The organism is Acinetobacter sp. AC1-2 (genome assembly GCF_016124155.1).
Lineage (GTDB): Bacteria > Pseudomonadota > Gammaproteobacteria > Pseudomonadales > Moraxellaceae > Acinetobacter > Acinetobacter calcoaceticus.
Window position 1 is genome coordinate 1 of sequence record NZ_JABFFO010000001.1, and the last position, 57,671, is coordinate 57,671.

Annotated in this window: 40 protein-coding genes, 3 tRNA genes and 1 pseudogene (1 of these 44 running past the window's edge); 25 read left to right on the forward strand and 19 right to left on the reverse strand. The window is 38.5% G+C overall.

All coding sequences use genetic code 11. The annotated features are described in order from the left end of the window. From HL290_RS00005 to HL290_RS00015, 3 genes are all read left to right on the forward strand, one after another. Positions 1-3,093 (forward strand): BapA/Bap/LapF family large adhesin (locus HL290_RS00005; RefSeq protein ID WP_198495251.1); only part of this gene is annotated, 3,093 nt, incomplete at its 5' end. Between the two features lie 143 nt (positions 3,094-3,236). Beyond that, positions 3,237-4,892: a poly alpha-glucosyltransferase gene (locus HL290_RS00010; protein WP_198495252.1), complete on the forward strand. Its 1,656-nt coding sequence runs from the start codon at positions 3,237-3,239 to the stop codon at positions 4,890-4,892. Next, positions 4,889-6,619: a CapA family protein gene (locus HL290_RS00015; RefSeq protein WP_198495253.1), complete on the forward strand. Its 1,731-nt coding sequence runs from the start codon at positions 4,889-4,891 to the stop codon at positions 6,617-6,619. The genes HL290_RS00010 and HL290_RS00015 overlap by 4 nt, the downstream gene beginning before the upstream one ends. A gap of 6 nt (positions 6,620-6,625) precedes the next feature. Here the strand turns inward: HL290_RS00015 and HL290_RS00020 are convergent, their stop codons facing one another. Continuing rightward, positions 6,626-7,345, reverse strand: a complete 720-nt coding sequence (locus HL290_RS00020) for a metalloprotease (protein ID WP_198495254.1) — start codon at positions 7,343-7,345, stop codon at positions 6,626-6,628. Between the two features lie 81 nt (positions 7,346-7,426). Between HL290_RS00020 and HL290_RS00025 the strand changes: the two genes are divergently transcribed. After that, on the forward strand, positions 7,427-7,756 hold the full coding sequence (locus HL290_RS00025) for an MGMT family protein (RefSeq protein WP_080028334.1): 330 nt from the start codon (positions 7,427-7,429) through the stop codon (positions 7,754-7,756). Positions 7,757-7,830: 74 nt separating this feature from the next. Here the strand turns inward: HL290_RS00025 and HL290_RS00030 are convergent, their stop codons facing one another. From HL290_RS00030 to carA, 5 genes are all read right to left on the reverse strand, one after another. Continuing rightward, positions 7,831-8,268, reverse strand: coding sequence for a universal stress protein (locus tag HL290_RS00030; protein ID WP_198495255.1), 438 nt, complete (start codon positions 8,266-8,268; stop codon positions 7,831-7,833). A gap of 123 nt (positions 8,269-8,391) precedes the next feature. Then, positions 8,392-9,024 (reverse strand): CatB-related O-acetyltransferase, encoded by a 633-nt coding sequence (locus HL290_RS00035; protein WP_198495256.1) that lies wholly within the window; start codon positions 9,022-9,024, stop codon positions 8,392-8,394. 74 nt (positions 9,025-9,098) lie between these two features. Continuing rightward, positions 9,099-9,575 carry a transcription elongation factor GreA gene (gene greA / locus HL290_RS00040; protein WP_003650066.1) on the reverse strand — a complete coding sequence of 159 codons (477 nt, stop codon included), beginning with the start codon at positions 9,573-9,575 and terminating at the stop codon, positions 9,099-9,101. An 87-nt stretch (positions 9,576-9,662) separates the two neighbouring features. Further along, positions 9,663-12,893 (reverse strand): carbamoyl-phosphate synthase large subunit, encoded by a 3,231-nt coding sequence (carB, locus tag HL290_RS00045; RefSeq protein WP_005038712.1) that lies wholly within the window; start codon positions 12,891-12,893, stop codon positions 9,663-9,665. A 14-nt stretch (positions 12,894-12,907) separates the two neighbouring features. Beyond that, positions 12,908-14,047, reverse strand: a complete 1,140-nt coding sequence (gene carA / locus HL290_RS00050; protein ID WP_045429218.1) for a glutamine-hydrolyzing carbamoyl-phosphate synthase small subunit — start codon at positions 14,045-14,047, stop codon at positions 12,908-12,910. A 123-nt stretch (positions 14,048-14,170) separates the two neighbouring features. On the opposite strand from carA, the pseudogene HL290_RS00055 reads away from it, so the two are divergent. Together HL290_RS00055 and HL290_RS00060 are read left to right on the forward strand one after the other, a co-directional pair. Further along, a pseudogene (locus tag HL290_RS00055) lies at positions 14,171-14,292 on the forward strand (hypothetical protein). 65 nt (positions 14,293-14,357) lie between these two features. Further along, positions 14,358-14,945, forward strand: coding sequence for a hypothetical protein (locus HL290_RS00060; RefSeq protein WP_198495257.1), 588 nt, complete (start codon positions 14,358-14,360; stop codon positions 14,943-14,945). Positions 14,946-15,004: 59 nt separating this feature from the next. On the opposite strand, the gene HL290_RS00065 is transcribed toward HL290_RS00060, so the two are convergent. Both HL290_RS00065 and yhbY read right to left on the reverse strand, forming a co-directional pair. After that, on the reverse strand, positions 15,005-15,541 hold the full coding sequence (locus HL290_RS00065) for a DOMON-like domain-containing protein (protein ID WP_198495258.1): 537 nt from the start codon (positions 15,539-15,541) through the stop codon (positions 15,005-15,007). Between the two features lie 16 nt (positions 15,542-15,557). Next, positions 15,558-15,881, reverse strand: a complete 324-nt coding sequence (gene yhbY, locus HL290_RS00070; RefSeq protein WP_003650075.1) for a ribosome assembly RNA-binding protein YhbY — start codon at positions 15,879-15,881, stop codon at positions 15,558-15,560. Between the two features lie 199 nt (positions 15,882-16,080). On the opposite strand from yhbY, the gene rlmE reads away from it, so the two are divergent. The 4 genes from rlmE (at position 16,081) to HL290_RS00090 (ending at position 20,195) form a co-directional block, all read left to right on the forward strand. Next, positions 16,081-16,731, forward strand: a complete 651-nt coding sequence (gene rlmE, locus HL290_RS00075) for a 23S rRNA (uridine(2552)-2'-O)-methyltransferase RlmE (protein WP_005038716.1) — start codon at positions 16,081-16,083, stop codon at positions 16,729-16,731. Positions 16,732-16,864: 133 nt separating this feature from the next. Next, positions 16,865-18,760, forward strand: a complete 1,896-nt coding sequence (gene ftsH, locus HL290_RS00080) for an ATP-dependent zinc metalloprotease FtsH (RefSeq protein WP_026056144.1) — start codon at positions 16,865-16,867, stop codon at positions 18,758-18,760. A 135-nt stretch (positions 18,761-18,895) separates the two neighbouring features. Further along, complete coding sequence (gene folP, locus HL290_RS00085; protein WP_198495259.1) at positions 18,896-19,747, forward strand: dihydropteroate synthase; 852 nt, start codon at positions 18,896-18,898, stop codon at positions 19,745-19,747. 133 nt (positions 19,748-19,880) lie between these two features. Continuing rightward, complete coding sequence (locus HL290_RS00090) at positions 19,881-20,195, forward strand: DUF5713 family protein (protein ID WP_003650079.1); 315 nt, start codon at positions 19,881-19,883, stop codon at positions 20,193-20,195. On the opposite strand, the gene HL290_RS00095 is transcribed toward HL290_RS00090, so the two are convergent. Together HL290_RS00095 and HL290_RS00100 are read right to left on the reverse strand one after the other, a co-directional pair. Then, positions 20,196-20,537 (reverse strand): hypothetical protein, encoded by a 342-nt coding sequence (locus HL290_RS00095; RefSeq protein ID WP_198495260.1) that lies wholly within the window; start codon positions 20,535-20,537, stop codon positions 20,196-20,198. Positions 20,538-20,613: 76 nt separating this feature from the next. Next, positions 20,614-20,699, reverse strand: a tRNA-Leu gene (locus tag HL290_RS00100). Between the two features lie 195 nt (positions 20,700-20,894). Between HL290_RS00100 and HL290_RS00105 the strand changes: the two genes are divergently transcribed. Then, positions 20,895-22,658, forward strand: a complete 1,764-nt coding sequence (locus HL290_RS00105; protein ID WP_198495261.1) for an alkaline phosphatase D family protein — start codon at positions 20,895-20,897, stop codon at positions 22,656-22,658. Positions 22,659-22,767: 109 nt separating this feature from the next. Here HL290_RS00105 and HL290_RS00110 read toward each other — a convergent pair. Then, positions 22,768-22,853 (reverse strand) — tRNA-Leu (locus HL290_RS00110). A gap of 11 nt (positions 22,854-22,864) precedes the next feature. Further along, positions 22,865-22,938: transfer RNA gene (locus HL290_RS00115), tRNA-Cys, on the reverse strand. 152 nt (positions 22,939-23,090) lie between these two features. Between HL290_RS00115 and folD the strand changes: the two genes are divergently transcribed. Both folD and HL290_RS00125 read left to right on the forward strand, forming a co-directional pair. Beyond that, the gene (gene folD / locus HL290_RS00120) at positions 23,091-23,939 is read left to right on the forward strand and encodes a bifunctional methylenetetrahydrofolate dehydrogenase/methenyltetrahydrofolate cyclohydrolase FolD (RefSeq protein WP_003650084.1); all 849 of its coding nucleotides are present in this window, start codon (positions 23,091-23,093) and stop codon (positions 23,937-23,939) included. 254 nt (positions 23,940-24,193) lie between these two features. After that, positions 24,194-24,862, forward strand: coding sequence for a class I SAM-dependent methyltransferase (locus tag HL290_RS00125; protein ID WP_198495262.1), 669 nt, complete (start codon positions 24,194-24,196; stop codon positions 24,860-24,862). Positions 24,863-24,883: 21 nt separating this feature from the next. Here HL290_RS00125 and HL290_RS00130 read toward each other — a convergent pair whose 3' ends face one another. Further along, on the reverse strand, positions 24,884-25,306 hold the full coding sequence (locus HL290_RS00130) for a hypothetical protein (RefSeq protein WP_198495263.1): 423 nt from the start codon (positions 25,304-25,306) through the stop codon (positions 24,884-24,886). A 116-nt stretch (positions 25,307-25,422) separates the two neighbouring features. Continuing rightward, entirely contained in the window at positions 25,423-26,754 is a 1,332-nt protein-coding gene (locus tag HL290_RS00135; protein ID WP_080027650.1) for an MFS transporter, read from the reverse strand. A gap of 372 nt (positions 26,755-27,126) precedes the next feature. Here HL290_RS00135 and glpK point away from each other — a divergent pair, with 372 nt between their 5' ends. Together glpK and glpD are read left to right on the forward strand one after the other, a co-directional pair. Beyond that, positions 27,127-28,635: a glycerol kinase GlpK gene (glpK, locus tag HL290_RS00140; RefSeq protein ID WP_198495264.1), complete on the forward strand. Its 1,509-nt coding sequence runs from the start codon at positions 27,127-27,129 to the stop codon at positions 28,633-28,635. A 150-nt stretch (positions 28,636-28,785) separates the two neighbouring features. Then, positions 28,786-30,303: a glycerol-3-phosphate dehydrogenase gene (gene glpD / locus HL290_RS00145; RefSeq protein ID WP_198495265.1), complete on the forward strand. Its 1,518-nt coding sequence runs from the start codon at positions 28,786-28,788 to the stop codon at positions 30,301-30,303. A gap of 41 nt (positions 30,304-30,344) precedes the next feature. Here the strand turns inward: glpD and HL290_RS00150 are convergent, their stop codons facing one another. Next, positions 30,345-32,177 (reverse strand): phosphoenolpyruvate carboxykinase (GTP), encoded by a 1,833-nt coding sequence (locus HL290_RS00150; protein WP_005038731.1) that lies wholly within the window; start codon positions 32,175-32,177, stop codon positions 30,345-30,347. Between the two features lie 392 nt (positions 32,178-32,569). On the opposite strand from HL290_RS00150, the gene HL290_RS00155 reads away from it, so the two are divergent. From HL290_RS00155 to groL, 5 genes are all read left to right on the forward strand, one after another. Next, positions 32,570-33,508, forward strand: coding sequence for a diacylglycerol/lipid kinase family protein (locus HL290_RS00155; RefSeq protein ID WP_198077517.1), 939 nt, complete (start codon positions 32,570-32,572; stop codon positions 33,506-33,508). After that, positions 33,489-34,247, forward strand: a complete 759-nt coding sequence (locus HL290_RS00160; RefSeq protein WP_198495266.1) for a metallophosphoesterase family protein — start codon at positions 33,489-33,491, stop codon at positions 34,245-34,247. Before HL290_RS00155 ends, HL290_RS00160 begins: the two co-directional genes overlap by 20 nt. Before the next feature lie 304 nt (positions 34,248-34,551). Beyond that, positions 34,552-44,805, forward strand: coding sequence for an Ig-like domain-containing protein (locus HL290_RS00165; RefSeq protein ID WP_198495267.1), 10,254 nt, complete (start codon positions 34,552-34,554; stop codon positions 44,803-44,805). A gap of 240 nt (positions 44,806-45,045) precedes the next feature. Further along, positions 45,046-45,336 carry a co-chaperone GroES gene (gene groES, locus HL290_RS00170; RefSeq protein ID WP_002120604.1) on the forward strand — a complete coding sequence of 97 codons (291 nt, stop codon included), beginning with the start codon at positions 45,046-45,048 and terminating at the stop codon, positions 45,334-45,336. Between the two features lie 58 nt (positions 45,337-45,394). Further along, positions 45,395-47,029 carry a chaperonin GroEL gene (gene groL, locus HL290_RS00175; RefSeq protein WP_045429266.1) on the forward strand — a complete coding sequence of 545 codons (1,635 nt, stop codon included), beginning with the start codon at positions 45,395-45,397 and terminating at the stop codon, positions 47,027-47,029. Between the two features lie 170 nt (positions 47,030-47,199). On the opposite strand, the gene HL290_RS00180 is transcribed toward groL, so the two are convergent. Continuing rightward, positions 47,200-47,574 carry a diacylglycerol kinase gene (locus HL290_RS00180; RefSeq protein WP_056481643.1) on the reverse strand — a complete coding sequence of 125 codons (375 nt, stop codon included), beginning with the start codon at positions 47,572-47,574 and terminating at the stop codon, positions 47,200-47,202. Between the two features lie 106 nt (positions 47,575-47,680). On the opposite strand from HL290_RS00180, the gene HL290_RS00185 reads away from it, so the two are divergent. Beyond that, entirely contained in the window at positions 47,681-48,643 is a 963-nt protein-coding gene (locus tag HL290_RS00185; RefSeq protein ID WP_198495268.1) for an MBL fold metallo-hydrolase, read from the forward strand. A gap of 46 nt (positions 48,644-48,689) precedes the next feature. Here the strand turns inward: HL290_RS00185 and HL290_RS00190 are convergent, their stop codons facing one another. Beyond that, the gene (locus tag HL290_RS00190) at positions 48,690-49,832 is read right to left on the reverse strand and encodes a glycerophosphodiester phosphodiesterase (protein WP_198495269.1); all 1,143 of its coding nucleotides are present in this window, start codon (positions 49,830-49,832) and stop codon (positions 48,690-48,692) included. A 263-nt stretch (positions 49,833-50,095) separates the two neighbouring features. On the opposite strand from HL290_RS00190, the gene HL290_RS00195 reads away from it, so the two are divergent. Further along, positions 50,096-53,191 (forward strand): multidrug efflux RND transporter permease subunit, encoded by a 3,096-nt coding sequence (locus HL290_RS00195; RefSeq protein WP_198495270.1) that lies wholly within the window; start codon positions 50,096-50,098, stop codon positions 53,189-53,191. Between the two features lie 73 nt (positions 53,192-53,264). Continuing rightward, a complete protein-coding gene (locus HL290_RS00200) occupies positions 53,265-53,843 on the forward strand; it encodes a DUF4112 domain-containing protein (protein WP_092709460.1) in 579 nt (192 codons plus the stop codon). Positions 53,844-53,889: 46 nt separating this feature from the next. Here the strand turns inward: HL290_RS00200 and htpX are convergent, their stop codons facing one another. Both htpX and HL290_RS00210 read right to left on the reverse strand, forming a co-directional pair. Beyond that, complete coding sequence (gene htpX / locus HL290_RS00205; protein WP_003650116.1) at positions 53,890-54,795, reverse strand: protease HtpX; 906 nt, start codon at positions 54,793-54,795, stop codon at positions 53,890-53,892. A gap of 247 nt (positions 54,796-55,042) precedes the next feature. Further along, positions 55,043-55,903, reverse strand: a complete 861-nt coding sequence (locus HL290_RS00210; protein ID WP_198495271.1) for a lytic transglycosylase domain-containing protein — start codon at positions 55,901-55,903, stop codon at positions 55,043-55,045. 504 nt (positions 55,904-56,407) lie between these two features. Between HL290_RS00210 and ttcA the strand changes: the two genes are divergently transcribed. Beyond that, a complete protein-coding gene (ttcA, locus tag HL290_RS00215) occupies positions 56,408-57,313 on the forward strand; it encodes a tRNA 2-thiocytidine(32) synthetase TtcA (RefSeq protein WP_003650120.1) in 906 nt (301 codons plus the stop codon). A 204-nt stretch (positions 57,314-57,517) separates the two neighbouring features. Next, positions 57,518-57,671, forward strand: the beginning of a protein-coding gene (locus tag HL290_RS00220) for an SCP2 sterol-binding domain-containing protein (protein WP_198495272.1). 230 nt of this gene lie beyond the right edge of the window; 154 of the gene's 384 nt are visible here — the first part of the coding sequence; its start codon is at positions 57,518-57,520; its stop codon lies off the right edge, out of view.

Sequence of the window (57,671 nt, forward strand, 5' to 3'; positions counted from 1 at the left end):
ACAGCAGATGGCGGTTTGACCTGGACAGCGACCTTCACCCAAGATGGCAGTGCAACAGCACCGAGCATCAGTGTGGCGGATAACACCTATACTGACCTTGCAGGTAACTTAGGTACAGGCGCAAGCTTGGCTGGCCTGACTTCAGATGTAGTGGCACCGACGCTTGCGATCAGTGCAACTGACCTGAATCTTGGTCTTGGTGAAAGCACCACAGTAACCTTCACCTTCAGTGAAGCAGTGACTGGCTTTGATGCAACAGATGTGACCTTGGCAGGCGGTACTTTAGCTGGCTTGAGCACAGCAGATGGCGGTTTGACCTGGACAGCGACCTTCACCCAAGATGGCAGTGCAACAGCACCGAGCATCAGTGTGGCGGATAACACCTATACTGACCTTGCAGGTAACTTAGGTACAGGCGCAAGCTTGGCTGGCCTGACTTCAGATGTAGTGGCACCGACGCTTGCGATCAGTGCAACTGACCTGAATCTTGGTCTCGGTGAAAGCACCACAGTAACCTTCACCTTCAGTGAAGCAGTGACTGGCTTTGATGCAACAGATGTGACCTTGGCAGGCGGTACTTTAGCTGGCTTGAGCACAGCAGATGGCGGTTTGACCTGGACAGCGACCTTCACCCAAGATGGCAGTGCAACAGCACCAAGCATCAGTGTGGCGAATAACACCTATACTGACCTTGCAGGTAATCTGGGTACTGGTGCGGCATTGGCTGGTTTAGTGGCAGATATTGTGGCACCGACGCTTGCGATCAGTGCAACTGACCTTAACCTGTCTGTAGGTGAAAGCACCACAGTAACCTTCACCTTCAGTGAAGCAGTGACTGGCTTTGATGCAACAGATGTGACTTTGGCAGGCGGTACGCTTACTGGCTTAACCACAGCAGATGGTGGTGTGACCTGGACAGCGACCTTCACCCAAGATGGCAGTGCAACAGCACCGAGCTTGAGTGTTGCAAATAATACCTATACTGACCTTGCAGGTAACCTGGGTACTGGCGCTAACCTTGCTGGTCTTGTTCTTGTGCCAACAATTACTGCACATGACAATGTAGATAGTGTGGCAATTGATATTGTTCCATTAACTACAACGGGTATTAATGCTGGTTCTGCAACCTATCTAGCATTGATAGGTGTAACTGAAAATCTCAACGTATCGCTTCTAGGTACCCCGAGCGTAAGTTTCAATATTACGACTGGACATACTTCTGATGTAACGATCAGCTATGGAGCTTTACTAAGTCTGTCTTTACTTAACGACTATAAAGTAGTCTTACAGAAACAAGCACCAGATGGTTCGTGGCAGAATGTTGCAGGTGATGCTAGTACTGGATTAATTAACATCGGAATACTAGGTGGTAATGGATTCGGTGCGACTATCACAGACTTAGCAAGTGGTTCTTATAGAGCGTTTATGGTCTATACCGGTGTTGGTGTAGGATTGTTAGGCACCATGAGTGTGGTTCGCGATGATTATAATCACACAGTAGTACCTACATATAGTGCAGCAACAGTGAGTGGAAATGTGCTCACAGATGATGATTCGACTATTTATGGTCCTTCATATGTGCCAGATACAATTACTGGAACAACAGTAGTGTCTACTGTTGTGGGTGAGCAAGTAGGTGCAATACCAACATCTATTGGCTCTTCAACAGCAGTAATTGGAGCTTACGGAACACTTACTATCTCTGCAAATGGTTCATATAGCTACACACCAACTGCTAATGCTGCAAACATTGGTAAAGTAGATAGCTTCACTTACACCATTACTGATCCTGTATCAGGTGGAACGAGTACAGCGGTATTGCACATACAGATTGGATCACCTGATGTCAGCATTACTTGGAATACTGCTAGTCCTGGAACGGATGGTACGACTCAAATCGTTGCCAATGCAGACCAAGCTGTTGCAACGGTTGATTTTAGTAACTCAACTGATACACCTGTTGATGTTGCGAGTCCGAACATATCAATTAACTTGATTGGTTCTACTTCTGTAGTTTCTAATAGCTTCACAGTTGCGGCAGGAGACTTAGTCGATGTGCAAGTAGCAGCAACTTATGCTAACCAGCCATTGTTAAGTGCTTTACCAACAGTGAGCTATGTTGTTCAGCAATTCGTTGGTGGAGTATGGGTTGATACTACTTATACTGGTTCGGCGACTGCGCTTGCGAGTGTGGGTGGTATTAGTCTCGGAACTGTAGCTTTCCAAGATGCTGTTCTGCACTTAGGAGCAGGTACATACCGTGTTGAATATACGTTGACAGCGATAACACTTGGTACAACAACGTTGGATACCCAAGTAACGACTACAACAACGCACTTGAACAATTACTCATCTGATTGGATTCATGGAAACATTGTAGACGGCGACACGATAGGTGGGGTTGCAGACACTGGTACCTTTACTGCTGATGGCGTTAAGCTCTATGTTGAAACAAGTCCTGGTGTGTATGTTGAGGCTACCGGACAATCTATCACTACTGCGAATGGTACATTTGTGATCAATTCGAATGGTGACTATGATTACCGTGCCAATACTTCATCATTAACATTGGCTAACCCAACCGATACTATTAACTATAAGTTAGTGGCAGCGAATGGCGACGAGTCTTTATCATCATTGACGGTTAACCTGACTACTTCTGATTACAATACTCATGTAGTTAGTACAGCAGCGAATGACACGTTCAATACGGATACTGGCACGATTGGTTTTGGTTCAGATACATTGATCTACCACGTGTTGAATGGAAGTGCTGCAACAGCTAGCAATGGTGCAACCACTGGTGGTAATGGTGTAGATACTTGGACTAACTTCCATGTAGGTAATGTTGCTACAGATCAGCAAGCTGATCTGATTGATATCAGAGCATTATTAGATGGAGCCCAAACAGATCTTACTATTGGACAATATCTAAATGTCACTGTAAGTGGTGGTAATACAACAATTCAGATTGACCGTGATGGTTTAACTGGAGTGATTTTACCTTCAAATAACTTTACGAATTTGTTGGTTTTACAAGGTGTTACTACTAGTGAGGCAGAGTTACTTGCTAATGGTCAAATTATCTATTAATAGATAATTAACTGAATAAAAAAGAGAACCCTAGGGTTCTCTTTTTTATGTTTAAACAATACGTTAACTTAGCTTTTAGCGTGTTCATGCTATGATGTATTCAAAATTTTATATAACAACAAACAATCAGGGACTGAATTCGAGTGACTGCATTTTTAAACTTCCAAAGACAAATGAACCTTTGGTTAGAACAAGTTGTTCAGCATGTTCCGAGTCTTAAACAGGATATTATTTTATTTTTATCTTATGGCCCTAAAGACCAAAGATGTAGCGTATGGCACAGTGAGAAGACAAATTTAGAGCAGGCTAAAAAACAATTATTAGATTTTATTAATGACCAGTTTACACAGCAACTTCTTGCTGATTATATAAAAATCGATATCGCATATAATTTAATGCAACAGGTGTGGAAAGAAGTAGAACAACAGGTCCACCATCAATTTCACAACAACCATTACCGTAAAGGCATTGGCTTTGATGAACACTGTTCAGTGGCTTTTCTTGAACAGGAGATTTATGGAAAAGCAATTATTCGAGGCTTGAGCTACGACAAGCCGAACTTCTTTGATGAAACCAATCTGAATTATGCAATTAAGCAAAAATATAACGCTACAAAACCACAGATTAAACTACAAGAGCTACAAGAAATTTGGACTTTTGATACCTACGGAGCATTTTATGAAAATGGGCAATTTATTAATTTAGCGAGTCGCTATGATGTAAATGGTATTAGAGGCATTTCAAACAATAAGAAACAGCATTTTCAGCAGTTAATAGAACAAAATTCGGCATTCCTGCATAGCCAGATTCAAGAAAATGGCAAATTTATTTATGGTTATTTTTCTGCCTATGATCGAGACATTCGTAACTACAATACGGTACGTCACTGTACCTCGGTGTATGCCTTACTAGAAACATTTGAGGTGCAAAATAAGCCTGAATATTGGTCTAAAATTCATGCCGCGATTCACTACGCACTGACCAACTTTTATAAAGAAAAAGATTCATCAACTGCTTTTATGATTGATGGTAAAGAAGGGGAGTTGGAAATTAAACTGGGTGCCAATGCGGCAGCTATTTTAATGTTAACAAAATATCAAGAAATTACTCAAAAAACTGATTATCAAAAATATGCAGAGAAACTCGCAAATGGTATTTTAAAGCTAGTAGATTCAAATGGATCAACGACTCATGTATTAAATTATCCAGATTATGATTTAAAAGAAAAATTCAGGATTATTTATTATGATGGAGAAGCTGCTTTAGCTTTATTACGTTTATACCAAGTTAACCAAGATTCTAGATTATTAGAAACAGTTAAGTTAATGTTTGAATGTTTTATTGAAAAAAGATATGAAAAATATCATGATCATTGGTTAAGTTATTGTACCAATGAACTCACTAAAATATGTCCTGAAGAAAAATATTTTATTTTTGGTTTAAATAATTATTTAAAACATTTTATTTTTATTAAAAATCGAAAAACAACATATGCAACTTTGTTAGAGATGTTAATGGCTGCTTATAAAATGGTGGGCCGTTTAAAAGAGCAGGGGCGTACAACACTTTTTGAACAGGCTTATATGTCTGAGCTTCAAAAGCTAATTGAGTTTAGAGCAGATTTTCAAACTACAGGATTTTTTTATCCGGAAATGGCCATGTATATGGCACGGCCAGATAAAATTTTACATGCATTTTATATTCGACATGACCGTTTTCGAGTACGGATTGATGACCAAGAACATAACTTGTCGGGTTATATCGCCTATGTAAAAGATTACAAGGGTGATGAACCATGAAATATCAACCCGTTGAGATCAAATTATTAGCACATGTCGATACTACAAGTTTTGATGAAACTTTATGGCAATTCGAATTTGATGATGATATTTCAACGCTCTTACTCATCGACTATGCATTAGAGCAATTTCAGCAAAACAAAATACAGGCTCAAGATGTCTATGTCGTGCCTGAGCACCTATCTGAACAAGTAGGTCAGCACAATTTAGGCTTAAAGCCTTCTGAACATTACACCTTTACTGAGCTATTACAGTTTTTAATTTTTACGCAGGCGGCAGATGTAAAAAATGCTTTAAGCAATATGCTTTGCGGTACAAGTGAAAAAACACATTTAATTTTGTCCGAAAGAGCTGATATCTATCACTTAAATTTTAAAAAAGAAGGTATACGAAATCAGCTAAAACATTTGTTTTTTTTAGTCAAAAATATTTATACCTATCCAGTTGAAATCAGAAATCTGTTCTTTGTAAAGGAGCTAGATTTTAAAGGGAAGGCTTATCATCCTCAGACGCCATTAATGGCTCAATCAGTCGTAACGGTCTTATACCTATCTAATTCGTTTAGAAAAATTTATCTCACGTTTTTTGAAGAAAACCAGACCGTCGGTTTCTTTTCATTTTTAGATGATATTCATCGAATTGAACATTTGGTTCCTTACTATCACTGCTTTCAAGAGCAGAACGTAAAACCTAAAGTTTGCTCTACTCAAAGTGGCATGATCAACATTTTGGGAGATACTTATTTTGGGGAGATCTATACAGAAAAGCGCAAGTCTAAGGGGCAAAAAGATGCCCTACAACAATATGGATACAGCTATTCATTTGAAAAAATAAAAGCTTTTTTAGGTGAAAATGACTTAAATATCGCTAACTTTGAAGCAGTATTTTCTTTAGAAGATCAATCACCATTAACACATAAAAAGCCGTTTATTCTTAAAGCTGAGGCTGAAAAAACATTAGCAGAATTTAAGAATATTCACCTTAACCATGTTGTGTTGGCCAATAACCATCTAAAAGATCATGGCAATAGTGGAATAACTTATACATTACAACAACTTGATCAGGCCAAAATTTCTTATATCGGTGCAGGATTAAACCAAAAAGATGCTCATAGCTACTTTGAAATCGTATTTAATAACAAGCATTACGCTATTTTTAATGGCTATTGGCACAGAGATACAGCCTATTTAGATTATGATTTTTATGCTTTAGCGTACAAGAGTGGAGTGGCTTGTCTAAATGGAGTTTTAATTGAACAAATAAGCCGTTATAAGTTGGCTCATTCTCACCATAAAGTCATCGTTATTTGTCATTGGGGTATTGATTTTAAACCTATTACAAAAGAACAAAGTAAACTCGCCAATATTTTAACCCAAGCTGGGGCCGACCTTGTGATTGGTCATGGCGCGCACACTGTTCAGCCTATTCAATCCATTCATCAAAAGCCTGTAGTATTTGGTATTGGCAATGCAGTTTTTAATAGTAATGGTGAATATGAAGAGCACAATGCTTTGCCGTATGGGTGTATAGCACGGCTAGATTTGTCAAAAGATCGACTGCGTTTATATCCGATCTATACCAATAATTTAAAAACATTTTGGCAGCCGTATCCAGTCAATGAGGAAGATTTTTCAAAGGTCAGCAGTTATATGACTTCATTACTTGCCCATGAAAATTATAGTTTGGCTCAAGATAAATTAGGTTTTTATGTGGAGCTTGGTTTTTAAAATATTTTAAGGATAACTTTGATAATTCGATAAAATTGTTTGAAGTTGTACAGGTGTAAAGCCTAAATTCCTTAATCCACCACTACCGCGTTTACATTCAGCACTTGCCATAATATTCGTTGGAGTCCGTTTTGTAGCATTCGGTGCGCAAACATGTTTTAGACCAAATACATGCCCCATTTCATGGATGCTTCCTGCCTGAATATTATAATTTAAACGATTCCAGTCTAACAAAACAAAGGGTTCACCATTGTTGCGAAAAGCTCTGCTGGTAACGTCTTCAAATTTCCATTTAGGTGAGTACGCATCGTAAATAAAAATAATGACTTCTTTACTTGCTGTGCGTTTTGGAAAACAGGTCTTTATGCTTGCCGGAATCGTTTCGAGGGAAATAGGATAGGGCTGATTAATTTGCTGCTTTAAATCACAATGTAATTTTGAAAACTCTTCGTAAGGGATATAACGGTTTAATTTGAACTTAAAGATTTTATTGTTTTTATCATCTACATAATATTTATTTAATATTTTAATTTCTTTCCGCATTTGTTGATAATTATCAAACTTTACAGCTTCCGGAGAATTAGTGGTAAAAACGAAAGTGACTGGAACAATAGGGCGGCCATCTATAGATACTTTAGGCACTTCTCTTGAAGGAAGAATAGGGGGGCGAGTAGTACAAGAAACACATAGTAAAGTCCCAGTCACTACCAGTATGGCTTTTTTCATGCAAATGTCCCTCAAACCTACCTTGGATTACATTTAATTTTAGTCAAATTTTTTTATATGATATGAATAATGTCAATTTTTATGGAGTCCATTTTGACAACTCAGTATGAACTACATCGGCAGATTTTAGAAGTCATTGCTTTGATTCCTTACGGAAAAGTTGCAACTTATGGGCAAGTGGCTCGTATGGCAGGATTACCTAAACATGCGAGATTAGTTGGTTATGTCCTTAAGCATCTTGAAGCAGATCACCAAGTCCCTTGGTATAGGGTTATTAATTCTCAAGGCAAAATTAGCCTAAGTAAATTTAATGAAAAGGGTGAAAATGTTCAACAGTTAAAGCTCGAAGCTGAAGGAGTCTATTTGTTAAATGGCAAAGTTAACTTAAAGCAATTTGCTTGGCAGCCTTAAAGGCACTGAAAAGGCTATTTATTCAAAAATAATTGCCTAAATTATTAAGAACAACAAGATAGGCAATATGGAAGTTATCGAACAATCAAAACAGGAATATGACTTTCGCCTAAGACTTTTTGTGCAACGCTACCCAGCACCAGTTTTCGGACACCAGTACGACCATGTGAACCCATCACAATGAGATCAACATTTAAGTCTTGAGCAGCCTGAATAATTTCTTCATGCACTACAAAACCTTCAAGCAGTTTAGTTTCAACAGTAATACCTTCTTCGGCAAATTTTTGTTTTGCTTGTTCTAAAATGTCGAGTAAATAGGTTCTTGTGCGTTCAATCAACTCATTAGTTTGACCAGTTTTTACATAGACATCTGCAATAAACGGGTCAAGTGCCATAACTTGTACAACCGTAATTTTGCTGTTAAGCGCTTTTCCCAGTTTAATCGCCTCTTTCATGGCAATCATAGAAGTTTCAGAACCGTCAATTGGTACAAGAATATGTTGATATAACATGAGTGTTTTCCTTATTGTAATGATGCTTATTTATTCAATACTTTATACTTATTTTTTGACGATTTAAATTCAAGCACGTAATCATTTGTGACTTTATAACAATAAATTTTTCTAGATAAACTTTTATAGATTTCGCAAATTTTCTATATGTGTAGATAAAGCATCTATATCATCAGTTTGCAAATATTCACGTATTTTCAGAATCTGCTTTTCATCTAAATCATACAGTTTTAAAGCAAGCAGTTCCTCTATTTGCTCGGGAGGAAAACGGTATTTAATAATTTTTGCTGGTACACCACCAACAATTGCATAGGGTGGAACATCTTTAGTTACTACAGCTCCAGTTGCAACGACTGCACCTTCACCAAGTTTGACACTTTGCATAATCATTGCGCGACTGCCAATCCAACACCCATCAGCAATAACTGTGTCACCAGCTGCTAAAAAACTACGCGTATCAAAAGGAAAAGTCGAAATCCAGTCTGGTCTATGGAGTTGGTTACCACCCATCATAATTACGCATTCAGCGCCAAAACAAACAAAATTACCAATATAAAGTTGGTCAATCGGTTTGTCAGGTGTCGAGGCTTTGTCATGTAAATAACGTACAACACAACGTTCAAAACCTTGGTCCCAATAGGCTGAATAATATGAATAATGACCTTTAATATGGATATTTGGGTTTTTAACAGTTTTGGAAATAAACTCAAATTCACACCAATGACGAACTGGGGTGTTAATTAAAGAAGTATCCATTTGTGATTTCCCAAAAATATATCAATGGTATTGAATAAAAACCCCTCATAAAGAGGGGTTAGTTGTGTATTATCTTACAGATATTCTACACTTACGATTTCATATTCGACTTCGCCTTGAGGAGTCACGATTTTTACTTCATCGCCTTCACTCTTACTCAAAAGACCACGTGCGATTGGTGAGTTCACAGAAATTTTATTAATTTTAAAATCTGCTTCGTCATCGCCTACAATTTTATAAGTCTTACGTTCTTCGGTATCCAGGTTTTCAATGGTGACAGTCACACCAAATACAACACGACCATTTTGCTCAAGTGTTTTGACATCAATTTCTTGAACTGCACCGAGTTTACCTTCGATATCCTGAATACGGCCTTCACAGAAACCTTGCTGTTCACGAGCAGCATGATATTCAGCATTTTCCTTTAAATCACCGTGCTCACGTGCTTCAGCAATCGCCTGGATAATACGTGGGCGTTCAACAGATTTTAAATGTTGTAATTCTTTCTCTAAGGCAATTTTACCTTCAGGGGTCATTGGATAGCGTTGCATTTTGGTCCCTCTTAATTTGAGAAAACACAGTTAAAAAAATGAAAAAATCCCGCCACCGATAAGGTGACGGGACTTATCGGTAACAAATTAACCTACAGTTAAATCTTGCAAGCGGTATACATCCATTGGCAATTTCACAGCAAAGGCTTGGCAAACAGCTTCTGCACCATTGATAGTCGTTGTGTAATACACTTTGCCTTGTAGGGCAGCACGACGAATCATTGCAGAGTCATATTGAGCCTGTTTACCTTCAGTGGTATTGACAATAAGGTGTATTTCACCATTTTTCAAGCGGTCAACAATATGTGGACGACCTTCAGTTACTTTATTCACAGATTCACATTCTAAACCTGCTTCTTTAAGCACTTGGTATGTACCACCTGTTGCAATAAGCTTGAAGCCATATGCAGCTAATTTCTTAGCGATATCTGCAATATATTTCTTGTCAGATTCACGTACTGATAAGAAAGCATGTTTTACTTCGCCTTCAGTTGGTAAACCTGGTAAGCGTTCATTTGAGCCTAAAACAGCTTTATAGAATGCTTCACCAAATGTTTTACCTACGCCCATTACTTCACCTGTAGATTTCATCTCAGGTCCAAGCATTGGATCTACGCCTTGGAATTTAGCGAATGGGAAAACAGCTTCTTTCACAGCAAAGTGTGTTGGAATGATTTCTTTAGTAAATCCTTGAGATTCAAGTGATTGACCAGCCATACAGCGTGCAGCTACTTTTGCTAAAGAATCACCAATACATTTCGATACGAATGGAACTGTACGTGAAGCACGTGGGTTAACTTCAAGAATGTAAACATCATCGCCTTTAACTGCGAACTGAACATTCATCAAACCAACCACACCAAGTTCTTTTGCCATCGCAACAGTTTGACGACGCATTTCATCCTGAATTTCTTTTGATAAAGAATAAGGAGGAATTGAACATGCTGAGTCACCTGAGTGAATACCAGCTTGTTCGATGTGCTGCATAATACCGCCGATCACAACGTCTTTACCGTCAGATACACAGTCAACATCAACTTCAGTTGCATCATCTAGGAAACGGTCAAGAAGGACAGGCGCTTCGTTAGATGCCTGAACTGCTTCACGAAGGTAACGTTTAAGTTCTTCTTCGTTATATACGATTTCCATTGCACGACCACCTAATACATAAGATGGGCGAACAACTAACGGATAACCTACTTTCGCAGCTTCAGAGATACCTTCTTCAGCAGATTTTACAATGCTGTTGTTTGGTTGACGAAGCTGTAAACGTTGGATCATTTGCTGGAAACGTTCACGGTCTTCTGCGCGGTCAATTGCATCTGGTGATGTACCAATAATTGGTGTACCAGCTTCTTCTAAAGCACGTGCCAATTTAAGAGGAGTTTGACCACCGTACTGTACGATTACACCTTTAGGCTTCTCTGTACGTACAATTTCAAGCACATCTTCAAGTGTTACAGGTTCGAAGTATAGTCGGTCAGATGTGTCATAGTCGGTAGAAACAGTTTCAGGGTTACAGTTAACCATGATTGTTTCATAACCATCTTCACGCATCGCAAGCGCCGCGTGTACACAGCAGTAGTCAAATTCGATACCTTGACCAATACGGTTTGGACCACCACCAATCACCATGATCTTGTCACGATTTGATGGGTTTGCTTCACACTCTTCATCGTAAGTTGAATACATGTATGCAGTACCAGATTCAAACTCGGCAGCACATGTATCAACACGTTTGTAAACTGGATAAACACCCAAATTCCAACGTTGTTTACGGAATTGCTTTTGTGAAATACCCATGAGGTCAGCAATACGCAGGTCAGATAAACCTTTGCGTTTGAAAGCACGGATATTGTCAGCGTTTAAGTCACCAAAACCTAAAGCTTTTACTTCAGCTTCAGTTTTAACGATGTCTTGAATTTGAATGAGGAACCAACGGTCAATTTTGGTTGCTTCAAATACTTCATCTAAAGAGAAGCCATGACGGAAAGCATCTGCTACATACCAGATACGCTCAGGGCCTGGAACTTTAAGCTCTTTTAAAATGGTTTCTTTTGCATTTGTTGCACCAGCTTCGATTTTTTCATCAAAACCGCTTACACCAACTTCAAGACCACGTAATGCTTTTTGTACAGATTCCTGGAAGTTACGGCCAATAGCCATTACTTCACCAACAGATTTCATCTGAGTGGTTAATACAGGTTCTGCTTGTGGGAATTTCTCGAAGTTAAAACGAGGAATCTTCGTTACAACATAGTCAATCGATGGTTCAAAGCTTGCAGGAGTCACGCCACCAGTGATGTCATTTTTCAATTCATCAAGGGTATAACCAACAGCAAGTTTTGCTGCGATTTTTGCGATTGGGAAACCTGTTGCTTTAGAAGCAAGAGCAGATGAACGAGATACACGAGGGTTCATCTCAATGACAACCATACGTCCATCTTTCGGGTTAATACCGAATTGAACGTTAGAACCACCTGTTTCAACACCAATTTCACGAAGAACTGCAACCGAAGCATTACGCATCAATTGATATTCTTTGTCTGTTAATGTCTGAGCAGGAGCAACGGTAATTGAGTCACCAGTGTGAACGCCCATTGGATCGAAGTTTTCGATAGCACATACGATAATACAGTTGTCGTTTTTGTCACGAACAACTTCCATTTCGTACTCTTTCCAGCCAATTAAAGATTCATCGATCAATAACTGGTGAGTAGGAGAGAGGTCAAACCCACGTTCACAAATTTCAAGGAATTCTTCGCGGTTATATGCAATACCACCGCCCGAACCACCCATTGTAAATGATGGACGAATAATTACAGGAAAACCAAAGCGTGACTGGATTGTTAAAGCTTCTTCCATTGTTTCAGCAATGGCAGCTTTTGGACATTCCAAGCCAATTTTGCGCATAGCGATATCGAAGAGTTTACGATCTTCGGCTTTCTCAATCGCTTCTTTGCTTGCACCAATTAATTCAACATTATATTTAGCAAGAACACCGTGCTCATCAAGTGCGAGGGCACAGTTCAATGCAGTTTGACCACCCATAGTTGGCAATACTGCATCTGGACGTTCTTTTTCAATAATCTGTGCAACAGTTTGCCAAGTAATCGGCTCAATATAAGTTGCATCAGCCATTGAAGGATCTGTCATGATGGTTGCTGGATTAGAGTTAACCAAAATAACACGATAGCCTTCTTCACGAAGTGCTTTACACGCTTGAGCACCTGAGTAGTCAAACTCACATGCTTGTCCAATCACAATCGGGCCAGCACCAATAATTAAGATGCTTTTAATATCCGTACGTTTAGGCATTATTCGCTCCGTAATTACTGTTTAGATGCTTCGATAAGTTCGATGAAATGATCGAACAAAGGTGCACAATCATGTGGACCAGGGCTTGCTTCAGGATGACCTTGGAAGCTGAAAGCTGGTTTGTCTGTACGGTGGATACCTTGTAGGGTGCCATCGAACAATGATTTATGCGTTGCTTTTAAGTTAGCCGGTAAAGTTTCTGCATCTACAGCAAAACCATGGTTCTGTGAAGTAATCATCACTGTACCATCTTCAAGATTTTGTACAGGATGGTTAGCACCGTGGTGACCATGGTTCATTTTTACAGTTTTTGCGCCAGAAGCGAGTGCCAGAATTTGGTGACCTAAGCAGATACCAAATACAGGTAATGTTGTGGTTTCAACAATAGTTTTTACAGATTCGATCGCGTAATCACAAGCAGCTGGATCGCCAGGACCATTTGAGAGGAATACGCCATCCGGATTAAGTGCCAATACTTTTTCAGCCGGAGTTTCTGCAGGAACAACGGTTAGTTTGCAACCGCGGTCTGCAAGCATACGCAAGATGTTGGTTTTGACACCGTAATCGTATGCAACTACATGGTATTTTAATTCAGGTTGAGAGAAGCCTTTGCCTAAGGTCCATGAACCTTCAGACCATTCAAAACCTGTTGGATCACAACATTCTTTTGCAAGGTCTAAACCGTTTAAGCCACCAAAAGCACGTGCTTTTGCAATTGCTTCTTCTTCTGTAATATTTTCGCCAGCAAGGATACATCCGTTTTGGGCGCCAGTCTGACGTAAAATACGAGTCAGTTTACGAGTATCGATATCTGCGATAGCAACAACATTATGTGCTTGCAAATATTCACTCAATGACTGCTCAGCACGGAAATTACTGTGTAGTAGTGGAAGGTCACGAATAATTAAACCATTCGCCCATACTTTATGGATACGACCAGATTCAACGTCTTCCGAGTTGCAACCAGTGTTGCCAATATGAGGGTAAGTTAATGTCACAATTTGTTGTGCATAACTTGGGTCAGTCAAAATTTCTTGATAGCCTGTCATGGCTGTGTTAAAAACGACTTCTCCAGTCGTACTTCCCGGTGCGCCGATTGACGTTCCTTTAAAGATCGTTCCATCTGCGAGGGCTAAAATGGCGGGGATGCTCAAACCAAAGCTCCTGAATTTCGGCTGTAAAAAAGCGAGTAGACCCAAAAAAGATCGGCGATGTTTGGATAAAACATGCCCTCCCTATCGGTCTGCCCGCTTGTAACTTAACAGCGCATTATACGCATGGAACCCTCTAAAGTCTATTTCTTTTCTGCTAAAAAATATAATTCATTGCTTGCTTTTTACAAAAAAATATCCACTTATCTGAATTAGATACTTTTGATAAATTGTCTAACAATTTGTAAGGGGAATTCTTGGAACTAGATTTATTGTATTGCTAGTTAAAAAATAAACAATATGAGGAAATAGTATGAGCAATAATGAAGTTTCAAAAGATGTGAGTGAAAAAGCTCAAGCAGTCGTTGAGTCGGTAAAAGCTGAGGTTAATGAGGTTAAAGAAACCATAGCTGCTACTACAACTAAGGCTAAAAAAACAGTAAGTGTTAAAACTGCACAGGTAAAAGAAGCTGTTGCCGAAAAAACTGAGCAAGTTAAAGAAGTTGCTACAGAAGCAACAACGCAGGTAAAAGAGGCAATTACTGAGACTCAAGAGCAAGTCAAAGAAGTTTTAAGCGAGACTCAAGAGAAAATTGAAGCTGAAACTCACGAATTAAATAAGAACATTCAAAATCAATTTGTTCAAATTAAACAAGATATTCTACAGCGTCTGGATGTGATTAAAGCTCAGTTTAGTACTTCACAAGAAGGCTTGTCTGACCTTAAAAATGCTTTGAAAGCAGAAATTAATGCACTTATTGAAGATTTAACGAAAGTGAGCAAAGAGCTTAAGGGTGATATTAGTCAGATTTCTTTGAAACACAAAGATTCTCTAAGTGAAAGTATTAAGCGTACTAAAAGTAATGCAGTCGAAGCTTGGAATAAAGCACGAGACAATTAATGATCTCTGCTTTGATCCAGCTATAAAAAAGCGAGAATTAATTTCTCGCTTTTTTATTTTTAGAACTGATGTAACCAGTCACGTTTATTATGGAAATCTGCACTTTTTCCACTATGCTGCATTGCATAGTACTGCATACCTTCTTTGGTCTTTAAAACTGTAGTCAAACCTAAATAAAGGTTTGCCCATTTCAAGCGATGCTGTTGCATAAATTGTCCTAAATCAAGACTAACATTTAAGCCATAGTGAGTACGCTTGAGATGATTCAGTTCAATATCGTAAGCAGCAAGGGGAGGTATACTTTCTGGATAGCGATATTCTTCAAACTGATATGACTGCCATGCTTGAGAAGGGGAAAGATTAATTTCCCGATAATAATCTTCACCATGCACGCCAACAAAAATTTCGAAACAAGTTTCTTCCCACAAAAAATCTTGACGAGGATGAGCCGCGACTTCTTGAGGCCAGATAATAAGTTGATTTGGATCACGAATCCAAAAACCGATATTTAAGGTAGAGGGTGCTTGCTGTTCAATTGCGCCAACAACGGAAACAGCTTGAAAACGATCAAAAGCTGAAAGTTCGTAACTTGCCATAGTTTGTCAAATTAAATTAGTTTGCTAGATGAGCGTGACGAACAAGATTAGATAAATGCTGGTTTTGTTTAGCTGCCTTTTTGTAAAGCAAAACAATTTTACCAATTTTTTGCACAGCTTGAGCACCTGTCGCTTCTACAATTGCGTCAATTGTTGCAGTACGCGCTTCACGGTCTTCACCAGCAATCTTAACTTTAATAAGCTCGTGGTCATTTAAAGCACGAAGCGTTTCTTCGATTACCGCGTCTGTTAAGCCTTGTCCACCAATCATGACAACCGGATTAAGCACATGACCAATTTGACGTAAACGTTTACGTTCATGGATAGATAAAGCGGCCATTAAAAATACCTGATTTTAAAAACGGCTTAGTATAGCAAAAAACTTAAATCCAGATGTACGAAAAACTGTATAAATAATCGATCAACATTATTGGAAAAAAACTGTAAAACTTAGTGAGATTACGCTACATCCGTACTGTAATGAGAGTAATTTTCACGTACAATGAACGATCAGAAGTTTTTTTGATATTTAGTGAGTTATGGCAACACGCATTACAAACCAGAAATTGTCGAAAAGTAGTCGTGTATGGATGAGGGAACATCTGGACGATCCTTTTGTAAAAAAAGCACAAAAGGAAGGATATCGTGCTCGAGCAGCCTATAAACTTCTTGAAATCCAAGAAAAATATAAGTTGATCAAGCCAGGCATGACTGTAGTGGATTTAGGCGCGGCTCCTGGTAGTTGGTCTCAAATCGCTGGGAAACTCGTTGGTAGCAAAGGTTTAGTGGTTGCTTCCGACATTTTGCCTATGGATGCTTTGCCTGATGTCACTTTCTTACAAGGCGACTTTAGAGAAGAAGATGTATTTGAAAAATTGTTAAATATTTTAAATGGGCGACAAGTAGACATTGTAATTTCTGATATGGCCCCCAATACATCAGGTAATAGGGCCGTTGATCAACCTAGACAGATTTACTTATGTGAATTGGCTTTAGATTTCGCTCAAAAGGTTCTGGGTCCTAATGGACAATTTGTTGTTAAAGTGTTCCAGGGCACAGGATTCGATGAGTTTCGTAAACAAGTAGTTGATAGTTTTGATGTGTTAAAGACAGCAAAACCAGCAGCTTCTCGGGCGCGGTCTAAAGAGGTTTTTTTGATTGGACAAGGGCGTAAGAAAGCATTGCAATAAAGTTTACTTGCCAAGCTCCTAAAAATTGTGCATTTTGTACTTTTAGGTTATCCGCAAGCAATACAGTTGCTGCTTTTATGACGATCGGCCAAGATTGGGCATGATCAAATTAGATCGATATGGGAATAAAGCTTTGAGCGATTACTTCAAGAATGCCGTATTGTGGCTAATAATACTTGGTGTTCTGATTTTAATTTTCAGTAATATCAGTGACCGCAATAAGCCTACTGCGATGAAATATTCAGATTTCGTTGCAGCGGTGAATAGTGGCCAAATTAAGCAAGTCACAATTGACGGTTTAAATATTAATGGTGAAAAAACTAACGGATCACAGTTTGAAACTGTTCGTCCGCAAGTTGAAGACACTGAGCTTATGCCAAGCTTAAATAAACAAAATGTTGTTGTAGAGGGAACAGCTCCACAACGTCAAGGCATTTTGATGCAACTTCTCATTGCTAGTTTCCCTGTACTGTTAATCATTTTGTTATTCATGTTCTTTATGCGTAACATGGGTGGTGGTGCAGGCGGAAAGAATGGACCGATGAGTTTTGGTAAATCGAAGGCAAAAATGCTTTCTGAAGACCAGATCAAAGTCAATTTTTCTGACGTCGCCGGCTGTGATGAAGCAAAACAAGAAGTTGTTGAAATTGTAGATTTCTTAAAAGACCCAGCAAAATTCAAACGTTTGGGCGCTACTATTCCTCGTGGCGTACTTATGGTTGGTCCTCCGGGTACTGGTAAAACGTTATTAGCTAAAGCAATTGCTGGTGAAGCGAAGGTTCCTTTCTTCAGCATTTCAGGTTCTGACTTTGTAGAAATGTTCGTGGGTGTGGGCGCGTCCCGTGTCCGTGACATGTTTGAGCAAGCGAAGCGTCACGCGCCATGTATCATCTTTATTGATGAGATTGATGCAGTGGGTCGTCACCGTGGTTCAGGTACAGGTGGTGGTCATGATGAGCGTGAACAAACCCTAAACCAAATGCTTGTAGAGATGGACGGTTTTGAAGGTAATGAAGGCGTAATTGTTATTGCTGCAACTAACCGTGTTGATGTGCTTGATAAAGCATTATTGCGTCCGGGTCGTTTTGACCGTCAAGTAATGGTTGGTTTACCTGATATTCGTGGTCGTGAGCAAATTCTGAATGTACATTTGAAAAAGTTACCTTCAGTCACGGGTGTGGACATGCAAGTCTTAGCGCGTGGTACACCAGGTTTCTCTGGTGCACAGTTGGCAAATCTTGTTAACGAAGCTGCATTATTTGCTGCACGTCGTAATAAGAATACTGTTGATATGCATGACTTTGAAGATGCAAAAGACAAAATCTACATGGGTCCAGAGCGTAAGTCGATGGTTCTACGTGAAGAAGAGCGTCGTGCTACTGCTTATCATGAAGCTGGTCATGCAATTGTTGCAGAGATTTTGCCTGGTACAGATCCTGTTCATAAAGTAACAATCATGCCACGTGGTTGGGCTTTGGGTGTAACTTGGCAGTTACCTGAACAAGACCAGATTAGCCATTATAAAGACAAGATGCTAAACGAAATTGCGATTTTGTTTGGTGGTCGTATTGCTGAAGAAGTGTTTATTCAACAGCAATCTACTGGTGCTTCAAATGACTTTGAGCGAGCTACTAAAATGGCGCGTGCAATGGTTACTAAGTACGGTATGTCTGACAAAATGGGTGTAATGGTTTACGAAGACGAAAATCAGAATGGTTTCTTTGGAAATGTAGGTAGTCGTACTATCTCTGAAGCAACTCAACAGTTGGTTGACGAAGAAGTACGCCGTATTCTTGATGAGCAATATAAAGTTGCGCGTAATATCTTAGAAGGTAATAAAGATATTGCACATGCAATGGTAAAAGCTTTGATGGAGTGGGAAACCATTGATCGTGATCAAATTCGTGACATTATGGAAGGTCGTGAACCACAACCACCTAAGGTCTATGTTGCTGAAAATCCAGTGGCTGCATTTGAACCACCAAAAGATGGTCCATCTACACCACCACCATTACCAGCAATGAACTAAACCAGTTAAAAAAAAGAGCCACTATCATGTGGCTCTTTTTTTATGCGTGTATTTCAGACAAAGCCGAAAAGAAATCAACAGTATATCGAGCAGAGACTTGTTAAAATGTTGCCGAATATTAAATTGGAGCTTGTTATGCAGTTAATGCCTTTACCTCAGCAAATTCTACAATGTGGACAGCTTCAGTTAGATTTATCACAGCCTCAAGTTATGGGTATTTTAAATGTCACACCAGACTCTTTTAGTGATGGTGGAAAGCATAATCAGTTAGATCAAGCTGTGGCGTATGCATTAAATATGATTGAACAAGGCGCCACAATTATAGATATAGGCGGGGAATCTACTCGACCAGGTGCATCAGAAGTAAGTGTAGAAGAAGAAGTGCGACGAGTTGTTCCTGTAGTTGAAGCTTTAGCTAAACATGATGTGGTTCTATCGATTGATACAAGTCAGCCTGATGTCATCCGTGCAGCGAAAGAAGCGGGGGCACATATTTGGAATGATGTGCGTGCACTTACTCGACCAGATGCATTAAAAACGGCAGCAGAGTTAGATATACCTGTAGTGATCATGCATATGCGTGGCGAGCCCACCACAATGAATCAGCTAGATCAGTATACGGATGTAACGTTAGATGTAATGCAAGAGCTTCAGCAGCGTATTAATGAGGCTCTAGCCGCTGGTGTGAAAAAGCATAATATTATTATTGATCCGGGATTTGGTTTTGCAAAAAATGCACAGCAAAATTTAAAACTATTAAAAGAGTTTTGGAAACTTAATGATATGGGTTATCCAATTTTATCGGGTCTTTCTCGTAAACGTTTCATTGGTGAAGCTTTAAAGGGTGTGGCAGCAGATCAACGCGCGGTAGGAAGCGTTACAGGGCATTTGCTTAGTATTCAGCAAGGAGCATCCATTGTTCGTGCACATGATGTAAAAGCCATGCATGATGCAATTCTCGTTTGGAAAGCCATGGAACAAGCTTGAAGAAACAGGCTTTTATAATCAGATTATGATTAATTAATTTCATGGATTGGATGATTGAGTCAGGGAAAATTGTCGTTATTATTTTGAAAATATGTTATAAGCGGCAGGTTTCTGCTGCTGTGTAAACTTTTGTATGTTCGAAGACTTACTTCTCCCAATGTTTGATGATGAGTATTATCCAGATATTTTAGTCGCTGAACTCAAGCAGTTAATTGAACAATTTGCCAAAAAAGTTCAAAAGTCTGCTTTAGCTGATCAGGATATCTATCGATATGCTCATCAAACTGTTATTGAAATTAATGAAATGAAACCACAGTTCGAAGATCTGGATTCTTCACTAGATGATAGTGCTGCTGACTATATTGCTGAGGCAATGATGATGGTGGCGCAGGGTGCAGGATATTTGGATCTTGAGATGGAAGAGCTGGTTGTGAATCGAGAGTGGTGATTACTCTCGATTCTCAATATTTTCAAATGCATCTAATAAATGACAAGATGCCTTTGAATGAATTTCGTTTATTTCTTTAATTTTTAACACTAAAACACCATTCTCTTGATAATCGGCATCTGCTAATAAACTGATCCAATAAGTTTCTCGTTTTTGTTGTAATGCTTTGAATTTATCTATGATTTGCTCAGGTGCTTTAATTAAGTAATCATCTTTGGTAATAGAGCAGCGTGAAAAGTACCAGTTATCATCTTTGAAAGAAATAGTGCCAGAAAAAAGATCTGTAGCGTAAACCTTGGATATAGAAAGGATGCTACACAGAAGTAATAATATTCTTATCATAAAATTCATTTTAATTAGGCATAAAAAAACCAGCTTACGCTGGATTCTTTGTAACACCAAATTCAATATTTGAAAATGGTGCCCGGGGCCGGACTCGAACCGGCACGCTTTGTGGGCGGGGGATTTTAAATCCCCTGTGTCTACCTATTTCACCACCCGGGCATGTGCGCAATAATAGATGACAAGACGGCGATTGGCAAGAGAAAATCGGATAGTTTGCTTTATTTTCAATCAGTTCGTACATGTATTTAAAAATAAGATCTACTTAAGTCATAATTTCTTCATCAAATTGAGATCAGTTGTTCATCTTATCTGCTTAAGTTTAAGGCACTCATTGCTTAAAACTTAGGTAGTTGTATGTCAGAGAAAATTTCACGCCGAGAATTAATTCAAAAAAGTCTATTCGGTTTTGGGGCACTGTCTTTGCCTGTAGCTTTTACGGGATGTAATGATGGCTCAGACGATGAAAGTACAGAGGCACAAGCAGATTTTTTACATGGAGTTGCGAGCGGCGACCCTTTGCAAGATAAAGTGATTTTATGGACGCGATTAACACCAGTAGATCTTAGTGCACGCCTTAAAGTTACTTGGGAAATTGCCACTGATAATCAATTTAAGCAGAATTTAAAGACGGGGATGGTTGAAACGACCAAGACTGACGACTTTACGGTGAAGGTGGATGCAGCAGGATTACAGGCGAATACCATTTATTATTATCGTTTCCGTTTTGGGAATAAAATTTCATCTGTCGGTCAAACTAAAACATTACCAATAAGTACTAATAAAGTTAGCTTTGCCGTATGTTCTTGCTCGAACTATCCGGCAGGTTACTTTTATGTTTACCGTGAAATGGCAAAGCAGAGTGTCGATGTCATTATTCATTTAGGTGATTATATTTATGAGTATGGGGCAGATGGCTATGCGGCGGAAGATGCTGCAAAACTTGGTCGAACCTTACCAACAGATAATAATAAAGAAATTATCAAACTAGATGATTATCGCAAACGTTATGCACTTTATCGTCAAGATAAAGACTTGCAAGCAGCTCACCAGCGTCATCCTTTTATTGTAATTTGGGATGATCATGAGTTAGCAAATGATACTTGGCGTGATGGGGCCGAAAATCATCAAAGTGATGAAGGGTCTTTTTCTGATCGTAAATTAGCTGCTCTACAAGCTTATTTTGAATGGATGCCTATTCGCCCAGTTTCTAACACAGATCATCTAAATATTTACCGACAGTTTAATTTCGGTTCATTGGTTGAGCTGACGATGTTGGATACGCGTATTATTGCGCGTGATAAACAGCTTGAATATGCTGATTATATGACAGCTGCTGGTTTGAATGCTCAAAAGTTTCAGACCGATTTAACTGATCCAAAGCGTACTTTAATGGGCTATACACAAAGGGATTGGTTGGTTGATAAATTGAAGCAATCTACAGCAACATGGAGTGTGATTGGTCAGCAAGTTCTAATGAGTAAGATGTGGATTCCTGCCGAGTTATTGTTGTCTTTAGGGCAAATTACTTCAGGTGGGGCTTCGGCTGAAACCTTGGCTAAAATGAATGCGCAAATTACAGAGCTAGTCACCTTGAAATTGCGATTAGAACAGGGCGATCCAACATTAACTGCTCAAGAGAAAACGCGAGTCACAACAGTAGTGCCATACAACCTCGATGCTTGGGATGGTTATTATGCTGAACGTGAAACTGTATATGAAAATTTAGCGAGTTTGAATAAGAAAGTTATTGTTCTGGCAGGCGATACTCATAATGCATGGGCATCTTATTTGTATAGCCAAAAAGGTCAATATGTTGGGGTTGAGCTGGCGACGAGTTCAGTTTCTTCACCAGGCCTTGAAAAATATTTAAGTATTCCAATGGCTCAACTACAACAGTTTGAATTTGCTTTTACTACGCTTATTGATGAATTGGCGTATTGTAATTTAAATCAGCGAGGCTATTTGTTGGTTACGTTGGATCAAGCACAGGTGCAGTCGGACTGGATTTTTGTAGATTCAATTAAAAATGCAGAATATAAAGTAGATACAAGTCGACAATATCAATTGGTATTAGATATGAATTTGACACCTGAAAAAGATAAGCAAAAAACCGCTTAGATATATTGGGTAGAGTAAGGGGTGCTAAGCAGCATCCTTTATTTTTTATAGGCATAAAAAAACCAGCTTACGCTGGATTCTTTATGGCACCATTTTCAATATTAGAAAATGGTGCCCGGGGCCGGACTCGAACCGGCACGCTTTGTGGGCGGGGGATTTTAAATCCCCTGTGTCTACCTATTTCACCACCCGGGCTTTACCAAATTTGGAGGCGGAGGTCGGAATCGAACCGGCGTCCACGGAGTTGCAGTCCGCTGCATGACCACTCTGCCACCCCGCCTACATTTGGTGATGCACATATTAGCAACCTTTACAGAAAAAACAATACTGTTTTTAGTGAAGATGAACATAAAAGCAACATCTAGAATAAAATTGTCCAAATAATCATGTATTATTGGCATATTAAATTCATGTCTACCTTGGAGATGTGCTGTGGCATTGGTTTTAGACGGTCGTGCATTAGCAAAGCAAATTGAAGAAAATTTGTCGGTACGTGTTGAGGCTTTAAAAGCTAAAACAGGTCGTACCCCGATTTTGGCGACTATTTTGGTTGGGGATGATGGCGCATCTGCAACTTATGTACGCATGAAAGGAAATGCCTGCCGTCGAGTAGGGATGGATTCTTTAAAAATTGAATTATCACAAGAAACTACAACAGAACAATTATTAGCTGAAATCGAAAAGCTAAATGCCAATCCAGATGTTCACGGTATTCTTTTACAACATCCAGTACCTGCACAGATTGATGAACGCGCATGTTTTGATGCGATTTCGTTAGCTAAAGACGTAGATGGGGTGACTTGCCTCGGTTTTGGCCGTATGGCAATGGGTGAAGCTGCATATGGTTCAGCAACTCCAGCCGGCATTATGACTATTCTAAAAGAGAACAACATTGAAATTGCGGGCAAACATGCAGTTGTGGTTGGTCGTTCAGCAATTTTAGGTAAACCAATGGCAATGATGCTTTTGCAAGCTAATGCAACAGTAACGATTTGTCATTCACGCACCCAAAACTTACCTGAGCTTGTAAAACAGGCTGACATTATTGTTGGTGCTGTAGGTAAGGCTGAACTTATTCAAAAAGATTGGATTAAACAAGGTGCAGTGGTTGTCGATGCTGGTTTCCATCCTCGTGATGGCGGTGGTGTAGGTGACATCCAGCTACAAGGTATCGAAGAAATTGCTTCTGCTTATACACCAGTACCAGGTGGTGTAGGTCCAATGACAATTACAACTTTGATTCGTCAAACTGTAGAAGCTGCTGAAAAAGCTTTAGGTTAATTTAATTAACGCTAGGCAGTTATTGATACGCGTAACCGTCATCCGCAATTGTTTGAGGCAGGATTACATTAAAATTTAATGTTTCTGCGATGCTATTGAGTGTAGATAGTATTTGTCGAGTTTTGCGGATGACAATGGTTTTGCCTACTTTTCCCGAAAGAAAAGTAGGTCTAACCGAAGGTTATTCTAAAAATTCAAATCATAATAGAATGACTCTGTTATGCTTGTTATATAAACGAATTAAAAGAAATCTGATGAGCTGCACCTTTCAACTTACCAAAGCCCCTGAACATTTACTTCAAGCCTTGCATGAAGTGATTCCTCATTGTGAGTTGATGGTACAACAGTTGCCGGAAACACCTATTTCTTTATGGTTGATTCCGCCAGTTTTTCCAACTGATCGCTTAGATGATGAAATTATTCGCCGAATCTGGAATGACACGCCGTACTGGATCTTTTGTTGGGCATCTGGTTTGGCGATGGCGCAGTGGTTGCTTGCAGAGCCGCATCATGTTAAAGATAAAGTAGTATTAGATTTTGGTGCTGGTTCTGGTGTTGTTGCAATTGCAGCAAAAATGGCTGGAGCAAAACGGGTAATCTGCTGTGATATCGATCCGGTTAGTCTAAATGCTTGCCGTGAAAATGCATTGCTTAATGGTGTAGAGCTGGAATATTTAGACGATTTATATAAAGCAGAGCAAGTTGATATTTTATTGGCTGCTGATGTGTTATATGACCAGTGCAACCGTTTCTTCTTAGATGAGTTTTTAAAGTTTGCGCCAGAAGTCTGGGTCGCAGATAGTCGTGTTAAAAACTTTAGTCATCCTAAATATCAAAAGATTGATGAAAGAAGTGCATCAACATGGCCAGACCTTGATGAAGCAAAAGAATTTAGAAATGTAAGTTTTTATAAGACGCTGTAAAAACAGCGTCTTTTTTTTATATTATGAGCAAGTATAACGAACGACTTTTAGCGTACTCGGGCGTGCTTCAAGCGCTTGGCGAGTCGCATAATCTTCACCGTTGTTTAAGCTCGGTGTATTAGATAGACCAAATGAGGCACGAGTTTCACCCAATTGAACACCATAATGTTCTTGTTGAGCTGGGTTTGAAATCTCATTAATGCTGAGAACTGACAATTTATAAACTTTTTGAGCACCCAATACATTTTGACAAGCACGTTGCAATTTACGTTCATCTAATTGCTGATTAGTACGGCTAGCCAATGTATAAGCTAAAGTTGCGGAAGTTTTTGTTTGGTTTTCAATCTGATAGCCAGTTGAGCCATTATATTGTCGAGGGGTGGTCTGACAAGCAGTTAAAATAAATATGCTGCTTAATGCCAAACATAAAATACTTCTATTCATCAGTATCATCCTTATATTCTTATCTCTAGTATCTCATAAACACAACGATTGTTGGGGCTTAATCGCACGATTTAAGCTAACATCGGCTGGCGATATTAGCGCTTATTGGTAATATATTAATGTTCTTTAATTTTTGAATGATGCTTAGTATCTTTCATAAAAATATAAATAATGAGTGAAATGAAGATCATAATAGTTACATAAATAAAGTACCAAGATTCATGACCAGCCTCTTTAAAACTCAAAGCAAAGAACTCTGCTGTACCGCCAAACAAGGTATTGGCAATCGCGTAGGGTAAAGCTACCCCTAAAGCCCGAATATGAGCAGGGAAAAGTTCAGCTTTAACCACGGCATTAATTGATGTATAGCCCGTTACCATAACTAGACCTGCCAAACATAACCAGAAAGCAGTCCAATAATTATGTGTGGTTGCAAGGGTATTAAATAAAATATAAGTAAATAAAACCCCAGTTACACCAAAAGTGATCATGAGTGGTTTACGTCCGATTCGGTCTGACAAAGCACCAGCTACAGGTTGTAAGCACATGAAAATAAATAGCGCTAAAGTGGTAATTTGAGTGGCTTCGGGTTTTGTAAATCCGGAAGTATTCACTAAATATTTTTGTAGGTAAGTGGTGTAAGTATAAAAAGCTAAAGTTCCGCCAGCTGTTAAAAATAATACTGTAAAAGCTTCTTTGGGGTAGTGCTTGAATAAAGCAAACATGCCTGATTGTGGCTGGTCTTTTTCAGCTTGAGCATTTTTAAAAGATTGCGTTTCTAATAAGCCACGACGAATACGGAACACAACAATAGCAAGTAAAGCGCCAATAAAGAATGGAATGCGCCATCCCCAATCATGCAACTGTTGTTCGGTTAATACGATTTGTAATATTAAGAGAACACATAGAGCCGTCAATTGTCCTGCAATTAAGGTTACATATTGAAAGCTTGAGAAAAAACCACGTCGATTTCTTTCAGCCATTTCACTTAAATAGGTAGCGCTTGCACCATATTCACCGCCTACACTTAAACCTTGAATTAAACGTGCGACAACCAAAAGTAGTGGAGCGAATACGCCAATGCTTTCATAGGAAGGGGTGACTGCAATGAGTAGAGAACCGACACACATTAAAGTGACGGAAAGCGTAAGACCTGCTTTACGCCCTTTACGGTCTGAATAGATTCCCATAATCCATGCACCGATTGGGCGCATTAAGAAACCTACAGCAAAAATAGCGGCTGCTTGTAGCAACTGTGCAGTTTGGCTACCTTTTGGGAAAAAAGCATGAGCAAAATAGAGGGTAAATGCGGCATATACATACCAGTCGTACCATTCGACAAGGTTACCAGCAGAACCACCTAAAATTGATTTTAGGCGAGTTTTTGTATCTAAATGAGGTTGTGGAGTTGTTGCTGTAGAGGGTTGATCAACCATGGGTCGCTCCATGTTTCGCTTGGGTTGAATGCTAAAAAAGAGAGAATTTATTCCGTTTTTACATATTATCCAGAGGAGTATTTCACTTTATTTTTTTTATGTCTGTAAAACAATGTTTATTATTTAAGCAAAGTGATAGGTTGAATATTTATGTGATTTCAAATTAGACAATTCGCATGTTCTTGTAGCTAAATTTTGACTTACTGCACATTATTTTCCCATAAAGATAAGAAAGTTGATCAAGAATGACCAATGTTTAGTTTAAGAAGTAATATATGCGTTAAAAACAATGATATATTCCAAAGAAAATTTTGAATAATGCAGTTAGACATGATGTTTTATCGTCATGAGCTAGTGTGTGTAAATAATGAAAGGGACGTTCAGATGTCAAATTGCCCGAAAAAATATATTGTCGCTTTCGATCAGGGAACAACAAGCTCAAGAGCAATTGTTTTAGATCATGATGCTAACGTTGTAAGTATTGCTCAAAAAGAATTTACCCAGATTTATCCTCAACCAGGTTGGGTGGAGCATGATCCTATGGAAATTTGGGCGACACAAAGTGCGGTATGGGTAGAGGCATTGGCTCAAGCTGGCATTAAGAGTGAGCAAGTTGCAGCAATTGGGATTACAAACCAGCGAGAAACCACAATTGTATGGGATAAGAAAACAGGAAAACCTATTTACAATGCAATTGTTTGGCAAAGCCGTCAAACTACAGAGATATGTAATCAATTACAAAAGGCGGGTTTGCAAGATCACGTCCGTAAAGTGACAGGTTTGGTGATTGACCCGTATTTTTCTGCCACCAAAATAAAATGGATTCTAGACCATGTGGAAGGAAGCCGTGAACGGGCCGAGCGAGGGGAGTTATTATTTGGTACGGTCGATACATGGTTAATCTGGAAATTAACCAATGGCGCAGCCCATGTCACTGATTTCACCAATGCTTCGCGAACAATGCTTTTTGATATTGAAAAGCTTGAATGGGATGAGAAACTTTTACAAGCTTTAGATATTCCTAAAGCAATGCTACCAGAGGTACGTAGTTCATCTGAGGTGTATGGCTATACACATACAATTAGTGGGCAAGAGGTTGGAATTCCAATTGCAGGTATAGCAGGGGATCAACAAGCTGCACTTTTTGGGCAAATGTGCGTAGAACCTGGACAAGCAAAAAATACTTATGGTACAGGCTGTTTTCTTTTAATGAACACGGGTAAAAAGATTGTCCGTTCAGAGCATGGCTTACTGACGACGATTGCTTGTGGTGCAAATGGTGAAGTGAACTATGCCTTAGAGGGCGCCGTGTTTAATGGAGGCTCTTGTGTACAGTGGCTTCGTGATGAGCTGAAGGTGATTAAGAACGCTAAAGACTCGGAGCTTTATGCAACACGTGTAAAGGACAGTAATGGCGTATATGTAGTACCTGCCTTTACAGGTTTAGGTGCGCCATATTGGGACCCGACCGCTCGAGGGGCAATTTTTGGACTCACTCGTGGAGCTAGTATAGAGCATATTATTCGTGCAACTTTAGAGTCAATTGCTTACCAGACACGAGACGTACTTGACGCGATGCAGCAAGATGCAGAAGAAGAGCTTCGAACACTCCGAGTTGATGGTGGAGTAACTGCTAATAATTTCTTAATGCAATTTCAGGCTGATATTTTAGCCACACCAGTTGAAAGACCAACCATGAAAGAAACAACGGCTTTAGGTGCTGCTTTTCTTGCTGGACTGGCAACGGGTTTTTGGCAAGATTTAAATGAATTAAGGAATAAGTCTGCAATAGAAAAAGTTTTCGAGCCACGTACCAGCCTTGAAGAAACTGAAGTCATGTATAAAGGTTGGTTGAAGGCAGTTCAGCGTAGTCAAAATTGGGCAGAGGATTGATTTCCTCTTAAACTAATTAAATAGCAGAGTAATCAATGACGGGCTAACCTGATAGGTATTTAAAATTGATTATTCTGCTTTTTTGATTGTTGTTTCATCAATTTGATGTTTTAATTTTTAATAACACAAACAATAAAAAGAAAATGAGAAATGACAGTACAAGCTAATGATTATTCAAAAATATATGATATTGCTGTGATTGGTGGCGGTATTAATGGCGTCGGTATTGCTAATGATGCAGCAGGCCGCGGATTATCCGTATTTTTATGTGAAAAAGACGATTTAGCTAGTCATACCTCATCTGCGAGCAGTAAATTAATTCATGGCGGTTTACGCTATTTAGAACATAAAGAATTTCGATTGGTTAGAGAAGCTTTAGCAGAGCGTGAAGTCTTGTTGGCTAAAGCCCCTCATATTATTAAACCAATGCGTTTTATTATGCCTCATCGACCACATTTACGTCCTGCATGGTTAATTCGGGCAGGCCTGTTTTTTTATGATCATTTAGGAAAACGAGAAAAATTATTAGGGTCAAATCTCATTTATTTCAAAGAAGATAGTCCCTTAAAACCAGCTATAACCCGTGGCTTTGAATATTCTGACTGTACTGTAGATGATGCACGTCTTGTCGTATTAAACGCACTACAAGCGAAAGAGAACGGGGCCAAAGTTGTAACACGGACGCGATGTATTAAGGCTTATAGACAACAAGAATTGTGGCATCTGGAATTACAAAATGGGGCTGAGCTTTATCAAATACGTGCAAAAGCCTTAGTGAATGCAGCAGGTCCTTGGGTCGAGGAAATTATTAGTGAAAACCTACAATTAAAATCGCCATATCAAATTAGGCTTATACAAGGAAGTCATATTGTTGTGCCTAAACTGTACGATTGCCATAAAGCCTTTATTATGCAAAATGAAGACCGTCGTATTGTGTTTGCCATTCCTTATTTAGAACACTACACATTAATAGGTACGACAGATCAGGAATATTTGGATGATCCACAAAAGGTAGAGATTACAGAAGTAGAAATTGATTACCTTTTAGCAGTGACAAATTCACATTTTAAAAAGCAGCTCACCCGCGCAGATATTGTAAGTCAGTTTTCTGGAGTTCGAGCTTTATGTGATGATGAGTCAGATAATCCTTCAGCAGTGACCCGTGACTATACTGTAGCGTTGCAAGTGGAAGATAAAACAACTCCCTTGCTGTCTGTATTTGGTGGAAAGATTACAACCTACCGGAAATTGGCGGAATCTGCTCTGGAACAACTTAGCCCATTTTTCATAGAAATGGGAGAGGAGTGGACCGCAAATGAAGTATTACCTGGTGCAGAGAATTGGACCACACTTGAAGATTTAGTTATAAGGATTCAAAACCAAGTGGAAGGGGTAACTGAGCAGCTTGCCACGCGCTGGGCAAATGCCTATGGCTCTCGAGTTTGGAATATTTTGCATGAGCAAAAAACTCTTGAGCAGTTAGGACAAGATTTTGGTCACGGTTTATTTGAATCTGAAGTTCAGTATTTATGTGAAAATGAATGGGCAAATACGGCAGAAGATATATTGTGGCGTAGAACTAAGCTAGGTTTGGCATTTGATGAAAAACAAGTAAAAAATTTGGAAAGCTATTTGGCTGGACGTAGACAAAAAGATGATGCCGCATAATAAAAAAGGTCGCATATAGCGACCTTTTTTATATTTAGCAATTAGAAGCCAGTTTTTACAGCTTCAAGTAAAGCTGTTTGACGTTCTTTTAATGCTTTTGGTAAGCGTTCACCAAGTTTATTGAATAACTCAGTGTGGCTTTCAATTTCAGTAACCCACTGATCTTTATTTTGAGCTGTGATAAGGTCAAATTCTTCTTTAGAGAAGTCAGTACCTTCCCAGTTCAAGTCATCGTAAGTTGGAACAAGGCCAATTGGTGTTTCAACAGCGTTTGCACGACCTTCACAACGGTCAATGATCCACTCAAGAACACGCATGTTTTGACCGAAACCAGGCCATACGAAGTTGCCTTCAGCATCACGACGGAACCAGTTTACGTTGAAGATTTTTGGTAATTTATTACCAGCAGCTTCAGCTTTTGTACTTACTTCTTCACCAAGGCTTAACCAGTGATCGAAGTAGTCAGCCATGTTGTAGCCAGCAAATGGAAGCATCGCGAATGGGTCACGACGAACGATACCTTGTTGACCAACAGCAGCAGCAGTGGTTTCTGAACCCATAGTTGCAGCTTTATAAACGCCATCAACCCAATCAAAAGCTTCAGATACTAAAGGAACCGTATCTGCACGGCGACCACCGAAGATAAATGCAGAAATCGGAACACCTGCTGGATTTTCCCAGTCAGCATCGATAGAAGGGCATTGACCAGCAGCAACAGTGAAGCGCGCATTTGGATGAGCAGCTTTTTCACCATTTACGTGAGGTTGACCTTTCCAGTTAGTTAAGTTAGTTGGAATTTCTTTAGAAAGACCTTCCCACCATACTTCACCATCATTAGTCACCGCAACGTTTGTATAGATAACATCTTTGTGAAGAGTTGCCATACAGTTAGGGTTAGTTTTGGTATTTGTACCAGGAGCAACACCAAAGAAACCAGCTTCTGGATTGATTGCGTATAGACGACCATCTTCACCTGGTTTGATCCAAGCAATATCGTCACCTACAGTCTCAATTTTCCAGCCTTCATAGCCTGCTGGTGGAATTAACATTGCGAAGTTTGTTTTACCACATGCAGATGGGAATGCTGCAGCGATATAGTGTTTTTCACCTTGTGGGTTAGTTACACCAAGAATAAGCATATGTTCAGCTAACCAACCTTGTTCGCGTCCCATAACAGAAGCAATACGAAGTGCTAAACATTTCTTACCAAGTAATGCGTTACCGCCATAACCAGAACCATAAGACCAGATTTCACGAGTTTCTGGGTAATGAACGATGTATTTTTCAGGGTTGCAAGGCCATGCAACGTCTTTTTGCCCTTCAGCGAGTGGAGCACCTACGGTATGAATACAAGGAATAAATTCGCCGTCTGTACCTAACACGTCATAAACTGCTTTACCCATACGTGCCATTTTGCGCATGCTAACAGCAACGTAAGGAGAGTCAGTTAACTCAATGCCAATATGAGCAATATGGCTTCCAAGTGGACCCATAGAGAAAGGCACAACGTACATTGTACGACCTTCCATTGACCCTTCAAACAAACCATTTAACTTTTCACGCATAACAGCTGGTTCTTCCCAGTTGTTTGTCGCACCAGCATCTTCTTTCTTTTGAGAGCAAATGTAGGTACGATCTTCAACACGCGCAACATCAGATGGATCAGAATTTGCAAGATAAGAACCAGGATGTTTTTCTTGGTTTAATTTCTGCATGGTGCCGTTAGCGATCATCAAGTCGATTAGACGTTGATACTCTTCTTCGCTTCCGTCACACCATTCGATTTTTGCTGGTTTGGTTAAGTTTGCAATTTCTTCAACCCATGCGATAAGCTTAGGATGACGAACGAATTCTGGTGCGTTCACTGTGGTCATGGTGAGGCCTATTCAAAATATGTACAACAATGTACAAGTCATTCATTGAGGTACAATGAAAGATCAAATAAAAAAGTGGCTGTATTAAAGCATAAAATCATAAAAAAAATAAGACTAAAGAATAAGAAATAGATATTTTGATTTTTAAATTTTTTTGATTAAAATCATTTGCTTATTGTTTTTTAGTGTATTTTATTCTTTACATTTTTATGTTGTATGTGTGTTATTTATATTATTTATTTTTTTTAAAATCAATGACTTGATGTTTAAATTTTTCTTGAGAATTATTATTGATTAAACAAATGATCATCATTCGAAATTTACATAAAGAGACTTTTATTAGGCGATTTTATATACAAAATATAGGGTAAATCATCTCTAAGATAATAAAAATGCGGACTTTAAAGCCTCTCTCTATCATCTACAACCAGAAATCGGGTTTTCATGCTTCGAAACATGAAGATATGTATGAACAATTAATGACTGTACTTACCGAATTTGGTTTTGAAATACAAGTTTTTGAATTAGCAGAGGGCGTCACCTTTGATGATTTGATGAATAAAGTCATCCATCGGCATAGTCAAAGTGCAAATTTAGGCGTCGTTGTTGCAGCTGGTGGTGATGGGACGTTAAATGCAGTCGCTTCAAAACTTCGACACACCAATATCCCTATGGGAATTTTACCTTTGGGGACTTTTAATTATGTCGCTAAAGTTTTAGATATTCCTTTAGATTTGTTAGAAGCTGCTGAAGTCATCGCTACAGGTACTCCACGTTCTGTACATATTGCGACGATTAACGATCATATTTATTTGAACAATGCGAGCTTAGGCCTTTATCCATTGTTTATAAAAAAACGCGAGCTCTACAATAAATACTTAGGTCGTTTGCCTTTACATGCCTATACCTCGGCTTTGGACGTTTTATTAAGAGAAAATAAATCAATGAAACTCTCCGTTACGGTTGATGGTAAGAAATATCCAGTCAAAACACCTCTAATTTTCTTTGGTAATAATCAATTGCAATTGTGTGATATGAAACTAAGAATTGCGGATTGTGCTGCACAAGGGCGAGTCGCTGGAGTGGTCATTACAAAAAGTGATAGGCTTAGTTTATTAAACATGTTGTGGCAGTGGATTCAAGGCAAAGTAGAAGAGGCACAAGATGTTTATAGTTTTTGTGCAGACCATGTGATGGTAGATTGTGCAAAAAGATCAAAACTTACCGTGGCTTTAGATGGTGAAATATTAGAGATGAAAACACCATTAAATTTCACTGTAGAAAAGAATGCTTTAAATATTATGGTGCCAAATGTTACTACATCTGTCTGATTTGCATTTTGGAACAGAAATTGAGGCCTGTTTAGATGCGATTCGGCTTTTTTGTACCCAACATAGACCTGAAGTTATTGTTGTGAGTGGAGATATTACTCAGCGTGCCCGATATCAACAGTTTTATAATTGTCGCCAATTTTTAGATAGTCTTAATATTCCTTATCTTATTGTACCGGGTAATCACGATATTCCTTTGTATCATGTCTGGAATCGTTTTTTTTCTCCATTTACTCGATATCAATATTTTTTTGGTCAGCTTGAGCCAACTTTAGAAACTGAGCATTTTTATATCGTTGGCGTGAATAGTATACGCCGCCGTTATCATACACGTGGGCATATTTCTATTGAGCAAATTCAAACTACATATGAGCGATTACAGCAAGGACCCGCGAATAAAATCAAATTAGTGGTTTTTCATCAGCCTTTTTACACCCCGCCTGATGACGAGCATGGTATTAAAGATTGTCCTGTATTAGGAAAAATGGCTCTCGAAAAATGGAGTACGACAGGGCTATTCGGTATGTTACACGGGCATCTACATAAAACGGCTGTATATGATTTGAAGAAGATCTATCATTTAGAAATAGATCATCCTATTTATGATATTCATGCAGGGACAGCGACATCTAGCCGTTTGCATTATCATGTTCCGAATAGTTTTAATGTCATTTCAAATGAGGGAAAAATTGATCATTATTGGTTTAATTATGATTTAAAGATTTTTCAATTAATTTAATTTATAAAAATTCTATAAGACATTTAACTTAAGAGTAGATTGATAAAATTTTATCCATTACAATGCCTAAGCTTTAAATTCTATATATGGGGAATAGAAAAACATTCTAAATGTTTTATCATTTTAAAATAATATTAATGGATACATAAAAATTTTTAACTATATAAAAAGCCGTAATTTTTATGCAGCTATAATAAGGGTTTAGTGTTTTATGATCTTTAATAATATTTTATAAAAATGAGTGTCTATTTTACTTAATATTTTAGAAAAACTTAATAATTATTTAAAATTTCATGGTGGAAAAATGGTACAAGTATCATTAATGGCAAATACTGCTTCAAAAAATAATACAGTTGATATTAATGTAGGCCAGACAAAAAATATTGTAGTAGATCCTAAAGAAATCGCGAAAATCGATATAAGCCCAGAAAAAATTGCCTCAATAACAAGAGAGGGAAATAATGCAATTATTCATCTAAAAGATGGAACTGAAATTGTTTTAGAAAACTATTTTATTAGCGAAAATCCGCAAATTCTTTTAAATGAAGGGCAGAGTTATTGGACTGCCAGTTTAGGTGAAGATGCTACCGGACAGACTACTGTTAATTATTTAGAAGTAAAAGATGCAGCAAAGTTTATAGACTCATCATCTTCTGTACCTTTCTGGACTGGGGTGGCCAGTGTTTTGGCTGGTGCAGGAACAATTGCTTTATTGTCACGGAAAGATCCTAAAGACACGACCCCTCCTGAGCCAGGTAATTTGATTCTCAAAAATCTTTTGGACTCAGGGGCCTCAACAACAGACCAGATCACTCAAGATCAAAACTTCAATTTAAAGATTGAAGGGCAGGAAAGTGGCAGCCGAGTAACGTATTTGGTTTCTACTGATGAAGGAAAGACTTGGCAAGAAACAACAGTACCTCAAAAAGATTTAGCTGACGGAAGTTATCTTTACAAAGCTGTAGTAACCGATCGGGCAGGAAATGCTTCGGAAACTGCTATACAAAAAGTCATTGTGGATACTAAAGCGCCGAAAGCAGGTGAACTGACTTTATCTGATTTGAGTGATACAGGTGTTTCGACAACCGACCAGATTACGCAAGATAAAACTTTTGATTTAAAGATTAGCGGACAAGAAGTAAATAGCCAAATCACTTACTGGATATCGAAAGATGAAGGAAAGACTTGGCAGGTAACAACAGCTGATCAAAAAGATTTAGCTGATGGTGTTTACCAATTTAAAGCTGTGGTGACAGACGTTGCAGGGAATAGCTCAGAAACTGCTGTCCAAAAAGTAGTTGTGGATACTAAAGCACCGCAAGAAGGTGAATTAACTTTATCTGATTTGAGTGATACAGGTGTTTCAGCAACAGACCAGATCACACAAGATAATAGTTTTACTTTGAAGTTGGCTCAACCGATTGTGATTGGAGAACAAGCAGCTTTACTAGATCATTATGAAATTTCTAAAGATGAAGGAAAGACTTGGCAGGAAACAACAGCTGATCAAAAAGATTTAACGGATGGTGTTTACCAATATAAAGCTGTGGTGACAGACGTTGCAGGGAATACCTCAGAAACTGCTGTACAAAAAGTCATTGTGGATACTAAAGCGCCGAAAGCAGGTGAACTAACTTTATCTGATTTGAGTGATACAGGTGTTTCAGCAACAGACCAGATCACACAAGATAATAGTTTTACTTTGAAGTTGGCTCAACCGATTGTGATTGGAGAACAAGCAGCTTTACTAGATCATTATGAAATTTCTAAAGATGAAGGAAAGACTTGGCAGGAAACAACAGCTGATCAAAAAGATTTAACGGATGGTGTTTACCAATATAAAGCTGTGGTGACAGATCTTGCAGGGAATACATCAGAAACTGGTGTCCAAAAAGTAGTTGTGGATACTAAAGCACCGCAAGAAGGTGAATTAACTTTATCTGATTTGTCCGATACAGGTGTTTCAGCAACAGACCAGATCACACAAGATAATAGTTTTACTTTGAAGTTGGCTCAACCGATTGTTATCGGCGAACAAGCAGCTTTACTAGATCATTATGAAATTTCTAAAGATGAAGGAAAGACTTGGCAGGTAACAACAGCTGATCAAAAAGATTTAGCTGATGGTGTTTACCAATATAAAGCTGTGGTGACAGATCTTGCAGGGAATACATCAGAAACTGCTGTACAAAAAGTAGTTGTTGATACAACGGCGCCGAAAGCAGGTGAACTAACTTTATCTGATTTGAGCGATACAGGTGTCTCAGCAACGGATCAGATTACGCAAGATAATAATTTTACTTTGAAGCTGGCTCAACCGATTGTGATTGGAGAACAAGCTGCTTTACTAGATCATTATGAAATTTCTAAAGATGAAGGAAAGACTTGGCAGGAAACAACAGCTGAACAAAAAGATTTAGCTGATGGTATTTACCAATTTAAAGCTGTAGTAACGGATCTTGCAGGGAATACATCTGAAACCGCTGTCCAAAAAGTAGTAGTAGATAATTCTTTAAATATTCAAGCAAGTACAGTAACTGTTAAACCAATTACCGAAGATAATAAGATAAGTCTAGTTGAAAAAGATCAGATTATTTCGATAAAACTGGAAATCGATAATCTACCAACAGATTTAAACAGTGCTCTGACTACAGTAAATACTACCTTAAATGATGTTCTTTATAACTTTTATTTTGATGAAGCAACCCAAGAATGGGTTGCCGAAATTCCAGCAGATCTTCTGTGGTCAGAACAGTTGGAAACTAATATATCAGTTGATATTAGTCTTACTGACCAAGCTGGCAATACAGCGATTATTCAACAGGTACATAGTTATAGTGTAGACCATACTCCAAATTCGCCAATACTAGATTCTTTAACTTTCAACAATATAGATGGAGCTATTATTTCAGGTAGTGGTTATAAAGGAAGCAAGATTGATATCTACAATAAAAATGGTGATTGGCTTGCAAGTACAATAACTAATGATGATGGTAAATTTACTCTACAAGACCTTTCAATTAGTTCAAATCAAGAAGTTTATGCCGTCGCTACTTATAATGGATACAGCAGTGAAAATTCATTAATTGGTCTAGTTACTGAAGTTCCAGCTCTTAGTATTTTACGAATTAGTCCAGAAGGTGTAATCAGCGGTTATGCGACTGAAGGTAGTCATTTTATTGTAAAAGATCAGAATGGAAATATTCTGCAAGAGTTTAATTCGATTGCATTTGATAACTCTGGTATTACTCCATTTAGTGTAATGACATTAGGTGAGGTAAGACCATTTACTTTGTCCCTCGATCAGCCCTTAGAGGAAGGTACTCAAATTATTATCTCTACAGATAAAGATAATGTTTCAGGCCATCCACAATATATTACCGCAGACTATACGCCCGCAGTATTTTTAGAAACTCCACAATTTGATATCAGTGGCGAAACCTTATCAGTACATGTCAATGAACCTAACAGCCTTATTCTTGTGTTTTCCGGAACAGGAAATCTAATTGCTAACGGTGTTACAGATGAACAAGGCTTTGCAAGTTTACCTGTGTTCCAATTTTTAAAAGAAGGTGAGTCGGTTACCGTACAAGTAGTAGATAAAAATCAAAATACGAGTGAAGCGCTAATCGAAGTTCCAAACTTTGCTTATATTCCATATGTTGAACGTATTACACAAGAAGGCTTAATTTCTGGGTTTGCTGAAGATAATAGTACGGTAATTGTGCGTGATGCTGACGGTAATGAATTAGGAAAGGTTACATTAGGTGATGACAATAGTTGGAATGAATTTAGTCATTTTAGCTTGAGTGTAAACCGTCCTTTAATTGATGGAGAGCAAATTTCCGTTCAAATTATTGATAATAAAGGTCTGATGAGCCCTGAGCAGAATATTGTTGTAGATCTGACTCCTCCACCTGTTCCAACAGATTTAAATTTCAATGATGCTGGCGATTTAGTTTATGGTCATGCAGAACCTTTCTCTGAAATTTTAGTTAAAGATGGACAAGGAAACATTCTTAATAAATGGTTTTGGAATAACTGGACCGACGAGAGTGGAAGTTTCTCGATAGAATTAGGTATGTTTTTAACTAATGCTGAGACAGTTTATGTCACGGCTACAGATGTAAATGGAAATGTAAGTTTAGCAGCGCAGATACAGGCACCTAACTATGCTTTTGCTCCCTATGTAGATAGCTTTACTTCAGACGGAGTGATAAGTGGGCAAGCTGAAAATAATAGTACTCTCATTGTTAAAGATGCCAAAGGTGAAGTCGTAGCTGAAATTAAAGTCGGTGAAGATAATGGCTGGAATGGATCAAGTTATTTTAAACTCCAACTTGATCGCCCTCTTGTTGATGGTGAGCAGTTGTTCTTATCAATTAAGGATGCTCGTGGACAAATAAGCACCGATACTGTAATTACCGCTGATACAGTTCCTCCTACACCAGCCAGTAATTTAGTTTTCTCAGAAGATGGTTCATATCTTACGGGTGTAGCAGAACTGAATACTACGATTCAGGTTTTTGATCATAATGGTCAGCCATTGAATATATGGAATAATACCGTCAACTCGGACGGTACATTTACTGTTTTCTTAGGTAGCAATAATTTACATGGAGAGGCATTCACGGTCACTGTTAAAGACCAAGCTGGAAATGTGAGTGAAGCTGTTTCAATTAAAGCTCCACTTGATGATATTGCACCGGATCCAATTAAAAATATTTTACTTGATGCAAACGGTCAAAACTTTACAGCACAAGCGGAAGCAAATAGTCAGATTGAAGTTTTTGATTCATTGGGTAATCAGACGGGTTGGGGCTCTACAGATAGTGCTGGTAATGCTTCTGGTTCTTTCAATCAAACCTATTTACATGGTGAGGAACTCACTTTTGTTGTCATAGATCGAGTTGGTAACCGCAGTATCGAATTTAAGCAAAATGCTTTAATTGATACCATTGCACCAAATGCGATTGAAAATATCATCTTTAACGAAAATGGCCAAAGCTTTACAGCTCAGGCAGAAGCTGGAAGCTCTATTGATGTATTAGATCAGGCTGGAAATAAGATTGGTTTTGGCTATACCGATAGCTCAGGTAATGTATCTGGTTATTTTCAGCAAGTTTACTTACATGGTGAGGAACTTACTTTTGTCGTGATTGATCGAGCGGGTAACCGTAGTGCAGAGGTCAAGCAGAGTGCTTTGAATGACGATGCCGAGCCAAATCCGATTGAAAATATTGTATTCGATATCAATGGTCAGAACTTTACAGCTCTGGCCGAAGCAAATAGCCAAATTGAAATTAAAAATACCAATGGTGACGTCATAGGTTATGGGGCAGCAGATAGCACAGGCAATGTTTTTGGTTACTTGTATCAGGTCTATTTACATGGAGAAGAATTAACTTTCATCGTTGTAGATCGAGCGGGTAACCGTAGTACAGAAGTTAAGCAGAATGCTTTGATTGATGATATTGCACCAAATCCGATTGAAAATATTGTACTTGACTCAAATGGTCAAAACTTTACAGCACAAGCGGAAGCAAATACTCAAGTTGAAGTTAGAAATGCTGCAGGTGAGGTCGTAGGTTCTGGTTATGTAGATGGCGCTGGTAATGTGTCAGGTTATTTATATCAAGTCTTTTTACATGGAGAAGAACTCACTTTTGTTGTCGTTGACCGAGCGGGTAACCGCAGTGCAGAGATCAAGCAAAACGCTTTAACTGATGATGTTGCACCAAATGCGATTGAAAATATTGTACTTGATGCGAACGGACAGAACTTTACAGCTCAGGCAGAAGCAAATACTCAAATTGAAATCAAAAATGCTGCTGGTGAAGTCATAGGATATGGTTCAACCGATAGCATGGGCAATGTTTCAGGCTACTTATATCAGGTTCATTTACATGGAGAAGAAATTACTTTTGTTGTAATTGACCGAGCTGGTAACCGCAGTGCAGAGGTTAAACAAAATGCCTTAAATGATGACATTGCTCCGAATGCGATTGAAAACATCATTTTCAATGAAAATGGTCAAAACTTTACAGCGCAAGCAGAAGTAAATACTCAAGTTGAAGTTAAAAATGCTGCGGGTGAGGTTGTAGGTTCAGGTTATGTAGATAGTGCTGGTAATGTCTCAGGATACTTGAATCAAGTTTATTTAAAAGGTGAGGAACTCACTTTTGTTGTGATTGATCAAGCTGGTAATCGCAGTGTTGAAGTAAAACAAACAGCCTTTCTTGATAATACTGCACCAGAAAATGCGACTAATTTAGTATTTAGTGAAGATGGCTCATATCTAACTGGTATGGCTGAGCCAAATGCTACGATTCAAATATTTGATCAGAATGGTCAATTGGTAAATCAGTGGAATAATAATGTTAATTGGGATGGAACATTTAACATCTCTTTATACAGTAACTACTTGCATGGCGAAGAGTTTAAGGTAGTTGTAGTAGATCGGGCTGGTAATATGAGTGGTGGGGTTACTGTAAAAGCACCGCTTGATGATATTGCTCCCGCGGCTGCAAGTAATCTTACATTCAATGAAGATGGTTCATCCCTTTCTGGTGTAGCTGAGCCAAATACCTTCATCCAGATTTTTGATCAAAATGGTCAGCAGATGAATACGTGGGATTATAGTGTAAACGCTGATGGTACATTCACTATTTCTTTCGGTACTTACAATTTACATGGTGAAGAGTTCACAGTCACTGTTAAAGACCGAGCTGGAAATGTGAGTGAAGCTGTTTCAGTTAAGGCTCCATTTGATGATATTGCGCCAAATCCGATTAAAAATATTGTACTTGATACGAACGGTCAAAACTTTACAGCACAAGCGGAAGCAAATAGTCGGATAGAAATCACAAATGCTGCTGGTGAATCTATAGGATATGGTTATGCAGATAGCACTGGTAATGTGACGGGTTACTTCTATCAAGTGTATTTACATGGAGAAGAATTAACGTTCGTTGTCGTAGACCGAGTAGGTAACCGTAGTGATGAAGTGAAGTTAAATGCTTTGATGGATACTATTGGGCCAAATCCGATTGAAAATATTATCTTTAATGAAAATGGTCAAAGTTTTACGGCACAAGCAGAAGCAAATAGTTTTATTAGTGTCAAAAATGCTGCGGGTGAGTTTGTCGGTTATGGTTATGTCGATAGCACTGGTAATGTGACAGGTCAGTTCAGCCAAGTTTATTTAAAAGGTGAGGAACTCACTTTTACTGTTATAGATAAAGCAGGTAATCAAAGTATTGAATTTAAGCAAAATGCTTTGATTGATGATATTGCACCGAATCCGATCGAAAATATTATACTTGATATTAATGGACAGAACTTTACAGCACAAGCAGATGTAGATAGTCGAATCGAAGTTAAAAATAATGCTGGTGAAATTATAGGCTCTGGTTATGTAGACAGTGCGGGTAATGTCTCAGGCTCCTTTTATAAATTGTACTTAAATGGAGAGGAGCTTACTTTTGTTGTCGTAGATCGTGCTGGTAACCGTAGTGCTGAAGTGAAGTTAAATACTTTAGTTGATGACGTTGTACCAAATCCGATTGAAAGCGTTATTTTCAATGAAAATGGTCAAAACTTTACAGCACAAGCTGAAGCAAATAGTCAGATCGAAGTTAAAAATACTGCTGGTGAAGTTGTAGGTTCTGGTTATGTAGATAGTGAGGGTAATGCTTCGGGTTATCTATATCAGGTTTATTTACATGGAGAAGAACTCACTTTTATTGTAATTGATCGAGCAGGCAACCGAAGTGTAGAAGTTAATCAAAATGCTTTAGTCGATGATGTCGCACCAGCAGCAGCTACAAATATTACGTTAACGTCAGACGGATTGCTTTTGGGTGAGGCTGAGCCAAACTCAACTATTGAAATTATTGATAAATATGGTGCAGTTATCACAACAACTGATGTTGGGTACGATGGCACATTTAATCAATGGATCAATTTGAGTCAATATCAGACACAAAATTTAAGTATCGTTGTCAAAGATAAAGCTGGTAACCGCAGTGAAGTTGTTCATGAAATAGTGCCTGTATTTACCAACTCACCAATTGCTGCAACAGAGCTAAAATTGGATGTAGATGGCCATATTTTGACAGGGAAGGCAACAGCGGGGATGATGGTTGCTGTAACATCAGTCAATGGTCAGAGCATTAATTGGTTGTGGGACAGTACAGTGAATGAGGATGGTAGTTTTAATATTCAGTTAAATGACTATTATTTAAAGGGACAGATATTACAAGTTCGAGTTTATGACCAGAATACGAATCAATATAGCCCCATCTCTGAAATTATTGCGCCTTTAGACAATATTGCTCCAGTAATTAATGAGGTGGTAATTAACAATGATGGATATGGTCTTACTGGACACACTGATTCAAAAGCAATCATTCAGTTAATGAATGCAGATGGGAGTTTACGAACAGAGTTCCAAACGGATGAAGATGGATATTTCAATACTAGTATTTATACACCTATATTACGTGGAGAGCAGTTATTTATCACAGCAACGGATTTAGCTAACAATATAAGTATTCCATTTAATATTACTTTTAATCCAGACACTAATGCACCACCATCAGCAGATCATGTTGTGGTATCTGAAAATGGTTTCTTTATTGAGGGAACTGCTACACCAGATAGTAGTGTGCGTATTTTTGATATACATAGTAATCCTATTGCCAGTGGTTATGTAGATGAAGTGGGGCATTTTAATATCCAGTTATACCCACCTCAGGCGAATGGACAAACTTTACGCGTTGTTGTAGAGCAAAATGGCTATCAAAGCGTTTATACAGAAATTAAGGCACCTATAGACACTGTCGCACCAAATGCAGCAACTCAGCTTGTATTAGAGGACGGAAATATACTTTCAGGGCAAGCGGAAGCATATTCAGCAGTTAATATTTTTGATGCTAATAATAATTTAGTTGGTCAGACTACGGCTGGAAGTAGTGGTACTTTCTTGGCGCAATTATGGTCACAATATTGGCATGGCGAAACATTGACGGTAAAAGTAGTTGATACAAATCAAAATGTAAGTGTGGGTACAACGATTATTGCTACAAATGATACAACAGCACCGAAAGTGGTCACCCAGCTTGCCATAAATGAATGGGGTAATTGGCTGGTAGGACATGCCGAAAGCAATGCTACTGTTGAAGTCACTTATTATTTTGCTGATCAAGAACCTTCTGTAACGAGTACTACGGTCATGGCAGATGGAACTTTCTCTACTTATATGTATGGGAATGCAACATCATTTGACTTTACCGTTATTGATCGTGCTGGAAATCGTAGTGAAACTATCAGTAAAGCAATTAATGATTTAACTACAATCACTGTTGATCAGTTTAAAGGTGATGCTACGGATAATACGTATGTAGTTGATCATATAAGTGATTTTGTTCAAGAGTATGTAGTTGCTCTTGTTGAAGTATTTGAGGATGTCTGGATAGATACAAGTCATTATGAGGAGCAATGGGTAGCTTCTGGTTATACTGATTATATATGGGTAGATACAAGTCATTTTGAGAATGTTTGGATTGACACAAGTTACTCCCAAGATATTTGGATTGATACTAGTTATTATCAAGATGTATGGATCGTTGATGGCACAAGAGACGTCTATACTGATCAAAATGGCGTAAATTACTATTTGGATGATGGTTCATATAATCAATATGTTAATAGTTATTATGATTATAATTTAAATCAATGGCAGTCAGGATATGGACTAACGGGTCCTTATACTGAAGAGATTGGACATTTTGAACAACAGTTCGTTCAAGATGGACATTATGAGTCTCAATGGATTGAGCAAGGCTATTATGAGCAACAATATGTGTTTGATGGTCATAATGAAGAGACTTGGATTGATACAAGCCATTATGAAAGTATTTGGGTCCAAAATGGTTATTTGGAACCTCAACTAGTTGGGTTTGATTATAAGGATGTGGATTTAGGGGGACACGATAAAATTATCAGTTCTGTTAATTACAGTTTGGTTGGTTTATATCAAACAGTAAATGATCCCACAACTGTAGATTCGTTTTTGGAAAGCGGTCGTTATGTGGAAGACTTGGAACTGGTTGGTTCTGCTCATCTGAATGCAACAGGCAATGCTTTAGAGAATCTTTTAACAGGTAACTCTGGGAATAACGTTTTGAATGGGCGTGAAGGTAACGATACCTATATGACTAATGATGGTGCTGATACTATTTTGTTTCAATTGCTAAATAGCCAAGATGCGACTGGCGGGAATGGACATGATACGGTATTAGACTTTACTTTAGGTGATGTAAGAACTGACCTCCAAGCTGACAAAATCGATTTAAGTGAACTATTAATTGACTATTCTAAAGATGTGAGCACATTGGCGAAATTTATTAGCGTAGAACAATACGCTGGAAACACAACTATTAGTCTTGACCGAGACGGTGAAGGTACAATGTTTAGTAGTATTTCATTGATTACTTTGAATCATGTAAATACAACATTGGATGAATTGTTAAATAACCAACAACTTGTTGTTTAATATTGTTATTTTTTTTAATAAAAGGGGCTATGAAAATAGTCCCTTTTATTTTGTGCTTTAAATTTAATAAAAACTCTTCACAACCTGTTAAAAAATGACCAAAAAAGATAAGTTTTTTTTCATTTTCCCCTTGAAGCGTTTTTTTTCATCCCCACAAAAGTGACATCTAAATATTTTGTTATTGCTCTGGATTATGGCAATAACGATTAATCAAAAAGACTTAGTCTGGTGGAGTTAATTATGAGCAACATTCGTCCATTACATGATCGCGTTGTAATTCGTCGCGTAGAAGAAGAAACCAAAACTGCTGGTGGTATTTTACTTCCAGGTTCTGCTGCAGAGAAACCTTCGCAAGGTGAAGTAATTGCAGTAGGTAATGGTCAAATCACTGAGAATGGCGTACGTGCTTTGGATGTTAAAGTTGGTGACAAAGTATTGTTTGGTACTTATGCAGGTACAACAGTGAAAGTAAGTGGTGAAGAACTCTTAATCATGAAAGAGTCAGATATTTTAGCTGTGTTGGAAGGCTAATCAATCCATAACTCAATCCATTATCAGATTCAGTATTTAAAAAGATTCGGAGTTTAATATGTCAGCTAAAGACGTAAAATTTGGTGATTCAGCTCGCTCAAAAATGATTGCAGGCGTAAACGTACTTGCAGATGCTGTTAAAGTGACTTTAGGCCCTAAAGGTCGTAACGTTGTTATTGACCGTTCTTTCGGCGCTCCGCACATCACAAAAGACGGTGTAACTGTTGCGAAAGAAATTTCATTAAAAGACAAGTTTGAAAACATGGGTGCTCAACTTGTTCGTGAAGTTTCAAGCAAAACTAACGACATCGCTGGTGACGGTACGACAACTGCAACTGTACTTGCTCAAGCAATTTTAAATGAAGGGATCAAATCTGTAACTGCAGGTATGAACCCAATGGATTTAAAACGTGGTATCGATATCGCAGTAAGAACTGTAGTTGAAAATATCCGTTCAAACGCAAAACCTGCTGATGATTTCAAAGCGATCGAACAAGTTGGTTCTATCTCTGCAAACTCTGATACTACTGTTGGTAAACTTATCGCTCAAGCGATGGAAAAAGTAGGTAAAGAAGGCGTAATTACTGTAGAAGAAGGTTCTGGCTTCGAAGACGCATTAGACGTTGTAGAAGGTATGCAGTTTGACCGTGGTTATATCTCTCCGTACTTTGCAAACAAGCAAGATACTTTAACGGCTGAACTTGAAAACCCGTTCATCCTTCTTGTTGACAAAAAAATCGGTAACATTCGTGAATTGATTTCTGTTTTAGAAGCAGTTGCGAAAACTGGTAAACCACTTCTTATCATCGCTGAAGATGTTGAAGGCGAAGCCCTTGCTACACTTGTTGTAAACAACATGCGCGGCATTATCAAAGTATGTGCTGTTAAAGCTCCTGGCTTTGGTGACCGTCGTAAAGCAATGCTTCAAGACATCGCGATCTTGACTGGCGCAACTGTTATTTCTGAAGAAGTTGGTATGTCTTTAGAACAAGCGACTCTTCAAGATTTAGGTACTGCACACAAAATCACTGTTTCTAAAGAAAACACTGTTATTGTTGATGGTGCTGGTGATGCAGCTGCAATCGCTGAGCGTGTTCAACAAATCCGTGCTCAAATTGAAGAGTCTTCTTCAGAATATGACCGTGAAAAATTACAAGAACGTGTTGCTAAATTAGCTGGCGGTGTTGCTGTAATTAAAATCGGTGCGGCAACTGAAGTTGAAATGAAAGAGAAGAAAGACCGTGTAGACGACGCACTTCATGCAACTCGCGCAGCAGTTGAAGAAGGTGTTGTTGCTGGTGGTGGTGTTGCACTAGTACGTGCTGTAAATGTATTAGACAACCTAAAAGGTGCTAACGAAGATCAAACTGCGGGTATCAACATTTTACGCCGTGCAATCGAAGCTCCACTTCGTCAAATCGTTTCAAACGCAGGTGATGAGCCATCTGTAGTGATTAATGCAGTTAAAGCTGGTGAAGGTAACTTCGGTTATAACGCTGCAACTGGCGAATATGGCGATATGTTAGAAATGGGTATTCTTGACCCTGCTAAAGTAACTCGTTCTGCACTTGAACACGCTGCTTCTGTAGCTGGTTTAATGTTAACTACAGAATGTATGATTACTGACATTCCAGAAGATAAACAAGCTGTTCCAGATATGGGCGGTATGGGTGGTATGGGCGGGATGATGTGATAACGCATCAACGCTTTAACTAAAAAAATCCCTGCAAATGCAGGGATTTTTTATTTTACGTGATTTTAAGAAATCGTTAAGTTCAATAACTTATATTAAAAAACAGGAACAGCAGCTAGAAGTTCCTCTTTGTTACAGCCATGCTTATTTACTTATAAGCATGGTTTTTTTTATCCTAATAAAATGAACAACCATGTAATGGCAATGATAGAAAGTGCAACAAATTGAGCAGCACTTCCCATATCTTTTGCATTTTTAGAAAGTTGATGTTTTTCAAGAGAAACTCGATCAACCACTGCTTCAATAGCTGAATTGAACAGTTCAACGATCATTGCAAACAAACATACAATAATGAGTAAGACATGTTCACTGCGGGTTACATCAAGAAAAAAACTGACTGGAATTAAAATAAGATTAATAAAAACAATTTGACGGAAAGCTGCCTCATTTTTATATGCTGCTTTAAATCCGGAAATAGAGTAGCCCGTTGCATTTAATATGCGCTTAAGACCAGTTTTGCCCTTATAAGGAGAATAGCTATTCATTTACTTATATTTCTGACACATTTCATGCATTATACAATTTGGGTCTTAAAAAATTATTAAATCTTTTTTAAAGATTTTGACTTTATAACTGAATAGAGAAGAAGAGATGAAAAAATTATGTGTAGCTTTGGGTCTTGCATTTTGTAGCATGCATGCAACGTATGCCGAGCAAGCTCCTACCCAACAAGTACCGGGTTATTATCACCATCAATTTGGCAAATACCGTGTAACCTCTTTGCTCGATGGCACGATTTATTTAAATCCTAACTTGTTTAAAAACTTAAATCAGACTCAGAAAACTAAAATATTAACTAAATATGCTGCTGTGAATGAGAAGGGTATTCAAACTTCGGTTAATGCATTTTTAGTAGATGATGGCAAAAGTTTGACGCTTGTAGACAGTGGCGCAGCAAGTTGTTTTGGCCCACAACTTGGTTCGATTGCAAAAAATATTGAATTGGCAGGTTATCAACTGGCAAATGTAAAAACAGTATTGCTCACGCATTTACACCCAGACCATGTATGCGGTATTACTCAAAATGGAAAAGCTGTATTTCCAAATGCAACCGTTTATGCACATGAACGTGAGGCTGATTATTGGTTAAATCCAGCTTCTGAAAAAACAGTGCCAGCAGATAAAAAAGAAAGTTACTTAGGTACTGTGAAAAATGTAAAAACTGCTCTTGCTCCATATCAAGCAAAAAAAACATTTAAGACATTTAAAGATGGTGATGTCATTCAAGGCTTTGAAGTGATCGATACACGTGGTCATACGCCTGGTCATCACAGCTTTCGCTTAAAGAGTAATGATCAGCAAATTATTTTTGTTGGAGACATTGTTCACTCACATTCTTTGCAGTTTGATGCTCCAAAAACAGGAGTGGATTTTGATGTGAATTCTGAGCAGGCGATTAATACCCGTTTAAAAATGTTCGCTGAAATTTCAAATAAACAGCAATGGGTCGCAGCACCACATTTACCATTTCCAGGCATTGGTCATGTTTATAAAGTAAACGCTGAGCAATATCAGTGGATCCCACTTTATTTTGATAATGTCGTAGAGAAATAAAAAAACAGGGCATTTATTGCCCTGTTTTTTTTATTAAAAACTTTAATTATTTTGCGGCTTTTTCATAATTAATAACGGCTTCACGGCCAAGTGCTGGGTCATCTGTAAAGACTCCATCAACACCCGCTTTGAAATATGCTTCAAACTCTTTTAAAGCACCAGATGGGCAGCGCTCAGCTGGTTTATCTTGACTGCATTTTAAAGGCGCTGGTAAAAAATTATTTTCTGGACGGAAAGTATAAGGATGTACTTTTAAGCCAGCCGTATGTGCATCAGAAATAAATGAAGTCGTTTGAACTGAGCCATTGTCATTAAAGTTCAGAATATAGCCTTTACTTGGTCCTACACCATTTGCGTATTTAGCCACGTCTTTTAAACCTTGTGCTGTGGCTAAATCGGCATAAGTTTTAATTTCGCCAGATTCAACAAAGTCGGCTGGTTGTGAAGTCTTAGCATCATATAATTGAATGATTTGTGCATGTTTAATCGTTTTATGAAGGTCGAGCTGATCTTTTAGATATTTTAAATTGCTGACTTCAAAAGACTGTAAATAGACAGGTGCAATGTCACGCGTATATTTATATTTAGCTAAGGTTTTAAGAAGAGTATCTTCCATTGCCAGTTTCTGGTTTTTAAAGTAACTCGGATGTTTAGTTTCAATATATAAACCAATAATTTTTCCAGTTTTCTTATAATTTGCTTCAGCCAGCTCAATCACTTGTTCTAGAGTTGGAACTGGGTAGAGGTCATTATAAGCTGTGTTTGCTGGTCTGAACTCTGGAATACGTTCACGCGCTTTAAGTTGCTGTAATTCACTTAAAGTGAAGTCTTCTGTAAACCAACCTGTTAAGTCTTTACCATCAATATTTTTTGTTTTTTTACGGTCTGCAAACTGGCTTAAAGTACTTACATTGGTTGTTCCGCCAATCTCATTTTCATGGCGAGTAACCAATACACCATCTTGTGTTGAAACAAGGTCAGGTTCAATAAAATCTGCACCATCATCAATGGCTTTTTGATATGAAGCTAAGGTGTGTTCTGGACGTAAAGCGCTAGCGCCACGGTGTCCTATCACTAAAATTTTAGGAAGTTGATATTCTGGCGTAGTTGGTGTGTTTTCAGTTTTATCATCGTCATTACAACCAACTAAGCCAATTAAACTTAAGCATAAAATTGCTTTTTTAAACATAATTCTACTCATATTGTTTTAGTTGAAACGGCTCTAGTCTGCTCATTGAACTTGACGTGATCATGAAGAATTCATGAATTTTCAGTGACACTTGTTAAAGTCTTCTTTATGGGTTTGTAGGAAATAATCATTCCTGCTTTGTTTTTGTCCTAATTGCATTTATTGTGTTAATTCTACTTGTCTTTTATATATCGCTCGTTGATGATCAAGATGCCAAATTGGGTATTGCCCCTTGTTAATTGACGACTTAATTCTGAGCAGCCATGCTATCTAAATTCTTTATTCAGCGTCCTATTTTTGCCAGTGTACTAGCAATTATTGTTATGGCATTTGGTATTTTCTCGGTGCTGAATTTACCTGTAGAACGTTATCCTGATATTGCACCTCCAAAAATTACAGTATCGGCAAGTTATAGTGGGGCGGATGCACAAACGGTTGAGCAAAGTGTTACTCAGATTTTAGAACAGCAAATACAAGGTATTGATCACTTACTTTATTTCAGTTCGACCAGTGATTCATCGGGACGTAGCCGAATTACGATTAGTTTTGATAATGGAACAAATCCAGATACGGCACAGGTGCAAGTACAAAATAGTATTAGTGGCGTCATAAGACGTTTACCAGATGAAGTACAACGCCAAGGGGTGACGGTAAGTAAGTCTTTGGGCGATACTTTCATGGTGGTGGGTTTATATGACTCGACTGGTAAAGCGGGGAACATTGAGCTATCGGATTACTTAACTACGCATGTGGTAGATGACCTGAACCGTATTGAAGGGGTAGGCGAGTCGGATGTTTTTGGTTCGCAATATGCAATGCGAATCTGGCTAAATCCTGATAAATTAAAACAATATAATTTAATGCCAAGTGATGTTGCCAGTGCAATCACCGCTCAAAATACACAGGTGGCCGCGGGTGCAATTGGTGATTTACCTGTTATCGATGGGCAATATTTAAATACTAAAGTTACAGCCGGTTCTCGACTAAAAACAGTTGAAGAGTTTAAAAATATTGTAGTGAAATCAAATCAAACAGCGAGCTATGTCTATTTAAAAGATATTGCCAGAGTTGAGTTGGGTGCAGAAAACTATCAGTCTTTTAATACCATTAATGGTTATCCTGCTGCAGGTTTAGGTATTTCGCTATCTTCAGGTGCGAATGCCATTCAGACCTCTAAGCTTATTCATCAAACTCTAGATCAGGTTACAAGCAAGTTACCAGCCGGATATAAAATTGTTTATCCACGAGATAACACGCCGTTTGTTCAAGAGTCGATTAAGGAAGTTGTAAAGACGCTTGTTGAAGCGATTATTCTCGTTATTTTGGTGATGTTCCTATTTTTACAAAGCTGGCGTGCGACACTCATTCCGAGTATTACCGTGCCGGTTGTTATTTTAGGGACTTTTGCTGTTTTATATGTGCTCGGTTTTAGTATTAACACCTTAACGTTATTTGCATTGGTGCTTGCCATTGGCTTGTTAGTTGATGATGCAATTGTAGTCGTGGAAAACGTTGAACGGCTCATGCATGAACAGCACTTAACACCAAAAGAAGCTGCTATTGAGTCAATGGGAGAAATTAGTGGAGCCTTAATTGGGATTACATTGGTTTTAACCGCGGTTTTTATTCCAATGTCCTTTTTAGGTGGTTCAATTGGGGTGATTTACCGCCAGTTTTCCATTACTTTAGTTGCAGCTATGGCGTTATCGCTCGTCGTTGCATTAGTCCTAACACCAGCTTTATGTGCCCTAATTTTAAAACCTAACCCTGAGCCTATGCGTTGGGCGGTTTGGTTTAACCAAAAAATTGATCAACTTAAAAATCAATATATAAAGATCGTACAAACAAGCATTCGTTACAGTAAATCGGTTGTTGTGATTTTTGTGGCTCTGATCGCTGTTTTCACCCTGTTCTATAGCGGTTTAAAAAGTGGATTTATTCCTAAAGAAGATCAAGGCATTTTAAGTGTTCAAATTAAACTTGTTGATAGTGCCCCAATTTCTCAAAGTCAGAAAATTGGTGAACAAGTTCGTCAATATTTCTTGTCGCAAGAAGATAAAAATGTCGACTTGGTTTTAATCCGTTATGGCCGAAATTACTCAGGTACAGGACAGAACTTGGCACAAGGATTTATTGCTTTAAAACCGTGGGATGTGCGTACAGGAAAAGATGATTCGGCAGACGCTATACAAAAGCGTGCGATGAAATATTTTAGTCGTTTTAATAATGCACAGATTAATGTGACTTTACCTGCTTCGGTCAATGGTTTAGGTCAAACTGATGGTTTGGATTTATGGATTCAAGATTTAAATGGGCAGGGGCAAGATTTTCTAGATAGCACCTTCCGTCAGTTGCAAACACAGAGCAAAAGCTACTCAAGTTTTGAAAACTTTGATAAGCAATCAACCAATAGTAAAGCAAACCTCAATATTAAGATTGACCAGAAACAAGCATTAGCAAATGGGTTAGAGCTACCTGCGATTAATAACACCCTGTCGAGTGCGTGGGGTGGAACTTACGTGAATGACTTTATTGACCGCGGTCGTATCAAGCGTGTCATGATTCAAGGTGATGCTGAGTTTAGATCGAAACCGGAAGATTTATATAACTGGTCTGTACGTAATAACCAAAATGAAATGGTGCCTTTTAGTTCATTTGCTAACTTTAGCTGGGGCGGAGCTCCTGAAATCGTAAAACGCTATATGGGATATAGTGCTTTACAGCTACAGGCAGATGTTGCGAGTGGCAGTAGTTCAGGTCAGGCAATGAAAGATGTTGAACAACTCGTAAATCAGCAAAAGGATGTGGGTTTAGCGTGGACAGGTTTATCTTTTGAAGAACAGAAGTCGACTAATCAGGCCATCTGGTTATATCTCATCTCGGCAGGCTTTATTTTCTTATGTTTAGCAGCTTTGTATGAAAGCTTAAGCATTCCAGCCGCTGTGATGACATCTATTCCGCTTGGCGTAGGGGGAAGTGTAATTTTCTCTTATATTTTTGGACTGCCAAATGACGTGTATTTCCAAATCGCAATGTTAACCACGATTGGCCTATCGTGCAAAAATGCAATTTTGATAGTTGAGTTTGCAGCATTGGCTCAAGAAAAGGGTAAGAACGCGATTCAAGCGGCTTTAGAAGGTGCTAGCTTGCGTTTAAGACCCATTCTAATGACTTCCTTAGCCTTTGGTGCTGGAGTAATCCCTTTGGTCTTTGCTCAAGGCGCAGGGGCTGTGAGTCGCCAAGAAATCGGTATTAGTATTTTAGGTGGCGTCATGTTTGGTACTGTGCTGGTTTTATTCTTTATTCCAGTGATGTACGTGTTGCTTCGTTCATTGTTTAGATCGAAAGCTTCTAGTTAAAAGTAAACAATTTTAAAAAGAGGTATTAAATCAAGTATATTAAGTTTAACTTCTCTTCATATATTTGATTTAGATGCCTCAAGAAAAAAAATTAACAGAGCAGCAGGTCATCGCACTAGAACGAGATCTCGCCAAGTTTGCCACCATGATGGATAGTGCAGTTCGCATTCCTTTTACAAAGCAGGGTATTGGTGCCGATGCTGCACTGAGTACTATTCCAATTGCTGGTGATGTCGCTGGTTTCGCGCTGACTTGTTATGCCATTTATAAAGCCAAACAAATTGGTGTGCCTCAACATAAGCTGACTCCAGTCATCAAACTGGCAGTTGTAGATGCTGTAGTGGGCTTTGTTCCGGTTGCAGGAACTATTTTTGATATATTTATACGACCTAGTAGAAAAGCATTAGATGTGGTGCATACCCACATACGTGAAGAATATGCGATTCAAAGTGATATTCATGTCGTTCATCCATATTTACATGAAAAGCTTGAAAAGAAGCAGCAGCACTCAGCCTTCTGGCGTAATCCTGTGGTGAGTTGGTTATGGTTACATATACCCGATTTATTAGGTGCCTTTGTACTGCTTTTAATTGGCTTGGCTGTTTGGTGGGGAGCAAGTTATCTGTGGAGCTTTTATCAATCAATGTCATAAAAATAAAGCCTCCGATTGGAGGCTTTATTTCTTCACGTTAAACGTTTTATGGGCAGTCTAATTGATGTAAAGCTGCTACACGCTGTTCAATTGTTGGGTGGGTTTGGAACAAAGCAGCTAAGCTGAAACCTTGTTCTTTACCTTCCGCAATCGCGAAAGCTTTCATTTCTTTTGGCATTTGATCTGGCATTTCTGTCTCAGCTTGTAGACGTAATAATGCAGAAATCATTGCTTGTTTACCTGCTAAACGCGCACCTGCTTCATCAGCACGATATTCACGATAACGAGAGAACCACATCACAATCGCAGAAGCGAGAATACCAAAGACAATATCTAATACCATGGTAATAACGAAGTAACCCATACCCGGTGCTTCATCATCTTGACGACCAAAAACATTACGGTCGATAAAGTCACCGACTACACGAGCAAAGAACATAACAAAGGCGTTCACGACACCTTGGATGAGTGCTAGGGTAACCATGTCACCATTCGCAACGTGACCAATCTCATGCGCAAGCACAGCACGGAGCTCATCTTTATTCATACGCTCAAGTAGACCAGATGAAACGGCAACTAAGGCATCATTTTTATTCCAACCTGTTGCAAAAGCATTGGATTGATATGATGGAAAAATACCAACTTCTGGCATATTAATACCAGAACGTTGAGAAAGTTCAGCGACTGTTTGTAATAACCAGCTTTCAGCTTGGTTACGAGGAGCATTCGGGTCGATCAGTTCTGTACCGGTCGTTTTCTTAGCCATCCATTTTGACATGAATAACGAGATTAAAGATCCCACCATACCAAACACAAAACAGATTACTAAAAGGTTGCCTAGATTCAAGCCACCCGCGCCATGGTAACTACCGACACCGAAGAGTGACAAAATAATGCCAGCTACAACCAGTACCGCGAGGTTGGTAAGCAAAAACAAACCAATCCGCATCATTGAGAAAACCCTCTTATAAATAAAATGTTATCTGATTTACAAATTCTAAATCATGCAGCTAATATGCGGGGCTTAGGAGAAAAATTCAAGAAAAAAATAAGGAATTGATACATTCTTTCACGTAGCAGAATGTACCTAAATTTAAAGAATTATTGGCTAAATTCGCCTAAATGGTAAGGATCAGGTAATAGATCATTACAATTTAAAGCACAGGAACTTGAGGAAATAGATCCGTCACTAAAAGTTTTTATTCAATTCGAATATGTGCAATAGCAGTGGCATTGTTCGTGACATAAGTACCCGTAGGTGCATCAGTAAATGTCCCATTAGATAAAGTCACAATTTGACGAGAAGAGGAATATTTAGGTGCTGGCGCTGCTATTTGAGCTGTTGTGTTGTCCGTTAAATTAGAAGATTGAGAAGAGACTTGTGCAGAAGTATTAGTAAAAGATGAAAAACCTGAACCAGATGAATATAAGTTTTGATATCGACTGGTTACACGGCGCACGTAATCTTGTGTTTCACGAAAAGGTGGAATACCGCCGTATTTATCAACATTACCTTCACCTGCATTATAAGCAGCAAGTGCCATTTGTGTATTGCCACGAAAACGCTTGAGCAACCAGCTTAAATATTTTGCACCTGCAAAAATATTTTGTTGAGCATCGAAGGCATTGGTCACGTTAAATCGACGTGCAGTTGCAGGCATAAGCTGCATAAGACCTTGTGCACCCACAGGAGAGCGAGCATTTACATTAAATCCTGACTCGGTATGCATGACGGCCTTAATTAAGCCCTCAGATACGCCGTGTTGCTGTGCAGCCTGTTTAATAATGTGGTCAAAAGCGTTTTTATTTTTATTGTAGCTTGGTAGAACAGAGGCCTCTGAGGCTCCCCAGTTCGTATAACTATGAATATTACTGTCAGGGTAATAGGTCACTTTTACTTTTTTAAGTGATTGATCATAACTTTTTCGATTCGTCAGTAATGTACTACCATTTTTATCTTGGTAAATATACATTTGGCCTGCTGAACTCGAAGTTATACCAACTGAAAAAGTGGTCATCCCCAGTAAACAAGAAAAAAGAAATTGAACCGGTTTTTTCATTTTATGTTATTCACAATTTTAAGATATTCAAAACTTGTCGAAGAGTTTATCAAAAAATATTACAGAAAGAACTTTTGTGTAATTTTTTTTATTTCGACTCTTTCAAAAAATCAAGCTGTTTTGTTCGAATGCTCATCAAAAAAAATTAAAAATTATTTTTAAAATGATTCTATTGACTTGACTAACATGTTGATATTTAACAGCAAAAAACATTGGTTAAAAAATGATCAATTTAAATAAAACCCTTAACAGAAGGTCTAAACAGTTTGTCAAGTACGAAGAAATCCACAATTTTATCCACAGGTTTTGTGGAAAACTGTGGAAAAGTCCAAAAAGTAAGCACTTTGCACAAATTTTGAACGCGCTAGTCAAAATAGAACACGACTTTTGTATCATGCAGGAGCAATGTGACGACTTCAAGAATTGAAACTATTCTTTTGATGCGATTCTCGTCCGAATCATATAAAATTGCGCGGTATTTTTATTTATGGGTATATCTCGTCTATGTACGCGCCAGTTGAGTCTAATCAGGGATTTAATTTTAAGCCTGAACTTCCAACAAGCTCGGCCTATTACCGTTTGCTCAAGAAGCTTCGCCGTCAAGTTGGGCATGCTATTCGTGACTTCAATATGCTTGAAGAGGGCGATAAGGTCATGGTGTGTGTGTCTGGTGGTAAAGACAGTTATACCTTGCTCGATATCATGTTGCAGTTTAAACGTATTGCACCAATCAATTTTGATGTTGTTGCGGTTAACCTTGACCAAAAGCAACCAGGCTTTCCTGAAGATGTCTTACCTCGTTATATGGAAGAAAATAACATTCCATATTACATTTTAGAAAAAGACACCTATACCATTACTAAGCGTTTAACACCGGAAGGTAAAACCTACTGTGCAGTATGTTCGCGTTTGCGTCGTGGTTCTTTGTATGGCTTTGCACAAGAAATTGGTGCGACTAAAGTTGCTTTAGGACATCACCGCGATGACATTCTTGCAACGTTCTTCTTAAATCTGTTTCATGGTGGCAGTTTAAAGGCGATGCCTCCAAAGCTTTTATCATCAGATAAGAAGAATATTCTGATTCGTCCATTGGCATATGTTGAAGAAAAAGACATCATCAAATATGCCGAGTTGCGTCAGTTCCCAATCATTCCATGTAACCTTTGTGGCTCGCAGGAAAACTTACAGCGTGCCATGCTGAATGAAATGCTACGTGACTGGGATAAACAATATCCGAAACGCTTACACAGCATTTTTGGTGCGTTACAAAACGTATCTCCGTCTCAGTTAGCGGACCGTGAACTGTTTGACTTCGAAGCCCTAGATTCTCAGCGCGAGCTGGATTTTAAAGATCCAGAAGAGCTTAAGAATCGCTTAGATGTTGTGAACTTAAGTTTTGCTGCTGAGTAAAACTACTTGATAAGTCAATTAAAGGCACTTTATAAACAAGTGCCTTTAATGTATCAAAATACTAAAAAATGAATGTTCCGTACAAAAAGTCATAGCCCTAAATTTAAATTACATGCTATAACAACGCTCAAGCAGAATTGCTTCACATGATGTTGTCTGGATAGGCAACTAGAGAAATTGAACAAATAAATTTGAGGAAGAATCATGCCTGCATTTTTAACTGAAGATTGGTTTGCTACTGTCGAAAAATTAACTGCTGAAGCAGGGGATCTTAATTTGCCACCTGCTCTTGCGAATTTGGCAATTAATTTAGTAGTTACAGATGCTTCTGGAAATACCGAATTAGCTTTAGATGGGG

Coding starts and splice junctions, on each gene's coding strand:
- HL290_RS00015 (WP_198495253.1), top strand. CDS start 4,889: ATGAAATATCAACCCGTTGAGATCAAATTATTAGCACATGTCGATACT.
- HL290_RS00020 (WP_198495254.1), bottom strand. CDS start 7,345: ATGAAAAAAGCCATACTGGTAGTGACTGGGACTTTACTATGTGTTTCT.
- HL290_RS00025 (WP_080028334.1), top strand. CDS start 7,427: ATGGAGTCCATTTTGACAACTCAGTATGAACTACATCGGCAGATTTTA.
- HL290_RS00030 (WP_198495255.1), bottom strand. CDS start 8,268: ATGTTATATCAACATATTCTTGTACCAATTGACGGTTCTGAAACTTCT.
- HL290_RS00035 (WP_198495256.1), bottom strand. CDS start 9,024: ATGGATACTTCTTTAATTAACACCCCAGTTCGTCATTGGTGTGAATTT.
- greA (WP_003650066.1), bottom strand. CDS start 9,575: ATGCAACGCTATCCAATGACCCCTGAAGGTAAAATTGCCTTAGAGAAA.
- carB (WP_005038712.1), bottom strand. CDS start 12,893: ATGCCTAAACGTACGGATATTAAAAGCATCTTAATTATTGGTGCTGGC.
- HL290_RS00060 (WP_198495257.1), top strand. CDS start 14,358: ATGAGCAATAATGAAGTTTCAAAAGATGTGAGTGAAAAAGCTCAAGCA.
- HL290_RS00065 (WP_198495258.1), bottom strand. CDS start 15,541: ATGGCAAGTTACGAACTTTCAGCTTTTGATCGTTTTCAAGCTGTTTCC.
- yhbY (WP_003650075.1), bottom strand. CDS start 15,881: ATGGCCGCTTTATCTATCCATGAACGTAAACGTTTACGTCAAATTGGT.
- rlmE (WP_005038716.1), top strand. CDS start 16,081: ATGGCAACACGCATTACAAACCAGAAATTGTCGAAAAGTAGTCGTGTA.
- folP (WP_198495259.1), top strand. CDS start 18,896: ATGCAGTTAATGCCTTTACCTCAGCAAATTCTACAATGTGGACAGCTT.
- HL290_RS00090 (WP_003650079.1), top strand. CDS start 19,881: ATGTTCGAAGACTTACTTCTCCCAATGTTTGATGATGAGTATTATCCA.
- HL290_RS00095 (WP_198495260.1), bottom strand. CDS start 20,537: ATGATAAGAATATTATTACTTCTGTGTAGCATCCTTTCTATATCCAAG.
- HL290_RS00105 (WP_198495261.1), top strand. CDS start 20,895: ATGTCAGAGAAAATTTCACGCCGAGAATTAATTCAAAAAAGTCTATTC.
- HL290_RS00125 (WP_198495262.1), top strand. CDS start 24,194: ATGAGCTGCACCTTTCAACTTACCAAAGCCCCTGAACATTTACTTCAA.
- HL290_RS00130 (WP_198495263.1), bottom strand. CDS start 25,306: ATGAATAGAAGTATTTTATGTTTGGCATTAAGCAGCATATTTATTTTA.
- HL290_RS00135 (WP_080027650.1), bottom strand. CDS start 26,754: ATGGAGCGACCCATGGTTGATCAACCCTCTACAGCAACAACTCCACAA.
- glpK (WP_198495264.1), top strand. CDS start 27,127: ATGTCAAATTGCCCGAAAAAATATATTGTCGCTTTCGATCAGGGAACA.
- glpD (WP_198495265.1), top strand. CDS start 28,786: ATGACAGTACAAGCTAATGATTATTCAAAAATATATGATATTGCTGTG.
- HL290_RS00150 (WP_005038731.1), bottom strand. CDS start 32,177: ATGACCACAGTGAACGCACCAGAATTCGTTCGTCATCCTAAGCTTATC.
- HL290_RS00155 (WP_198077517.1), top strand. CDS start 32,570: ATGCGGACTTTAAAGCCTCTCTCTATCATCTACAACCAGAAATCGGGT.
- HL290_RS00160 (WP_198495266.1), top strand. CDS start 33,489: ATGTTACTACATCTGTCTGATTTGCATTTTGGAACAGAAATTGAGGCC.
- HL290_RS00165 (WP_198495267.1), top strand. CDS start 34,552: ATGGTACAAGTATCATTAATGGCAAATACTGCTTCAAAAAATAATACA.
- groES (WP_002120604.1), top strand. CDS start 45,046: ATGAGCAACATTCGTCCATTACATGATCGCGTTGTAATTCGTCGCGTA.
- groL (WP_045429266.1), top strand. CDS start 45,395: ATGTCAGCTAAAGACGTAAAATTTGGTGATTCAGCTCGCTCAAAAATG.
- HL290_RS00180 (WP_056481643.1), bottom strand. CDS start 47,574: ATGAATAGCTATTCTCCTTATAAGGGCAAAACTGGTCTTAAGCGCATA.
- HL290_RS00185 (WP_198495268.1), top strand. CDS start 47,681: ATGAAAAAATTATGTGTAGCTTTGGGTCTTGCATTTTGTAGCATGCAT.
- HL290_RS00190 (WP_198495269.1), bottom strand. CDS start 49,832: ATGTTTAAAAAAGCAATTTTATGCTTAAGTTTAATTGGCTTAGTTGGT.
- HL290_RS00195 (WP_198495270.1), top strand. CDS start 50,096: ATGCTATCTAAATTCTTTATTCAGCGTCCTATTTTTGCCAGTGTACTA.
- HL290_RS00200 (WP_092709460.1), top strand. CDS start 53,265: ATGCCTCAAGAAAAAAAATTAACAGAGCAGCAGGTCATCGCACTAGAA.
- htpX (WP_003650116.1), bottom strand. CDS start 54,795: ATGATGCGGATTGGTTTGTTTTTGCTTACCAACCTCGCGGTACTGGTT.
- HL290_RS00210 (WP_198495271.1), bottom strand. CDS start 55,903: ATGAAAAAACCGGTTCAATTTCTTTTTTCTTGTTTACTGGGGATGACC.
- ttcA (WP_003650120.1), top strand. CDS start 56,408: ATGTACGCGCCAGTTGAGTCTAATCAGGGATTTAATTTTAAGCCTGAA.